Annotated in this window: 49 protein-coding genes (1 of these 49 running past the window's edge); 25 read left to right on the top strand and 24 right to left on the bottom strand. The window is 62.5% G+C overall.

Annotation, left to right across the window (positions count from 1 at the left end):
- Positions 1-465, top strand: partial view of a ribosome biogenesis factor YjgA gene (gene yjgA / locus B2S33_RS12000; protein WP_023533376.1) — the 3' portion only. The gene continues 57 nt to the left of window position 1, outside the view; only the last 465 of its 522 coding nucleotides appear in the window; its start codon lies beyond the left edge, outside the window; the stop codon is at positions 463-465.
- Between the two features lie 35 nt (positions 466-500).
- On the opposite strand, the gene tldD is transcribed toward yjgA, so the two are convergent.
- The 8 genes from tldD to mreB all read right to left on the bottom strand — a co-directional run bounded on the left by tldD (position 501) and on the right by mreB (position 11,655).
- Complete coding sequence (gene tldD / locus B2S33_RS11995; RefSeq protein WP_028687050.1) at positions 501-1,940, bottom strand: metalloprotease TldD; 1,440 nt, start codon at positions 1,938-1,940, stop codon at positions 501-503.
- Between the two features lie 2 nt (positions 1,941-1,942).
- Positions 1,943-2,794: a carbon-nitrogen hydrolase family protein gene (locus B2S33_RS11990; RefSeq protein WP_088523092.1), complete on the bottom strand. Its 852-nt coding sequence runs from the start codon at positions 2,792-2,794 to the stop codon at positions 1,943-1,945.
- 14 nt (positions 2,795-2,808) lie between these two features.
- Positions 2,809-6,618: a YhdP family protein gene (locus tag B2S33_RS11985; RefSeq protein ID WP_288650358.1), complete on the bottom strand. Its 3,810-nt coding sequence runs from the start codon at positions 6,616-6,618 to the stop codon at positions 2,809-2,811.
- A gap of 82 nt (positions 6,619-6,700) precedes the next feature.
- Complete coding sequence (gene rng / locus B2S33_RS11980) at positions 6,701-8,158, bottom strand: ribonuclease G (protein ID WP_027913731.1); 1,458 nt, start codon at positions 8,156-8,158, stop codon at positions 6,701-6,703.
- 55 nt (positions 8,159-8,213) lie between these two features.
- Positions 8,214-8,843 carry a Maf family protein gene (locus B2S33_RS11975; protein ID WP_110606874.1) on the bottom strand — a complete coding sequence of 210 codons (630 nt, stop codon included), beginning with the start codon at positions 8,841-8,843 and terminating at the stop codon, positions 8,214-8,216.
- 33 nt (positions 8,844-8,876) lie between these two features.
- Entirely contained in the window at positions 8,877-9,365 is a 489-nt protein-coding gene (mreD, locus tag B2S33_RS11970; RefSeq protein ID WP_027913729.1) for a rod shape-determining protein MreD, read from the bottom strand.
- Positions 9,365-10,393, bottom strand: a complete 1,029-nt coding sequence (gene mreC / locus B2S33_RS11965) for a rod shape-determining protein MreC (protein ID WP_028687046.1) — start codon at positions 10,391-10,393, stop codon at positions 9,365-9,367. The genes mreD and mreC overlap by 1 nt, the downstream gene beginning before the upstream one ends.
- A 224-nt stretch (positions 10,394-10,617) precedes the next feature.
- On the bottom strand, positions 10,618-11,655 hold the full coding sequence (mreB, locus tag B2S33_RS11960; protein ID WP_003255163.1) for a rod shape-determining protein MreB: 1,038 nt from the start codon (positions 11,653-11,655) through the stop codon (positions 10,618-10,620).
- A gap of 206 nt (positions 11,656-11,861) precedes the next feature.
- On the opposite strand from mreB, the gene gatC reads away from it, so the two are divergent.
- From gatC to B2S33_RS11935, 5 genes are all read left to right on the top strand, one after another.
- A complete protein-coding gene (gene gatC, locus B2S33_RS11955) occupies positions 11,862-12,149 on the top strand; it encodes an Asp-tRNA(Asn)/Glu-tRNA(Gln) amidotransferase subunit GatC (protein ID WP_023533299.1) in 288 nt (95 codons plus the stop codon).
- Between the two features lie 15 nt (positions 12,150-12,164).
- On the top strand, positions 12,165-13,616 hold the full coding sequence (gatA, locus tag B2S33_RS11950; protein ID WP_027913726.1) for an Asp-tRNA(Asn)/Glu-tRNA(Gln) amidotransferase subunit GatA: 1,452 nt from the start codon (positions 12,165-12,167) through the stop codon (positions 13,614-13,616).
- A gap of 11 nt (positions 13,617-13,627) precedes the next feature.
- The gene (gene gatB, locus B2S33_RS11945; RefSeq protein ID WP_027913725.1) at positions 13,628-15,073 is read left to right on the top strand and encodes an Asp-tRNA(Asn)/Glu-tRNA(Gln) amidotransferase subunit GatB; all 1,446 of its coding nucleotides are present in this window, start codon (positions 13,628-13,630) and stop codon (positions 15,071-15,073) included.
- A gap of 119 nt (positions 15,074-15,192) precedes the next feature.
- A complete protein-coding gene (locus tag B2S33_RS11940; RefSeq protein ID WP_023533371.1) occupies positions 15,193-15,567 on the top strand; it encodes a septal ring lytic transglycosylase RlpA family protein in 375 nt (124 codons plus the stop codon).
- Positions 15,568-15,626: 59 nt separating this feature from the next.
- Positions 15,627-16,670, top strand: coding sequence for a calcium/sodium antiporter (locus tag B2S33_RS11935; protein WP_132578307.1), 1,044 nt, complete (start codon positions 15,627-15,629; stop codon positions 16,668-16,670).
- A gap of 15 nt (positions 16,671-16,685) precedes the next feature.
- Here B2S33_RS11935 and B2S33_RS11930 read toward each other — a convergent pair whose 3' ends face one another.
- The 4 genes from B2S33_RS11930 to B2S33_RS11915 form a co-directional block, all read right to left on the bottom strand.
- Positions 16,686-18,047 (bottom strand): amino acid permease, encoded by a 1,362-nt coding sequence (locus tag B2S33_RS11930; protein ID WP_027913723.1) that lies wholly within the window; start codon positions 18,045-18,047, stop codon positions 16,686-16,688.
- A 50-nt stretch (positions 18,048-18,097) separates the two neighbouring features.
- Positions 18,098-19,039, bottom strand: a complete 942-nt coding sequence (locus B2S33_RS11925; protein ID WP_027913722.1) for an AEC family transporter — start codon at positions 19,037-19,039, stop codon at positions 18,098-18,100.
- 216 nt (positions 19,040-19,255) lie between these two features.
- Positions 19,256-19,816 carry a response regulator transcription factor gene (locus B2S33_RS11920; protein ID WP_027913721.1) on the bottom strand — a complete coding sequence of 187 codons (561 nt, stop codon included), beginning with the start codon at positions 19,814-19,816 and terminating at the stop codon, positions 19,256-19,258.
- Entirely contained in the window at positions 19,816-21,072 is a 1,257-nt protein-coding gene (locus B2S33_RS11915) for an ATP-binding protein (protein WP_027913720.1), read from the bottom strand. Before B2S33_RS11915 ends, B2S33_RS11920 begins: the two co-directional genes overlap by 1 nt.
- Positions 21,073-21,273: 201 nt before the next feature.
- On the opposite strand from B2S33_RS11915, the gene B2S33_RS11910 reads away from it, so the two are divergent.
- From B2S33_RS11910 to B2S33_RS11870, 9 genes are all read left to right on the top strand, one after another.
- Positions 21,274-21,990 (top strand): SIMPL domain-containing protein, encoded by a 717-nt coding sequence (locus B2S33_RS11910; protein WP_027913719.1) that lies wholly within the window; start codon positions 21,274-21,276, stop codon positions 21,988-21,990.
- Positions 21,991-22,365: 375 nt separating this feature from the next.
- Entirely contained in the window at positions 22,366-23,991 is a 1,626-nt protein-coding gene (locus B2S33_RS11905) for an ABC transporter substrate-binding protein (protein ID WP_027913718.1), read from the top strand.
- Positions 23,992-24,129: 138 nt separating this feature from the next.
- Entirely contained in the window at positions 24,130-25,722 is a 1,593-nt protein-coding gene (locus B2S33_RS11900) for an ABC transporter substrate-binding protein (RefSeq protein ID WP_027913717.1), read from the top strand.
- 170 nt (positions 25,723-25,892) lie between these two features.
- A complete protein-coding gene (locus tag B2S33_RS11895; protein ID WP_027913716.1) occupies positions 25,893-27,272 on the top strand; it encodes an OprD family porin in 1,380 nt (459 codons plus the stop codon).
- 69 nt (positions 27,273-27,341) lie between these two features.
- Positions 27,342-28,952, top strand: a complete 1,611-nt coding sequence (locus tag B2S33_RS11890; RefSeq protein ID WP_280077977.1) for an ABC transporter substrate-binding protein — start codon at positions 27,342-27,344, stop codon at positions 28,950-28,952.
- 88 nt (positions 28,953-29,040) lie between these two features.
- Complete coding sequence (locus tag B2S33_RS11885; protein WP_027913714.1) at positions 29,041-30,051, top strand: ABC transporter permease subunit; 1,011 nt, start codon at positions 29,041-29,043, stop codon at positions 30,049-30,051.
- 9 nt (positions 30,052-30,060) lie between these two features.
- Positions 30,061-30,987 carry an ABC transporter permease subunit gene (locus tag B2S33_RS11880; protein ID WP_288650357.1) on the top strand — a complete coding sequence of 309 codons (927 nt, stop codon included), beginning with the start codon at positions 30,061-30,063 and terminating at the stop codon, positions 30,985-30,987.
- An 11-nt stretch (positions 30,988-30,998) separates the two neighbouring features.
- A complete protein-coding gene (locus B2S33_RS11875; protein WP_027913712.1) occupies positions 30,999-31,967 on the top strand; it encodes an ABC transporter ATP-binding protein in 969 nt (322 codons plus the stop codon).
- The gene (locus B2S33_RS11870; protein WP_027913711.1) at positions 31,967-32,935 is read left to right on the top strand and encodes a peptide ABC transporter ATP-binding protein; all 969 of its coding nucleotides are present in this window, start codon (positions 31,967-31,969) and stop codon (positions 32,933-32,935) included. The genes B2S33_RS11875 and B2S33_RS11870 overlap by 1 nt, the downstream gene beginning before the upstream one ends.
- Before the next feature lie 221 nt (positions 32,936-33,156).
- Here B2S33_RS11870 and B2S33_RS11865 read toward each other — a convergent pair whose 3' ends face one another.
- Positions 33,157-34,056, bottom strand: a complete 900-nt coding sequence (locus B2S33_RS11865) for a hypothetical protein (protein WP_027913710.1) — start codon at positions 34,054-34,056, stop codon at positions 33,157-33,159.
- 210 nt (positions 34,057-34,266) lie between these two features.
- Between B2S33_RS11865 and B2S33_RS11860 the strand changes: the two genes are divergently transcribed.
- The 4 genes from B2S33_RS11860 (at position 34,267) to B2S33_RS11845 (ending at position 38,038) form a co-directional block, all read left to right on the top strand.
- Positions 34,267-35,067 (top strand): helix-turn-helix domain-containing protein, encoded by an 801-nt coding sequence (locus B2S33_RS11860; protein ID WP_027913709.1) that lies wholly within the window; start codon positions 34,267-34,269, stop codon positions 35,065-35,067.
- A gap of 63 nt (positions 35,068-35,130) precedes the next feature.
- Positions 35,131-36,537 (top strand): NAD(P)/FAD-dependent oxidoreductase, encoded by a 1,407-nt coding sequence (locus B2S33_RS11855; protein WP_027913708.1) that lies wholly within the window; start codon positions 35,131-35,133, stop codon positions 36,535-36,537.
- A gap of 28 nt (positions 36,538-36,565) precedes the next feature.
- Positions 36,566-36,907 carry a cupin domain-containing protein gene (locus B2S33_RS11850; protein ID WP_288650356.1) on the top strand — a complete coding sequence of 114 codons (342 nt, stop codon included), beginning with the start codon at positions 36,566-36,568 and terminating at the stop codon, positions 36,905-36,907.
- Between the two features lie 51 nt (positions 36,908-36,958).
- Positions 36,959-38,038 (top strand): polyamine ABC transporter substrate-binding protein, encoded by a 1,080-nt coding sequence (locus B2S33_RS11845; protein WP_288650355.1) that lies wholly within the window; start codon positions 36,959-36,961, stop codon positions 38,036-38,038.
- A gap of 109 nt (positions 38,039-38,147) precedes the next feature.
- On the opposite strand, the gene B2S33_RS11840 is transcribed toward B2S33_RS11845, so the two are convergent.
- Complete coding sequence (locus B2S33_RS11840; RefSeq protein ID WP_028687037.1) at positions 38,148-39,731, bottom strand: peptide chain release factor 3; 1,584 nt, start codon at positions 39,729-39,731, stop codon at positions 38,148-38,150.
- Between the two features lie 92 nt (positions 39,732-39,823).
- Positions 39,824-40,399 (bottom strand): hypothetical protein, encoded by a 576-nt coding sequence (locus tag B2S33_RS11835; RefSeq protein WP_288650354.1) that lies wholly within the window; start codon positions 40,397-40,399, stop codon positions 39,824-39,826.
- A gap of 359 nt (positions 40,400-40,758) precedes the next feature.
- Here B2S33_RS11835 and B2S33_RS11830 point away from each other — a divergent pair, with 359 nt between their 5' ends.
- The 6 genes from B2S33_RS11830 (at position 40,759) to B2S33_RS11805 (ending at position 48,575) form a co-directional block, all read left to right on the top strand.
- Entirely contained in the window at positions 40,759-41,472 is a 714-nt protein-coding gene (locus B2S33_RS11830; RefSeq protein WP_027913703.1) for an ABC transporter permease, read from the top strand.
- A 13-nt stretch (positions 41,473-41,485) separates the two neighbouring features.
- Positions 41,486-42,397, top strand: coding sequence for a glycine betaine ABC transporter substrate-binding protein (locus B2S33_RS11825; protein WP_288650353.1), 912 nt, complete (start codon positions 41,486-41,488; stop codon positions 42,395-42,397).
- Positions 42,394-43,047 carry an ABC transporter permease gene (locus B2S33_RS11820; RefSeq protein WP_027913701.1) on the top strand — a complete coding sequence of 218 codons (654 nt, stop codon included), beginning with the start codon at positions 42,394-42,396 and terminating at the stop codon, positions 43,045-43,047. The genes B2S33_RS11825 and B2S33_RS11820 overlap by 4 nt, the downstream gene beginning before the upstream one ends.
- Complete coding sequence (locus tag B2S33_RS11815) at positions 43,044-44,201, top strand: betaine/proline/choline family ABC transporter ATP-binding protein (RefSeq protein WP_288650351.1); 1,158 nt, start codon at positions 43,044-43,046, stop codon at positions 44,199-44,201. Before B2S33_RS11820 ends, B2S33_RS11815 begins: the two co-directional genes overlap by 4 nt.
- 470 nt (positions 44,202-44,671) lie before the next feature.
- Positions 44,672-45,835: a type III PLP-dependent enzyme gene (locus B2S33_RS11810; RefSeq protein WP_023533340.1), complete on the top strand. Its 1,164-nt coding sequence runs from the start codon at positions 44,672-44,674 to the stop codon at positions 45,833-45,835.
- 190 nt (positions 45,836-46,025) lie between these two features.
- Positions 46,026-48,575: a sulfite reductase flavoprotein subunit alpha gene (locus tag B2S33_RS11805; protein ID WP_288650350.1), complete on the top strand. Its 2,550-nt coding sequence runs from the start codon at positions 46,026-46,028 to the stop codon at positions 48,573-48,575.
- 50 nt (positions 48,576-48,625) lie between these two features.
- On the opposite strand, the gene B2S33_RS11800 is transcribed toward B2S33_RS11805, so the two are convergent.
- From B2S33_RS11800 to B2S33_RS11760, 9 genes are all read right to left on the bottom strand, one after another.
- The gene (locus tag B2S33_RS11800) at positions 48,626-49,417 is read right to left on the bottom strand and encodes an amidohydrolase (RefSeq protein ID WP_288650349.1); all 792 of its coding nucleotides are present in this window, start codon (positions 49,415-49,417) and stop codon (positions 48,626-48,628) included.
- The gene (locus B2S33_RS11795) at positions 49,405-50,553 is read right to left on the bottom strand and encodes a pyridoxal phosphate-dependent aminotransferase (protein ID WP_027913697.1); all 1,149 of its coding nucleotides are present in this window, start codon (positions 50,551-50,553) and stop codon (positions 49,405-49,407) included. The genes B2S33_RS11800 and B2S33_RS11795 overlap by 13 nt, the downstream gene beginning before the upstream one ends.
- Before the next feature lie 132 nt (positions 50,554-50,685).
- Positions 50,686-51,240: a hypothetical protein gene (locus B2S33_RS11790; RefSeq protein ID WP_027913696.1), complete on the bottom strand. Its 555-nt coding sequence runs from the start codon at positions 51,238-51,240 to the stop codon at positions 50,686-50,688.
- Between the two features lie 267 nt (positions 51,241-51,507).
- Positions 51,508-52,971, bottom strand: a complete 1,464-nt coding sequence (gene der, locus B2S33_RS11785; protein WP_023533412.1) for a ribosome biogenesis GTPase Der — start codon at positions 52,969-52,971, stop codon at positions 51,508-51,510.
- Between the two features lie 115 nt (positions 52,972-53,086).
- Positions 53,087-54,229: an outer membrane protein assembly factor BamB gene (gene bamB / locus B2S33_RS11780; protein WP_027913695.1), complete on the bottom strand. Its 1,143-nt coding sequence runs from the start codon at positions 54,227-54,229 to the stop codon at positions 53,087-53,089.
- Positions 54,230-54,871, bottom strand: a complete 642-nt coding sequence (locus tag B2S33_RS11775; RefSeq protein WP_027913694.1) for a tetratricopeptide repeat protein — start codon at positions 54,869-54,871, stop codon at positions 54,230-54,232.
- Between the two features lie 39 nt (positions 54,872-54,910).
- Positions 54,911-56,200: a histidine--tRNA ligase gene (gene hisS, locus B2S33_RS11770; RefSeq protein WP_028687033.1), complete on the bottom strand. Its 1,290-nt coding sequence runs from the start codon at positions 56,198-56,200 to the stop codon at positions 54,911-54,913.
- 25 nt (positions 56,201-56,225) lie between these two features.
- Complete coding sequence (gene ispG, locus B2S33_RS11765) at positions 56,226-57,335, bottom strand: flavodoxin-dependent (E)-4-hydroxy-3-methylbut-2-enyl-diphosphate synthase (protein WP_023533296.1); 1,110 nt, start codon at positions 57,333-57,335, stop codon at positions 56,226-56,228.
- Between the two features lie 3 nt (positions 57,336-57,338).
- Positions 57,339-57,671, bottom strand: a 333-nt coding sequence (locus tag B2S33_RS11760; protein ID WP_288650348.1) for a DUF4115 domain-containing protein, incomplete at its 5' end; no start/stop codon positions are given.

The raw sequence follows: 57,671 nt of genomic DNA, 5'->3' as shown, positions 1-57,671 counted from the left end.
CGCGAACTGCATGCGCTGGTCGAACTCGGCGAGCGGCTCACCACCCTCAAGGCCGACACCCTGGCGCGCCTGCCCTTGACCGATGAACTGCGCAAGGCATTGGCCGAAGCCAGCAAGCACACCGCGCATGGGGCTCGCAAACGCCACATGTCGTTCGTCGGCAAGCTGATGCGTGTACAGGACCTGGACGCCATTCACGCCCTGCTGGAACAGATGGACAGCTCCACCCGCCAGTACAACGAGCGTTTTCACGGTCTTGAACGCTGGCGTGATCGGTTGATCGACGGCAACGACGAGGACCTCGAACGGTTCGTCAACGAATACCCGGAGACCGACCGCCAGCAGCTGCGCTCGCTGGTGCGCCATGCCCAGCACGAAAAGGCCAGGAACAAACCCCCTGCCGCTTCGCGCAAGGTGTTCAAGTACATTCGCGATCTGGACGAGCTGCAGCGCGGGCTGCGCTGATCGCGGCGGGGCCGCCTTGCGGCCCCAGCCGACCCTCACGCCCCGGTACCACCCACCGTGATCGCATCGAGTTTCAAGGTCGGTTGGCCTACACCGACCGGCACGGACTGCCCGTCCTTGCCGCATGTCCCTACCCCACTGTCGAGCGACAGGTCGTTGCCGACCATCGACACACGGCTCATCGCCTCCGGGCCATTGCCAATCAAGGTCGCGCCTTTGACCGGGGCGGTGATCTTGCCATCCTCGATCAGGTAGGCCTCGCTGGTCGAAAACACGAACTTGCCGCTGGTGATGTCCACCTGTCCGCCACCCAAATTCGCGCAGTAGATGCCCTTCTTCACCGACGCGATGATCTCCTGCGGGTCGCTTTCACCGGCCCGCATGTAAGTGTTGGTCATGCGCGGCATCGGCAAGTGGGCATAGGATTCCCGTCGGCCGTTACCCGTCACCGCCATGCCCATCAGGCGCGCATTGAGCTTGTCCTGCATGTAGCCCTTGAGCACGCCGTTTTCGATCAGGGTGGTGCACTCGGTCGGCGTGCCTTCGTCGTCCACGCTCAAGGAGCCACGTCGGCCTTCCAGGGTGCCATCATCGACGATGGTGCACAGGCTGGACGCGACCTTCTGGCCGATTCGGCCGCTGAATGCCGAACTGCCCTTGCGGTTGAAATCGCCTTCCAGGCCATGGCCAACCGCCTCGTGCAACAGCACGCCGGACCAACCAGGCCCCAGCACCACGGGCAGGGTGCCGGCAGGCGCAGCAACGGCCTCCAGGTTCACCAACGCCTGGCGCAGTGCCTCGCGGGCATAGCCCATCACCCGCTCCTCGGTGAAGAAGCGATAGTCGGTGCGCCCGCCGCCGCCCTGCCCGCCGCGTTCGCGACGGCCGTTCTGCTCGACGATGACGCTGACGTTGAAGCGCACCAGGGGCCGTACGTCGGCCGCCAGGCTGCCATCGGCGGCCGCGACCAGGATCCGCTCCCAGACGCCGGCCATGCTGACGCTGACCTGCTGGATACGCGGGTCCAGTGCACGGGTGGCGGCATCGACACGCTTGAGCAGCTCGACCTTCTCGGCACGGCTGAGCACGTCCAATGGATTATCCGCCGGGTAGAGAGTGGTCACGTCCTGGGCACGGAATGCCTGAACCGTGCCGTTCTGCCCGGCACGGGAAATCGATCGCGCGGCGCGCGCGGCAGAGGTCAAGGCTTCGAGATTGATGGCATTGCTGTAGGCAAAGCCGGTTTTTTCGCCGGCCTGGGCACGGACACCGACCCCCTGATCGAGGTTGAAGCTGCCTTCTTTGACAATCCCATCCTCCAGCGCCCAGGTTTCCGAAATCTGGCCCTGAAAGTACAGGTCGGCGGCGTCGATGCCTGGGCCGGCCAATTCACCCAGCACACTTTGCAGGCTGTCCAGGGTCAAGCCGCCTGGGGCCAGGAGCTGCTCGCTGACGGTGGATAACATCTGGCTCATAGTCACTCCGAGGTGTGCGCAGGCCGCAATGCGCCCTGCGAGAAGAAGCGCCGGTGATCGATCACCGGCATGCGCGCCCGAATGGACGCCTGTTCGTCACTGTCGCGCTCGGCAAGCAGTACCGCTTCGCCTTGCGCCTGTTGCGCCACGATGCGCCCCCATGGGTCGACGATCGCCGCGTGGCCGTGGGTCTGGCGCTGGCCGGGGTGAAGCCCGCCTTGGGCTGCGGCCAGCATGTAGCATTGCGTTTCGATGGCGCGTGCGCGGATCAGCACGTCCCAATGCGCCGCCCCTGTCACCGCCGTGAACGCCGACGGTGCACTGATCAGTTCTGCCCCGGCTGCGCGCAGGTGGCTGTACAACTCGGGAAAGCGCAGGTCGTAGCACACGCTCAGGCCCAACCGCCCCACCGGCGTATCGGCAACCACCACCTGTGCACCGGCGGCGTAATCATCGGATTCACGATAGCGGCCACGATTGTCGGCGACATCTACATCGAACAGGTGCAACTTGTCATACCGCGCGACCTGCTGCCCATGCTCGTCGATCAACAACGAACAGGCATGTGCCTTGGCCTTGGGCTGACCGGTCGGCGGCAGGGCAATGGTGCCTGCGACAATCCATAACCTAAGGTCACGAGCCACGCGTTTCAACCAGGGCAGGATCGGGCCTTCGCCGAGGGCCTCGGCGCGGCCGATCGCCGCGGCGTCTGCACGCCCCATGGCGGCGAAGTTCTCCGGCAGCACGGCCAGCCTGGCGCCACCTGATGCCGCCTGTTCCAGAAGCTTGCTCGCCTGGCGCAGGTTACCCTGCACATCATCCTGGCTGACCATCTGGATCACTGCCGCCTTCATCGACCCTCCTGGCGCTATTTCTGGAATGGTTTCACAAAGGTAATCTTAGGCTCTTTCCACGGCCCTACTACCCGGTAATGCACGCTGGCAAAGCGCGACACCCGATCGCCAATCAGCCGGTCGACCAGAAACAGTGCGCCGCCCACGGCCGGGGCGCCGACGATCAGCGCTGCCAGGGGAAGGTTGTTGGTGACCGGCAGGCTGACCTGCAGGTTGGCAGCGACCCGCTCACGCACCATGTCCAGGGTACCATCGAGTTCGAAATCGCTCGACGGGCCAGTTACCTTGATCGGCGTGCGGGTTACGTATACCCCTTCACTGGCCACCAGCAGCCCCTTGAGCCGGTCGTAGGCCAGGCCCTTTTCGAACAAGTCGGAGAAGTCCAGGCGCAAGCGCCGACCAATGGCGTTGAAGTTCAGCAAGCCGAATACCCGCAACGCTTGTGCGCCACCGTCCACCTCGACGAACTGCCCGCTGTGCAGCACTGCATCGAGGCTCCCGGAGAACCGCTTCAGGCTGATTGCCGCCGGGGAGCCCGGCCACCGCCCGTCCACGTCCATGCGAAAATCCCGGGCGGTTACCGTCGGGGCAAAGCCCCAGGCCGTGAGCACGTCACCCAGTTGCTTGCCTTGCACGCGGCCTTTGTACCAGCTCGTGCCGCCTGCGCCATCCCAACCACCGGCGCCGTCGATGCGCAGCCCCTTGAGGTTCAGATCGATGTCGCTGGCGTTCACACCGGCACGGGTCGGCCGCAGCTTGATCGCAGCGCTGCCGTACAGATCGTCACCGCGGTACAACGTGTCGATGCGCACGTCCAGCGGCGGCACCTTGCGCGGATCGAACGACGCCAGCGGGTCGGCGCCGTCTTCGTCCTGCGCCTGGTCGGCATTGCCTGCCGGCAGGCGCAAGGTTTGCAGCCGCACCACGATAGGGGCGCCCTCGGCGTCGGGCACGCGCGCGTCGCCCACCACCTGCCGACTGTCCAGGCGCACGTCCCAGGCCGCCGACCCACGTGCCAGACGCACCCTCGCCTGGTTCAGCTCGGTACCGTACGCCTTCAGAGCCCCGATGCTCAGGTCAACGCTCTGCAGTGTCTGGCGCGCATTGCCACCTGGATCGTCGCCCCCTAGCTTCTGCGCCTGAGCCTGCCAAGGCTCAAGGTCCAGGGTATCGAGGTGCCCACGGATACGCAGGCCGCGACCGCCAGGAGGCTGCGCTTGACCAGCACCAAGCAGCAGCTCACCAGCGCCCTGGTCCAGGTGCTCGGCTGGCGCCACGTAGGCTAGCCGGGCAAGATCGGTGTAGGCGGCGTCGATGTGCCGTTGCGCGCCTTGCAGGTTCATGCTGAAACGGCTGGCCCGACTGTCGGCAGGCGCTTTGCCAAAGGGCGCCGGCAGGTCGATCGACAGGCCTTTGAGGTCCGAATCGACGTTAATCAGGTTTTCACGTGCGCCAATGCTCAACTGCAGCTGGTACGGCAGCTCGCCAGACGCCGGCAGTGCCTGGTCGAAGTGCAGCCATTGGGTCAGTGCTTGCAGCGAAACCCGGCCGCTGGCGCTGATTCTGGTCTGCATCTGTCCCGGTTCGCCTACAGCGGCAATCTGTGCAGTGACCGGCTTGCCGAATGCCTGCAGGGAAATGCCCTTGCCACTGAGGCCCTTGTCGTAGTCGAAGCTGAAGTCGCCCTTCAGGCGCGTGAGTTCCAGCTCGGGCGATGCAATCTTGAGCCGTGCATCGCGCGTGCCGAAATCCACCTTCACCTTAGGTTGCTGCCCATGGGCCAGCGGGATGTCCAGCTTGACCTTGCCTTTGAGGGGGCCCTCACCTTCCCATCCTGCAAAGATTTCATTGGTGCCAATGGGCGCTTGCTTGAGTATCTTGAGCCCGTCCACCAGGCCACCCTCGAAATTGCCGTCCAAGTGCAAGTGGCTGTCACCCATGCCTTCCACATGTGGAATGTCGACTTTCACGTCGCTGATTTTGGTGTCGAGCAGCACACCGCGTTGCGCCTTGATGCGCACACCGCTGTCCTCGATGAACACGTCACCGTCCACATGCTGTACCTGTGGCCAGCCGGGCTGGAAGTCCAGGGTGGCATCATGAACTTTGAAGAACAGGCTGATGCTGCGAGCTTCGGGCTTGGCACCGTGATTGAGCGAGCCCTGGTACTGGAAGTAACCCTGGTCGACACTGCCTTTGACGATTGCGCTGCGCAGCCATTGGTCCAAGGCCGGGCTCAACACCTCGGGCAAGTACTTGGCGGTGTAGCGGCCATCGCCGTCGGTCAGACCGACACGCAGGTCCATGTAGTCTTCACGCCCTTCCTCGAACAACAGGCGGATGAGGAAGTCGCCTGCAATGTTGCCCTCCTCGCCCACGACCTTCAGGTAAGGAGCGATCAGGGTGAAGCCTTCCTTGTCCAGTGCCCAGGTCAGGCGCGCATTGGCTTTCTGGTAGTGCCAGGGTTTGGCGAAGATCGGATCCAGGTGCAGCATGAAAGCGTCGGTGTCCAGGCGCAGTTCGCCATGCCCAAGGTCGCCGCTGATGCTGCCGCTCACGTTACCGGCAGCCGGGGCGCCGTGATACGCATCGAAACCCACGCGCTCCAGGTTGCTTTCGAACGCCAGCCGGCGATCGCCGTCGGCCTTGGGCCGGGCCGTCAGGTGCACGTTGCGCAGGGCACCTGTGACATTGAGGCCATCGATCACCGCCAGCACTTGCTGGCCCATGGGCGCCAAGGCGTGGATCAGCGGCGTGAGAGGGGTCAGCTCCACACGGTCGGCCTGCACCTGCCAGCTTTCATCGGCCGGGGCCGCACCGTTGCGCTGCATCAACCGCAGCCGCGAGGCCCAATGCGTGTCGCCAATGTCCATCGCCAACGCGTCGACAATGACGTCGAAGCCCTCATCCTGACGCTCGAACCAGGCATTGAGGGCGAGGCTGTCTACCTTGACCGGTTTGCGCGTGTCATAGGCCCCTTGCAGGTGCGGCGCATTCAGGCGTACGGCGCCTTGGTGCAACTGACGGTCGCGCCAGTCGAACCAGGCTTCACCGCCTGCCTGCAGCACCTGGGCATGCCACTGCCCCAACAGCCGGGGCGGCAACCAGCGTGCCCAGTCACTGTGCGGCAGGTTGAGATAGCCCTGTACCTGCGCATCACGCCAGGCTTCGGCCGAAGCGCGGCTGCGCGCGCTCAGCGTCAGGGGTTGGCCATCTGGCAAGGTTGCCCGCAGGTCCAACGATTGCCGCGAGGGCCCCGCCAGCAAGCCTGCGCTGACATAGGTCAGCGTCAGCGGATCACGCTGCCAGGCGTGGAGGGTAACTTGGCTGTCGAACACATCGACCCGCCCAAGCCGGCGCAGGTCCTTGAGCAATTGCTCGGGCTGCAAGGGTGCGTCGTCCTGCTTGGGCAGGCCCTCGAGCTTCCACTTGCCGGCTTCATCCTCTCGGGCGATCAGTTGCAGGCCAGCCAGCTGGATGCGCGCCAGGCGCACTTCACCTGCGACCAGGCTGCCCCAGACATCCGGCACCACGGTGACGTCATCGAGCCGCAAGGCCGTGCCGCCTTCACCGATTTGCAGGTCGCGTACGGTCAGCACCGGCGACAGCCTGTTCCAGCGGCCCTGAAGCGCGCCAATGTGCACCGGCACACCCAGCGCTCCGGCGACCTTGGCCTGCACCGTGCTGCGGTACTCGGCCGCCAGCGGCACCAATGCCCGGCCAAGGCTGGCGTACAGCGCCACTGCGATGACCAGCAACGCGCAAGCCCCCAGCCCCCAACGGGTCAGGACACTCAGAACGCGGCTTAGACGTCCCATGGCCATGGCCCTCCAGGTCGTATATGCATAATGGCCCGTGGTGCCGTTTTCGCCATGCCGATCGAACCGCGTCGGGTTTCAGCAGGCCTCAGAGCAGCACCACGTCATACTGCTCTTGCGAATACATCGACTCGACCTGGAAGCGAATGGTTCGCCCGATGAAGGCCTCGAGTTCAGCCACGTTGCCAGACTCTTCGTCCAACAGGCGATCGACCACCTTCTGATTGGCCAGCACGCGATAGCCTTCCGCCTGGTAGGCGCGGGCTTCACGCAGGATTTCGCGAAAGATCTCGTAACAGATGGTTTCGGGCGTTTTGAGCTTGCCTCGCCCCTGGCAAGCCTGGCACGGTTCGCACAGCACCTGCTCAAGGCTCTCCCGGGTGCGCTTGCGGGTCATCTGCACCAAGCCCAACTCGGTGATGCCGATGATGTTGGTCTTGGCGTGGTCGCGCTCCAGCTGTTTTTCCAGCGTTCGCAGCACCTGACGCTGGTGATCTTCGTCTTCCATGTCGATGAAGTCGATGATGATGATGCCGCCGATGTTGCGCAGCCGCAGTTGCCGGGCAATGGCGGTGGCGGCCTCCAGGTTGGTCTTGAAGATGGTTTCTTCCAGGTTGCGGTGACCCACGAAGGCGCCGGTGTTGACGTCGATGGTGGTCATCGCCTCGGCCGGATCCACCACCAGGTAGCCACCCGACTTCAACGGTACCTTGCGATCCAGGGCGCGCTGGATTTCATCCTCGACACCGTACAGGTCGAAGATGGGCCTTTCGCCTGGGTAGTGTTCCAGACGGTCGGCGATTTCAGGCATCAGCTCTTGCACGAACTGCGTGGTGCGCTGGAAGGTTTCCCGCGAGTCGATGCGGATTTTTTCGATCTTCGGGTTGACCAGGTCGCGCAGGGTACGCAGCGCCAGGCCCAGGTCTTCGTAGATGACCAGGGGTGCGCCACAGGTCTTGATCTGCGCCCCGATCTGCTCCCACAACCGCCGCAGGTAGCGAATATCCTGCAGGATCTCCTCAACCCGCGCGCCTTCGGCGGCGGTGCGCAGAATGAAGCCGCCAGCGCCTTGTATGTTCTCGCTGTCCACGCAATCACTGACCACGCGCTTGAGGCGTTCACGCTCGGCCTCGTCCTCGATCTTGAGCGAAATGCCCACGTGGCTGCTACGCGGCATGTAGACCAGGTAGCGCGACGGGATCGACAACTGGGTGGTCAGCCGCGCGCCTTTGCTGCCGATGGGGTCTTTGGTGACCTGTACCACCAGGGCCTGGCCTTCATGGACCAGGGCGGTGATGTTTTCCACGGCCGAGCCTTCGCGCTGCGAAATCTCCGAGGCATGGATGAACGCTGCCCGTTCCAGCCCGATGTCCACGAACGCCGCCTGCATGCCAGGCAGCACCCTGACCACCTTGCCCTTGTAGATATTGCCGACGATGCCGCGACGCTGGGTGCGCTCGACGTGCACTTCCTGCAGTACCCCGTTTTCCACCACCGCCACGCGTGACTCCATCGGGGTGATGTTGATCAGGATCTCTTCGCTCATGGCAGGTTCTCGTCCAGGGTCTTGTTCTAATGATGGATGGCGCAAACGGTGCTGGCTACTGCGGGCGCGTCACCTCAGGTTCCGAGGCCGCCTGTTGCCAGCAAGCGATGCCGAAGCGCTCGAGCAACTGTGCCGTTTCGCTCAATGGCAGGCCGACCACGGCCGAATAGCTGCCAATCAGCCCGGTGACGAATACCGCGCCCAGCCCTTGAATCGCATAGCCGCCCGCCTTGTCTGCCGGCTCGCCGCTGGCCCAGTAGCGCTGCGCTTCCTGCTGGTGGATGTCGCGAAAGCGGACGGTGCTGCTGACACACAAGCTCTCGACACGCGTGCCGTCATCGAGCGCCACGGCCGTCAATACCTGGTGTTCGCGGCCGGACAACCGGGCCAGCATGCCCAGGGCGTCGTCACGGTGCTCGGGTTTGCCCAGAATATGGCCGTCAAGCACGACGGCCGTGTCAGCGCCCAACACCACAGCGCCCTCGTTCGCGGTCTCGGCCGGTTCGAGACGGGCACGACCCGCTGCAGCCTTGGCTTTGGCCAGGCGCTGCACATACACCTCGGCGCTTTCGCCAGGCAGCGGGGTTTCATCGATGGGCGCGCTGACAACCCTGAAGCGTACGCCGATCTGCGTCAACAGCTCGCGCCGACGTGGAGAGCCGGAAGCCAGGTATAGCGGGGTCATTCGGACATCTCCCTGTCAGCGGCCACCAAGCCGTCAATTGATGTGCAAGCGTCGGCGAAGGTCGCGCAAGGCAAAGCTGATCCACGGCCAGAGCAGCGCGCTGATCACGGCCGACCAGACCAGCGCCAGGGTAGGCAGGCGATTACCGGTCAAGGCACTGAGCCACAGCTGGAGCAACTGTGCAATGCCGAAGACCACCAGGATGATCAGGCTTTGCTGCCACATGGGGAACATGCGCAGGCGCTGTTGCAGCGACAGCACCAGGAATGTGATCAGGGTGAGGATCAACGCGTTCTGCCCCAACAGGGTGCCGTACAGCACGTCCTCGGCCAGGCCAAGCATGAACGCTGTGGCCATGCCGACCTTGTGCGGCACGTTCAAGGTCCAGAACGACACCAGCAACGCCAGCCACATGGGCCGAAAGACTTCCATGAACTGCGGCATGGGCGAGACACTGAGCAGCAGGCCAACGGCAAATGTCAGCCAGATGACCCAACCATTGTTGCGGCGCGATGCGGCCATCACTGCCTCCGGGGTTGAGTGGGCGCAGCGGGCGCTGCGGCCGGGCTTGCGGACTGTGCAGCTGGCGCTGTGGCGGGCGTACTGGACTGGGTGGCAGGCGCAGGGGTTACGGCAGGCGCGCCGTTTGCAGGGGTACCGTTTGCGGGAGTGCCGTTTGCAGGCGCACCTTGACCGGTCGTACCAGCACCCTGAGCAGGAGCCCTCTCGCCTTTGCGGTCTGCTTCTTCCTGGGCAATAGCGGCATCGGTGGCGCGCTGCTCGGGCGTACGCCGGTCGCTGAACACCAGCAGCATGTAACGGCTACGGTTGAGCGCCGCGGTGGGGATGGCGCGCACAATGGCGAATGGCTGGCCGGAATCGTGGATCACCTCGTTGACGGTGGCCACGGGATAACCGGCGGGGAAGCGTTGGCCCATGCCGGAGCTGACCAGCAGGTCGCCTTCCTTGATGTCCGCCGTATCGGCCACGTGGCGCAACTCGAGGCGCTCCGGGTTGCCGGTACCGCTGGCAATGGCGCGCAAACCGTTGCGGTTGACCTGCACGGGAATGCTGTGGGTGGTATCGGTGAGCAGCAAGACCCGCGAGGTATAGGGCATCAGTTCGACCACCTGCCCCATCAGGCCGCGAGCGTCGAGCACCGGTTGACCGAGAAACACGCCATCGCGCTCACCCTTGTTGATCAGGATGCGGTGTGTGAAGGGGTTGGGATCGACGCCGATCAATTCGGCAACTTCGACCTTTTCGTCAACCAGCGCCGAGGAATTGAGCAGCTCACGCAGGCGCACGTTCTGCTCGGTCAACGCCGCCAGCTTCTGCAGGCGACCTTGCAGCAGCAGGGCCTCGGTCTTGAGTTTCTCGTTCTCGGCAATCAGCTCGTTGCGGCTGCCGAACTGGCCCGCCACCCCTTGCCAGGCGCGTTGCGGCAAGTCGGTGATCCAGTACGATTCCATGAGCACCAGGCCCATCTGGCTGCGAACGGGCTTGAGCAGGTCAAAGCGCGCGTCGACGACCATCAACGCGACCGACATCACCACCAGGACGAGCAGGCGAACGCCCAGCGACGGGCCCTTGGAGAAAAGCGGTTTAATGGGCCGTTCCTCGTGGACGACTCAGGAAGTCATTGGACATGGGACAAGGCACCAGCCTGGTTACGAATTGACGGATGAGGCGCCCGGACGGGCACCGGCCAGCACATACAGGTAGCACTGTGCGTGCTACCTGTAAACCGGGGCTCACGAGCCGCGAGGACGAATCACTCGCTCGAGAGCAGGTCCATTGCGTGCTTGTCCATCATTTCCAGGGCTCGACCGCCGCCGCGGGCGACACAGGTCAACGGGTCTTCGGCGACGATGACCGGCAGCCCGGTTTCCTGGGCCAGCAGCTTGTCCAGGTCACGCAGCAGTGCGCCGCCGCCGGTCAACACCAGGCCACGTTCGGCGATGTCGGAAGCCAGTTCGGGTGGCGACTGCTCCAGGGCGCTCTTGACCGCCTGAACGATGGTCGCCAGCGACTCCTGCAGCGCTTCGAGCACTTCGTTGGAGTTCAGGGTGAACGCACGCGGTACGCCTTCGGCAAGGTTACGGCCGCGAACGTCGACTTCGCGCACTTCACCGCCCGGGTAGGCAGTACCGATTTCCTGCTTGATGCGCTCGGCGGTGGATTCGCCGATCAGGCTGCCGTAGTTACGGCGCACGTAGGTCACGATGGCTTCGTCGAAGCGGTCACCACCGACACGCACCGATTCGGCATAGACCACCCCGTTGAGCGAGATCAACGCGATTTCGGTGGTACCACCGCCGATGTCGACGACCATGGAGCCACGGGCCTCTTCGACCGGCAGGCCGGCACCGATGGCGGCCGCCATGGGTTCTTCGATCAGGAACACTTCGCGGGCACCTGCTCCCAGGGCCGACTCGCGAATGGCGCGGCGCTCAACCTGGGTGGACTTGCACGGCACGCAGATCAGCACACGAGGGCTGGGCTGCAGGAAGCTGTTCTCATGAACCTTGTTGATAAAGTATTGCAACATTTTTTCGCAGACGCTGAAGTCGGCGATCACGCCGTCCTTCATCGGACGAATGGCTGCGATGTTGCCAGGCGTACGGCCCAGCATGCGTTTGGCTTCGGTACCGACGGCGACGACGCTTTTCTGATTGCCATGGGTACGGATGGCAACAACCGAGGGCTCATTCAGGACGATACCGCGCTCACGCACGTAAATTAGGGTGTTGGCAGTACCCAGGTCGATGGACAGATCGCTGGAAAACATGCCACGCAGTTTCTTGAACATGGGAAAGTGACCCTGGGGAAAGCGTGGGTAAAAAAGTGCGGCAAACTCTAACAATGGCAGGGATTTTGGGCAAGGAGCCAATATGTTAAATTGGCTGTTTTTCCGAGCATGCCAGCCGATGATCGCGGCTATTGGACCGCCAAAAAGCTGACATGTTCCTCATTGCGGACACTGAATCCGTTCTTTCTATCCTTCTGGAGATCCCCATGGCGCTTGAACGCTGCGACGTGGAAAAGATCGCCCATCTGGCCCGATTGGGCCTAAATGATGGCGAACTGCCACGCATTACCGACGCCTTGAACAGCATCCTCGGGTTGGTCGACCAGATGCAAGCGGTGGACACCGCCGGCATCGAACCCCTGGCTCACCCCCTTGAGGCCAGCCAGCGCCTGCGCCCCGACCAGGTCACCGAGCACAACCAGCGTGACGCCTATCAGGCCGTCGCCCCACAGACCGAAAACGGTCTGTACCTGGTTCCGAAAGTCATCGAGTAAGGGATAGAGCCTGCCATGCATCAATTGACCCTGGCCGAGATCGCCCGCGGACTCGCCGACAAGTCGTTTTCCTCCGAAGAGCTGACCGGCGCCCTGCTGGCCCGTATCAAGCAGCTCGACCCACAGCTCAACAGCTTCATCACCGTGACCGACGAGCTGGCCCTGGGCCAGGCACGTGCTGCCGATGCCCGCCGCGCCGCTGGCGAAGGCGGGGCGTTGCTGGGCGCGCCCATTGCCCACAAGGACCTGTTCTGCACCCAGGGCGTGCGCACCAGCTGCGCGTCGAAGATGCTCGACACCTTCAAGGCGCCCTATGACGCCACCGTGGTGGCCAAGCTCGCCGAAGCTGGCATGGTCACGCTGGGCAAGACCAACATGGACGAGTTCGCCATGGGCTCGGCCAACGAATCGAGCCACTACGGCGCGGTGAAAAACCCCTGGAATCTCGAGCACGTACCCGGTGGCTCGTCGGGCGGCTCAGCCGCTGCCGTGGCAGCGCGCCTGCTGCCGGTGACCACCGGCACCGACACTGGCGGCTCGATCCGTCAGCCGGCCGCACTGACCAACCTCACCGGCCTCAAGCCCACCTATGGCCGCGTCTCGCGCTGGGGCATGATCGCCTATGCCTCGAGCCTGGACCAGGGCGGCCCCCTGGCCCGCACGGCCGAGGACTGCGCGCTGCTGCTGCAAGGCATGGCCGGCTTCGACGCCAAGGATTCGACCAGCATCGAGGAGCCGGTTCCCGACTACAGCGCCACCCTGGGTGATTCGCTGCAAGGGTTGCGTATCGGCCTGCCGAAAGAGTACTTCGGGGCTGGCCTGGACCCGCGCATCGCCGACCTCGTGCAGGCCAGCGTCAAGGAGCTGGAAAAGCTCGGCGCGGTGGTCAAGGAAATCAGCCTGCCGAACATGCAACACGCCATCCCGGCGTACTACGTGATCGCTCCGGCAGAAGCGTCCTCGAACCTGTCGCGTTTCGACGGTGTTCGCTTCGGTCATCGCTGCGAGGCGCCCAAGGACCTGACCGACCTGTACAAGCGTTCCCGCGGCGAAGGCTTCGGCGCCGAAGTGCAGCGCCGGATCATGGTCGGTACCTACGCCCTGTCGGCGGGCTACTATGACGCGTACTACGTGAAGGCCCAGCAAATTCGCCGCCTGATCAAGAACGACTTCATGGCTGCCTTCAAGGATGTCGACCTGATTCTCGGCCCGACCACGCCCAACCCGGCCTGGAAACTGGGCGCCAAGAGCAGCGATCCGGTCGCCGCCTACCTCGAGGACGTCTACACCATCACGGCCAACCTCGCGGGCCTGCCAGGCCTGTCGATGCCAGCCGGCTTCGTCGATGGCCTGCCGGTAGGCGTGCAGTTGCTGGCGCCTTACTTCCAGGAAGGCCGCCTGCTCAACGTAGCCCATCGCTACCAGCAGGTGACCGACTGGCACACCCGCGCCCCTAACGGCTTCTGAGGAACAGACACATGCAATGGGAAGTTGTGATCGGGCTGGAAATTCACACTCAGCTCGCCACCCAGTCGAAAATCTTTTCCGGTAGTGCCACCACGTTTGGCTCGGAACCCAACACCCAGGCGAGCCTGGTCGACCTGGGCATGCCAGGTGTGCTGCCGGTCCTGAACCAGGAAGCGGTGCGCATGGCGTGCATGTTCGGCCTGGCCATCGATGCCGAGATCGGCAAGCGCAACGTGTTCGCGCGCAAGAACTACTTCTACCCCGACCTGCCCAAGGGCTATCAGATCAGCCAGATGGACCTGCCGATTGTGGGCAAGGGCCACCTGGACATCGCGCTGGAAGACGGCACCATCAAGCGCATCGGCGTGACCCGTGCCCACCTGGAAGAAGATGCGGGCAAGAGCCTGCACGAAGATTTCAGCGGCTCCACCGGCATCGACCTGAACCGTGCCGGCACCCCGCTGCTGGAAATCGTGTCCGAGCCCGACATGCGCAGCGCCAAGGAAGCGGTGGCCTATGTCAAGGCCATCCATGCGCTGGTGCGCTACCTGGGCATCTGCGACGGCAACATGGCCGAAGGATCACTGCGCTGCGACTGCAACGTGTCGATCCGGCCCAAGGGCCAGACCGAGTTCGGCACTCGCTGCGAGATCAAGAACGTCAACTCGTTCCGCTTCATCGAGCGCGCGATCAACAGCGAGATCCAGCGCCAGATCGACTTGATCGAGGACGGCGGCAAGGTGGTTCAGGAAACGCGCCTGTACGATCCGAACAAGGACGAGACCCGCTCCATGCGCAGCAAGGAGGAAGCCAACGACTACCGTTACTTCCCCGACCCGGACCTGCTGCCGGTGGTCATCGAGGACAGCTTCCTGGAAACCGTGCGCGCCGGCTTGCCGGAACTGCCCACCCAGAAAGTCGAGCGCTTCCAAAGCCAGTACGGATTGTCGGCATACGATGCCAACGTTTTGGCATCGAGCCGTGAACAGGCCGACTACTTCGAGGAGGTGGTCAAGCTCGGGGGCGACGCCAAAATGGCCGCCAACTGGGTCATGGTCGAGCTGGGCAGCCTGCTCAACAAGCTGGGCATCGAGATTGACCAGGCCCCGGTCACCGCCGCGCAACTGGGCGGCATGCTGGTGCGCATCCGCGACAACACCATCAGCGGCAAGATCGCCAAGACCGTGTTCGAGGCCATGGCGGCAGGTGAAGGCGACGCCGACACCATCATCGAAAGCCGCGGCCTCAAGCAGGTCACCGACAGCGGCGCCATCGAGTCGATGCTCGACGAGGTGTTGGCGGCCAACGCCGAACAGGTCGAACAGTACCGCGCCGCCGACGAGGCCAAGCGCGGCAAAATGTTCGGTTTCTTCGTCGGCCAAGCCATGAAAGCTTCCAAGGGCAAGGCCAACCCTGGGCAGGTGAATCAGTTGCTCAAGGCCAAGCTCGAAGGCTGACCGCACCCTTCAGCGGGGGCTCGCCCTCGCTGACAGACCAGCCGAGGTTGACCAGGACACAGGTCCACCTCGGCTTGTCCCGCGCCCGGCCAAAAGCCCCGGCGCACCGGAGTACCTGTATGTTCAAACGTTCTTTGGCCAGCTTGGCCCTCTTTTCCTGTCTGGCAGGCTGCGCCAGCCATGACATCGACCCGCGAGGTTATGACCGCACGGGTACTGCCTCCTACTACGGCGCCCGCCATCACGGCAAACGCACCGCCAGCGGCGAGGCGTTCAATCAGCATGGCCTGACGGCGGCTCATCGCAACCTGCCGTTCGGCAGCCGGGTGCTGGTGACCAACCTGGCCAATCGGCGCAGCGTGGTGGTCCGCATCAACGACCGCGGCCCGCACGCCCGCAGCCGGCTGATCGACCTGTCTCGGGCTGCCGCTGAAAAAATCGGCATGGTGCGTAGCGGAACGGCGCGCGTGCGAGTACAAGGTCTTAGTGACTGACGACCAGGAGCTTTACCATTTTCGATCTGGCCACCCTCCCCACGTTCAGCCTGCTGCAGCTGGGCATCGCCTTGCTGCTGCTGGTCGCAGGCGCCGAACTGCTGGTACGGGCTGCACTGCGCCTGGCGCAACGCCTCCACGTGCGGCCGCTGATCATCGGGCTGAGCCTGGTGGCATTCGGCAGCACTGCACCCCAGTTGACCCTCAGCCTGCAGGCCGCCTACCAAGGCGCACCGGACGTCGCCGTGGGCAGCGTCATCGGCAGCAACATCTTCAATGTGCTGGCCATTCTTGGCCTGGCAGCGCTGGTCATTCCCCTTCGCGTGTCTCGCCAGCTGGTACGCCTGGATATTCCGCTGATGATCCTGGCCAGCGCCCTGGTCTACGGGTTGGCTGCCAATGGCTATCTGGGCCGCGTTGAAGGCGTATTGCTGCTGATGGGGCTGGTGGGTTACCTGGCCATGCTCTGGCACCAGTCCCGTCACTACGCACGCACCTACCCTGCCCCGCCATCGGTGCCACAAACCCCGGCACGCTTCTGGTGCGGGACGTTACTGTTGGTGATGGCGGGCCTGGCCCTGCTGAGCCTGGCCGGTCATCTGCTGCTCGACGCTGCCGTGGAAGTGGCCACTGACCTGGGCCTGTCCGAGCGCGTCATCGGCCTTACGGTGGTCGCCATCTGCACGTCGTTGCCGGAACTGGCAGCAGCCCTGATCGCTGCCTTACGCGGTGAACGCGAGATCGCCGTGGGCACGGTGATCGGCAGCAACCTGTTCAACCTGTTGGGCGTATTGGGCCTGACCGCCGTGGTGACCCCCGAGCCCCTGTCGATTTCGCCCAATGCGCTGGATTTCGACCTGCCCGTCATGCTGGGTGTGGCCGCGTTGAGCTTGCCGGTGTTCTATTCAGGCTATCGCATCACCCGGGCCGAAGGGCTGGTGTTCCTGTGCCTGTACCTGGCCTACGGCCTGCACATCGCTGCGTTCACCATGGGCATGCCCCTGGCCGGGCGCCTGGAGCGCCTGATGCTGCTCTACGTATTGCCCGTGCTGGCGGTTGTCTTGGTGTACACCACGGTGCGCGCCTGGCGCCGCCAGCATTGAGCACCCCAAGTCAGATCAGCGGCTGGCCTGACGGGCCTTCTTCAACTTGAAGGCTACCCAGAGCAGCAGGATCCAGCCGGGGATCAGCATCACCGAGATGCGAATGGGCGGCGTCAGGTACATCACCACCAGGATCAGCACGATGAAGGCCAGGCACAGGTAGTTGGTGAACGGATGGCCCAGGCTCTGGTAGAACGGCTGTACCCCTGCCGCGCGCTTGGCCTTGCGGAACTTGAGGTGGGTGATGCTGATGCTGGCCCAGTTGATCACCAGCGCCGACACCGCCAGTGCCATCAGCAGGCCAAAGGCTTCGCCGGGCATCAGGTAGTTGATCACCACACACAGGCCCGTGGCCAGGGCAGAAATGCCTAAAGCTGCCAGGGGTACACCGCTGCGGCTGACCTTCAGCAATTGACGCGGGGCGTCACCTTGGCTAGCCAGGCCGAACAGCATGCGACTGTTGGCGTACACGCAGCTGTTGTAGACCGACAGCGCCGCTGTCAGGACCACAATGTTGAGGATGGTCGCGACCAGGTCGCTGTCCAGCTCATGGAAGATCATCACAAATGGACTGCCGCCTTGTACCACCTTCTGCCAGGGGTACAACGAAAGCAGCACCGCCAGCGCGCCGATGTAGAAGATCAGGATCCGGTAGACCACCTGGTTGGTGGCCTTGGGAATGCTCTGGCGCGGATTGTCGGCTTCGGCGGCCGTGATGCCTACCAGTTCCAGGCCACCGAACGAAAACATGATCACGGCCAGGGCCATGACCAGGCCGCTCACGCCATTGGGGAAGAACCCGCCGTATTGCCACAGGTTGGCCACGCTGGCGTCCGGGCCGCCGTTACCGGTGCTGAGCAACCAGGCGCCGAAACCTATCATGCTGACGATGGCCACGACTTTTACCAAGGCGAACCAGAACTCCATCTCGCCATAGACCTTCACCTGGGTGAGGTTGATCAGGTTGATCACCACAAAGAAGATCGCGGCCGTGGCCCAGGTTGGAAAGTCAGGCCACCAGTACTGGACGTAGATACCCACCGCCGTCAGCTCGGCCATGCCGACCAACACGTAGACCACCCAGTAGTTCCAGCCAGACACGAAGCCTGCGAACTCGCTCCAGTACTGGTGGGCAAAATGGCTGAAGCTACCGGCCACCGGCTCTTCGACGACCATTTCCCCGAGCTGGCGCATGATCAGGAACGCCATCAGGCCAGCAATGGCATAGCCCAGCAAAACGGAGGGGCCGGCCAGCTGGATGGTCTGGGCAATGCCCAGGAACAACCCCGTGCCGATGGCGCCGCCGAGCGCGATCAGCTGGATGTGACGATTCTTCAGCCCGCGCTGTAACCGCTCGGGCGTGCTCTGGTCTTGCATGAAGTGTCCTTTCGCTCAGTGAGGCAATGCTGTTGTTTGCAGTCAAGGATCTAGATCCATCCGCCCCACTGCAAGATGAAAATACCAATGTTGGTGGTGATCGCGGCCATCAGCGTGGTAATCACGATGATTGACGCGGCAAGTTCATGGTTGCCGTTGGCCGCACGCGCCATCACGTAGCTGGCCGCTGCGGTGGGGCTACCGATGTAGAGAAACAGGATGCCCAGTTCGGCCCCGCGAAAACCACAAAGCCAGGCACCCAGTGTGCCAACGAGTGGCAGCCAGGCCATTTTCACCAGGCTGGCGTCCACGGCCAACCTGCCGCTGTCGCGAAGGGCCGTCAGCGACAGGGTGCCGCCAATGCAGATCAGGGCAAGGGGTAAGGTCATCTGCGCCAGGTAGTCACCGGAGGTGAGCAGCCAATTCGGCAAAGGGACCTGGCCGTAGGCCATGGGAATGGCGACCAGCACGCTGAGAATCAGCGGATTTTTCAGGATGCTTTTGAGGATGCTCCACGGGTCGGACTTCAGGTCGGGGCTGTAGACCGCCAGCACGATGGCAGACAACGAGTTGTACAACAGGATCACCAACCCAGCCAGTACCGCACCCAGTGAGATGCCATAGTCGCCGTACAAGCTTGCGGCCAGCGCCAGGCCAATCACCCCGTTGTTGCCGCGAAAGGCGCCTTGGGTGTAGATACCACGGTCGGCCCACGGGCTGCGCCAGACGGCCATGCCCCAGGCGATGGCAAATCCGGCCAGGGTGGCCACCGTGAAATAGATCATGATCCCTGGCCGGACCGCCGCCGCCAGGTCGGCATGATAGATGCCCAGAAACAGCAAGGCCGGCATGCAGACGTTGAACACCAGTTGCGAAGCGACCTTGTTGAAGTTGTCGTCGATCAGGTGGATACGGCGAAGCAACACGCCCAGAAACAGCATGGCGAAAACGGGCGCCGTGATGTTCAGCGTCTGGATGAGAAGGGCAAGCATGGGCGCACGATCCTGAAAGGGGGTTGCCGTTAGGGGGCTAATGATACGCCAACGGCCAGGATTTGCGGGCATTGTGCGGTGATGGGAGCGCAACCGTGCCCTGCCGGGGCACTGGACCGGCCGCGATGGGCTGCGCAGCAGCCCCAGGTGTCAGCTGCGCAGCGCATGTTGTCGGGGCCGCTACCTCGCGGCAACAGGCCGCGCCTACAGCACGATTCAGCGCCGAACTGGCCGCTTCTGCAATTTGCGCTGCAGTGTCCGGCGGTGCATGCCTAGCGCGCGTGCGGTCGCCGAGATGTTGCCCTCGTGCTCGTTCAGCACGCGCTGGATGTGTTCCCACTGCAGACGGTCCACGGACATGGGGTTTTCCGGCACCAGGGTGTCCAGGTCGGTATGCTCGGACAACAGGGCCGCCAGCACGTCGTCAGCGTCAGCCGGTTTGCACAGGTAGTTGCAGGCGCCGCGCTTGACCGCTTCCACGGCGGTGGCGATGCTCGAGTACCCGGTCAGGATGACGACCCGCATTTCCGGGTCCAGCTCCAGCAGCTTGGGCAACAGCACCAGGCCCGAATCCCCTTCCATTTTCAGGTCGAGCGTGGCGTAGTCCGGCAGGTCTTGCTGGGCCAGGATCAAACCTTCTTCGGCCGAGCTGGCGGTGCTTACCCGAAAGCCCCTGCGGCTCATGGCCCGGGCCATCACCCGGGTGAAGGTAGCATCGTCGTCCACCAACAGCAGGTGCGGCAGCTCTTCGGTTTCAACCTGGGTTTCTTCACTCATCATGCTTCTCCTCGCGTGCCATAGGGCAGGCGCAATTCGGTCAGGGTGCCACCTTGTTCATGACTATAGAGTTTCACTGAGCCACCCGCACGGGTGACGCTGGCCTTGCTCAGGAACAGGCCCAGGCCGAAGCCCTTGCCCTTGGTGGTAATGAAAGGTTTGCCAATGGCCTCGGCGATGGCCGGCGGTACGCCAGGGCCATGGTCGCGAATGCTGATGACGATGTCCTGGTGATCCCAGTCCAGGCGCACCTCCAGGTCATCAGGACAGGCGTCGGCGGCGTTGTTCAACAAGTTGAGCAGTGCCTGGGTCAGGTCAGGCGGCGGCGTCAACCGAGGGACGAGCCCATCACGCAGGCGCTGGAAGCGGTAACTGGCTTCCGGGCGCATCAGGTGCCAGCGGTTGAGGGCCTCGTCGAGCCAGACGGTGACCTCCTGCTCGACAATGGCCAGGCGGCGATTGGCCTCGGCGGCGCGAACCAGCTGTTGCAGTGTTTCCTTGCACAGTTTGACCTGGTCCTGAAGAATCTGCAGGTCTTCCTGCAGCAGCGGATCAGTATGGTCCTGGCGCATCTCGTTGAGCAACACGCTCATCGTCGCCAGCGGCGTACCCAGCTCGTGGGCCGCGCCCGCCGCCTGGGTGGCCACGGCCAGCAATTGCTCATCGCGCAGGCTTTCTTCGCGCCGCTCCGAGCGCAAGTGTTCCTGGCGCCGAAGCTCCTCGGCCATGCGCGCGGCAAAGAAGGTGATCACCGCCGCGGCCAGCGCAATGCTCAGCCACATGCCGTAGACCTGCATCTTGTCCCGTGCCAGCGGCAGGCCCTCAAGCGGGTAGAACTGCACCAGCAGCAGGCTGTAGGCCGTCAGCGCGATGCCCGACAGAATCAGCGAATACAGCCAGGGCAGCGTCACCGCCGCGATCGCCAGCGGCACCAGGTAGTAGGACACGAAAGGGTTGGTCGAGCCGCCGGAGTAGTACAGCAGAGCGCTGTGTATCAACAGGTCGCACGCCAGTTGCAGGGCATATTCGAGTTCGGTGACCGGCAGCGACAGGCGCAGGCGCAGCGCCGTGAAGGCGCACAGCAGCGAGGACAAGGCCAGGGTGCCGGCCAGCGACAGCCAGGGCAGTGGCAGCAGCTCGGTCCAGTAGGCCACGCCGACCGAGCCGGCCTGGGCGGCCAAAACCAGGACGCGAATAACGGTCAGTCGCCAGAGGTTCTGGCGCGTAGCGGACAGCGGTTGTGCGGCGGCGAGCATGAGCTCTCCTGATGAGTGCTCCAGAAAATCGGCTGGAGTATACCGAAGCGGGGCATGCTGCTGCAGTGATGCGGCAAAGCGCCACACTTTGTCACAGCTTCATGGGGCCAGCGCTGAACCCACTACACTGTTCCCGGTCTGATGGGCCATGCGTGGAATGGATGGCCACACCCCACGCTTTCATCTGCCAAGGAGCACCTTATGCTAATCCAACGTCGCGGCGCTGCCCTTCTCTTGTCCTGCGGTTTGCTGGCCAGCTTGCCAGCGCTGGCCGCCGATGAGCCGCGCTTCAATCAGGTGTCACTGCGCGCCGAAGTGAGCAAGGAAGTGGCACGCGACCTGATGGTCGTGACCCTCTACAGCGAAGCGCAGAACACCGACCCGGGCAAGCTTGCCAAGCAGATCACCGAGACCATGAACAAGGCTGTGCAGCAGTCGCGCCAGGTCAAGGACGTCAAGATCAGCCAGGGCAGCCGCAACAGCTACCCGGTGTACGACACCAAAGGCCAGAAAATCACCGGCTGGCGCGAGCGTGCCGAGCTGCGGCTCGAAAGCGCGGACTTCCCAGCGCTTTCACAGCTCACCGCCGAGCTGCTGCAAGACCTGAAAATGGGCGGCATGGACTTCTCCATCGCACCGGCTACCCGCAAGTCCAGCGAAGACGCGCTGCTCAAGGAAGCCGTCGACGCATTCAAGGCGCGCGCCCAATTGGCCACCGAAGCCCTGGGCGGCAGTGGTTACAAAGTAGTCAGCCTCAACCTGAACAGCAGCGGCTATCCACGGCCTTACCTGCGCAGTGCACCGATGGCGATGAAGGCCATGGCAGCAGACGAAGCTGCGCCAGCGCCGGACATCGAGGCGGGCACCAGCGAAGTGAGCATGAACGCCGATGGCTTGATCGAAGTGCAGATGCCTTGACGGCGAGGTGGCAGGGGGCAGGTCCAAGGGCTGCCCCTGACCAGCAGCTGATGCCCTGGCGCCTTAACTGCCCCGCCAGGGCTCTTTACCCTCCCCTGAAGAAAGGCCCGCATTTTAAGAGATTTCCTACACCCTCTTAAGCCTTTCCCGACATCCTCATCCAATCAGCAATATTCAGCAAAAAGCCATCATTTTGCCCTCGCAAACGTTTAACTCCGCCAAAAGTTACACCGATGCGACATTCATGTACTGCCGTGCCACTTTTCAAGTCCCGACTAACCTTGTGCATATTGCATTGGGCCCACCCCTGCATAAGTATCCGCAGGTCGGCTCACGAGGCCGCCCTCTCTGAACAATGACAACAATGAGGCCAACATGCTCAAACATGCAGTCATTCCGTTCCTGCTAGGCGCAGGTTTGCTCACTGGCGCGCCGTCGGCCTTCGCCGCTTCGAACCTGGTGTTCTGTTCAGAAGGCAGCCCGGCCGGTTTCGACCCGGGGCAATACACCACCGGTACCGATTTCGACGCCTCGGCCGAAACGGTCTTCAACCGGTTGACTCAGTTCGAGCGTGGCGGCACTGCGGTCATTCCGGGGCTGGCAACGCGCTGGGAGGTTGCAGAAGATGGCAAGACCTACACCTTCCACCTGCGCGAAGGCGTGAAGTTCCACACCACCGACTACTTCAAGCCCACTCGCCCGTTCAATGCAGACGACGTGCTGTTCACGTTCAACCGCATGCTCGACAAGGACCATCCATTCCGCAAGGCCTACCCCACCGAGTTCCCGTACTTCACTGATATGGGCATGGACAAGAACATCGCCGGGATCGAGAAACTGGACGAGCACACGGTCAAGTTCACCCTCAACGACGTCGACGCCGCCTTCATCCAGAACCTGGCCATGAGCTTCGCGTCCATCCAGTCCGCCGAGTACGCCGACCAGTTGCTCAAGAACGGCAAGGCCGCCGACATCAACCAGAAGCCGATCGGCACTGGCCCGTTCGTGTTCAGCAAGTACCAGAAGGACGCGCAGATCCGCTTCAAGGGCAACAAGGACTACTGGAAACCCGAGGACGTGAAGATCGACAACCTGATCTTCGCCATCACCACCGATGCTTCGGTGCGCATGCAGAAACTCAAGAAGAACGAGTGCCAGGTCACGCTGTTCCCGCGTCCGGCCGATATCGCGCCGCTCAAGCAGGACTCCAAGCTGCAGATGCCCCAGCAAGCGGGCTTCAACCTGGGCTACATCGCCTACAACGTGATGGACCAGGTCAAGGGCAGCAACCAGCCCAACCCCATGGCCCAGCTCAAGGTGCGCCAGGCGCTGGACATGGCCGTGGACAAGCAGAAAATCATCGAGTCGGTGTACCAGGGGGCGGGCCAGCTGGCGGTCAATGCCATGCCGCCGACCCAGTGGTCGTATGACAGCAGCATCAAGGACGCTCCCCACGACCCCGACAAGGCCCGCCAGTTGCTCAAGGAAGCCGGCATCAAGGACGGCACTGAAATCACCCTGTGGGCCATGCCGGTCCAGCGGCCGTACAACCCAAACGCCAAACTGATGGCCGAGATGCTCCAGGCAGACTGGGCCAAGATCGGCATCAAGGCCAAGATCGTCAGCTATGAGTGGGGCGAGTACATCAAGCGCTCCAAGGCGGGCGAACAAGGCGCCATGCTCATTGGCTGGAGCGGGGACAATGGCGACCCTGACAACTGGCTGGGCACCTTGTATGGCTGCGACGCCATCGACGGCAACAACTTCTCCAAGTGGTGCTACAAGCCCTACGATGACCTGATCAAGCAGGCCAAGGCCACCTCCGACCAGGCCAAGCGCACCGAGCTTTATCAGAAAGCCCAGCACATCCTCAAGGAGCAGGTGCCGATCACCCCGATCGCCCACTCCACCGTCTACCAGCCCATGAGTGCCAAGGTGAAGGACTTCAAGATCAGTCCATTTGCCCTCAACGCGTTCTACGGCGTCAGCGTCGACAAATAGCCTGAGGGCTGCGCCCGCCTGACGGGCGCCTGACCCACCCCATTCATACCCAGTCGTCCCGCTGCCAAGCGTGCGGGACAGGCGAACTGTTGCCGCGATTCGTGCCCGGAGCCGGCCCAGCACCCAAAAGGACTTAGCATGCGCCACGTGACCCGACTTTCTACACTGCTCGCCCTGGCCCTGGTCGGCCAGACGCCAGCCGTGATGGCCAACAACTTGGTGTTCTGCTCCGAAGGCAGCCCGGCCGGTTTCGATACGGCCCAATACACCACCGCCACCGACAATGACGCCGCCCAGCCGATCTACAACCGCCTGGTGGAGTTCGAGCGCGGCGGCACGGCGGTACACCCTGCCCTGGCCACCCGCTGGGAAGTCACCGAGGACGGCCTGCGCTACACCTTTCACCTGCGCGAAGGCGTGAGCTTTCACAGCAACAAGGCCTTCACCCCCAGCCGGCCCTTCAACGCAGACGACGTGCTGTTCACCTTCAACCGCATGCTCGACAGGCAGCACCCGTTTCGCAAGGCCTACCCCACCGAGTTTCCCTACTTCGTCAGCATGGGCCTAGACAAGAACATCGCAGGCGTCGAAAAGACCGACCCGTTCACCGTGGTGTTCACGCTGCACACCGTAGATGCCGCGTTCATCCAGAACCTGGCCATGAGCTTTGCCTCGATCCTGTCCGCCGAATACGCCGAGCAGTTGCTTAAAACCGGCCGCCCTAGCGACATCAACCAGCAACCGATAGGCACCGGCCCGTTCGTGTTCCAGCGCTACCAGAAAGACTCGCAGATCCGCTACAAGGCCAACCGTGCCTACTGGGCGCCCGAGCAGGTGAAGCTCGACAACCTGGTGTTCTCGATCAATGTCGACCCGTCGGTGCGCATCCAGAAACTGCGCCGCAACGAGTGCCAGGTCACCCTGCATCCGCGGCCGGCCGACCTGCCAGGGCTCAAGCAGGACACGAACGTGCAGGTCTTGCAGCAAGCAGGGTTCAACCTGGGCTATATCGCCTACAACACCCAGCACCCGCCATTCGATCGGCTTGAGGTGCGCCAGGCCATGGACATGGCAGTCAACAAGCAGGCCATCCTGCAGGCGGTCTACCAGGAAGCAGGACAACGGGCTGTCAACGCCATGCCGCCCACCCAGTGGTCCTACGACACTAGCATCACCGATGCACCGCACGACCCGGAAAAAGCCCGCCAGCTGCTCGAACAGGCCGGGGTCAAGCCTGGCACCGAAATCACTCTGTGGGCCATGCCGGTGCAACGCCCCTACAACCCCAACGCCAAGCTGATGGCCGAAATGCTCCAGGCCGATTGGAGCAAGCTGGGCTTGAAGGTGCGCATCGTCAGCTACGAATGGGGCGAATACATCAAGCGCCTCAAGAGCGGCGAGCACGATGTGGCGCTGATCGGCTGGACCGGTGACAACGGCGACCCCGACAACTGGCTGGGTACGCTGTACAGCTGCGACGCCATTGGCAGCAACAACTATTCGCAATGGTGCGACCCGCAGTACGACAGCCTGGTCAAGCAAGCCAAGCAGGTTACCGACCAAGCTCAGCGCACCACGCTCTATCAGCAAGCCCAGCAGCGGCTCAAGCAGCAGGTGCCGATCACGCCAGTGGCCCACTCCACTGTCAATCAGCCCCTGAGCACCCGAGTGTCCGGGTTCAAGGTCAGCCCGTTCGGGCGCAACGAGTTTTCCGGCGTCAGCGTCGATTAGCACCGACTGGCAGGCAGGGCGCGCAGGGGGGGGAGACCCGCGCGCCATGCCTACCCATCGCCCGCTTAAGCCTCGGTGATCCCGGGGCGCCCCAGGCAACACGGCAACACGGCAACACCCACCCGGCCCACAAGGCCGGCAATAACTAGAAATGAAAAGGAGCTTCTATCGTGAGACTGTTCAATTCGAGCGCACTGGCGTTAGCCATAGGTGCAGCAACCACCACCGTCCACGCCGATCCACAGAGCCAGGCCTACTTGCCGCTCACCCTCGCAGCCGAAAGCGCCCAGGCGCAGGCCAAGGGTTTCGTCGATGGCCAGAGCCTGGGCGGGACGACGCGCAACTGGTACGCCCGCGAACGCGCCACCCGCGCACCGCTGTGGCGCTACTACAAGAGCGACGGCACCCGTCACCCGACCCACACCCGTGAAAACTGGGTGCAAGGCACCATCCTCAACTACACCTCGGGCTTTACCCAGGGCACGGTGGGCTTTGCCGTGGAGGCAGCCGGCTATAACGCCATCGCCCTGCAGCAGGACCGCGAAGCGATCGCAGGTCCCAACAACCGTACCCTGACCCACAGCGACGGCGACGCCATCGGCCAGTGGAGCAAACTGGGGCTGGGCAACGTCAAGGCGCGTCTTTCCAATACCACCCTGACCCTCGGTCGCCAGGCCGTCGATACCCCGATGATCGCCTTTATCGGTAACCGCGCCCTGCCCTCCAGTTTTCAGGGCGCATTCCTGCACAGCGCTGAATTCGACAACCTGACGTTCGACCTGGGTACCTTCGACCGGGTCTCGCCCCGTACCGAGCAGAGCCTGAGCAAGTTCCGCAGCGAATACGGTGCGGCCGGGGTGGAAACGGACCGCGCCAGCACGGTCGGTATCAACTACCAGCCCCTCAAGAGCCTGACCACCAGCCTGTATGCCACCAAGGTCGACGATTTCTGGAACCAGTACTACTTCGGCGCCAATCACATGTTCGGTGACAGCGCCGTGCTCAGCCTGTCCACGGGCCTCAACTACTACAAGACCGTGGACGCCGGCAGCCGCAAGATGGGCGAAATCGACAACGACACCTACAGCCTGTCGCTGGGCCTGACCCATCAGGCGCACACCCTCACCGCCGCCTGGCAGCAGGTCAATGGCAACGAGTATTTCGACTACCTCCACGAAACCAACGGCATCTACCTGGCCAACTCGCTGCTGTCGGACTTCAACGGCCCGAACGAGAAATCGCTGCAGTTATCCTATGTGCTTAACATGGCTTACTACGGCGTGCCAGGGCTGAAATTCAACCTGTACAACGCCCGGGGCTGGGGCATCGACGGCACCCATTACCGCGGTAGCGCCTATGACGTCCAGGGCCTCGATGGCGAGACCCATTACGAGTGGGGTATCGGCACCAGCTACGCCGTACAGAGCGGACCGCTCAAGGACACCAGCATCCGCGCCACCTACACCACACACCGCGCAAGCAAGGCACAGGGCGATGGCAGCCTGAACGAATTCAGGCTCGTGACCACCATCCCGTTCAACATCCTCTGACCGGCCGCCCGGCCCGCTTGCCAGCGGGTCGGGCGTCAGGCTGGAGCACAACGCAGGGAGAATTGATCCATGCACGCTGTGACCAAGAAGACATCGGCGCTGCGGCTGTTGCTGGCAACGCTGCTTTTGGGCAGTACATCCCAGCTGGCCGCCAAGCCGCTGGTGGTGTGCACCGAGGCCAGCCCCGAAGGGTTCGATGTGGTGCAATACACCACGGCGGTGACGTTCGACGCGGCGGCCGAAACCCTCTTCAACCGCCTGGTGGACTTCAAGCCCGGCACCACGGATGTCCAACCGGCCCTGGCCGAGCGTTGGGACATCTCCTCCGACGGCCTGACCTATACCTTCCACCTTCGCCGAGGGGTCAAGTTCCACACCACCGACTATTTCAAGCCCAGCCGCGACCTGAACGCCGACGATGTGCTGTGGAGCTTGCGCCGCCAGCTTGACCCGAGCCACCCCTGGCACGACAAGACCAGCATCGGCTACCCCTACTTCGAGAGCATGGCCTTCAATTCGTTGCTCAAGTCGGTGGACAAGACCGACGACTACACCGTGGTGATCACCTTGACCCGGCCAGAGGCGCCTTTGCTGCGCGACATGGCCATGGGCTTCACGTCCATCTACTCCGCCGAGTACGGCGATCAGTTGTTGGCAGCCGGCAAGACGGCAGAGCTCAACAGCAAGCCAATCGGCACAGGGCCGTTCATTTTCCAGCGCTACAACAAGGATGCCCAGGTCCGCTTCAAGCCCAACCCGGACTACTTCCGGGGCAAGCCGCCCGCCGATGCCCTGATTTTCGCCATCGCCACCGACAGTAATGTTCGCCTGCAAAAGTTGCGCGCCAACGAGTGCCAGGTTGCGTTGTACCCCAAACCGGACGATGTACCGTCGATCGTGGCGGACCCGCGCCTGAAGGTCGCCCAGACCGAAGCGCTGGTGACCGGTTACATCGCCATGAACACCCAGCATCCGTACCTGAGTGATGTACGCGTGCGCAAGGCGATCAACATGGCCTTCGACCGCCAGACCCACGTCGACCAGCTATTCGGCAAAGGCAACGCGCTGGTGGGCGTCAACCCGTATCCCCCTTCGATGATCGGCTACAACACCGACAACCAGAACCCGCCACGCGATCTCGACCAGGCGCGGGCGCTGCTAAAACAAGCCGGTGTCCCCCAGGGCACGGTCATTACCCTGTTCACCCGCAATGGCGGCGGCCCGACTAACCCGAACCCGCGACTGTCCGCCGAGATGCTTCAGGCCGACCTGGCGCAGATCGGCCTGAAGCTGGATATCCGTGTCATGGAGTGGGCCGAAATGCTGCGCCGTGCCAAGAAAGGCGAGGCGGACCTGGTGTCCAGTGGCTGGGCCGGCGACAACGGCGACCCGGACAACTTTCTTACCCCCCTGCTCAGTTGCGAGGCGGCCAGCAATGGCGAGAACTATGCACGCTGGTGCAACTCGAAATTCCAGGCATTGATCACCCGCGCCCGCGAGGTGAGCGACAACGAGGAGCGTGCCAGGCTCTATAGCGAGGCATTGACGGTGTACGATGAGGACCAGCCCTGGATCAGCATGGCCCACCCCAAGGTGTTCACGGCCATGCGTGACAACGTGGAGGGCTACGTGATCAGCCCCTTGACCAGCAACAACTTCGCTACCACCCGAGTGAAGTAGAACAACAACGACCGCCGTTGCCCTGTGGGCAGCGGCGGCACTGCCGTGGCAGGTACCTGCCATGCGGCCTGATGAGGTAACTGCGACCATGTTGAGTTTTATTGCCCGGCGCTTGGGCCTGTTGATCCCGACCTTTTTCGGCATCACCTTGCTGACCTTCGCGCTGATACGCCTGATCCCCGGTGACCCGGTGGAAGTGATGATGGGCGAACGCAGGGTCGACCCGGAAATGCACGCCCAGGCCATGGAGCGCCTGGGCCTGAACAAACCGTTGCCGGCCCAGTACCTGGACTACATCGGCAAGCTGGCCCAGGGCGACCTGGGCGAGTCGCTGCGCACGCGCGAGAGCGTATGGAGCGAGTTCACCACCTTGTTCCCGGCCACCCTGGAACTGGCCATGGCCGCCTTGCTGTTCGCCGGCGTGGTCGGCTTGCTGGCCGGGGTGATCGCCGCGCTCAAGCGCGGGTCGCTGTTCGACCATGGGGTGATGGGGATTTCGCTGGCGGGCTACTCGATGCCGATCTTCTGGTGGGGCCTGATCCTGATCATGTTCTTCTCGGTGAGCCTGGGCTGGACCCCGGTATCCGGGCGCATCGACCTGCTCTATGACATCGAGCCCAAGACCGGCTTCATGCTCATCGACACCCTGCTCAGCGACGAAGAGGGTTCGTTCAAGGATGCCGTGATGCACCTGATTCTGCCGGCCATCGTACTGGGTACCATCCCGCTGGCGGTGATCGCACGCATGACGCGTTCCTCCATGCTCGAAGTGTTGCGCGAGGACTACATCCGCACGGCGCGCGCCAAGGGGCTGTCCCCGGCCCGGGTCGTGTTCATGCACGGCTTGCGCAACGCCCTGATTCCCGTCCTGACCGTGTTCGGCCTGCAGGTCGGCACCTTGCTGGCCGGTGCGGTGTTGACCGAAACCATTTTCTCCTGGCCGGGCATCGGCAAATGGCTGATCGAAGCCATCGGCGCCCGTGACTACCCCGTGGTCCAGAACGGCATTCTGTTGATTGCCTGCCTGGTGATCCTGGTCAACTTCGTCGTGGACATTCTCTACGGCCTGGCCAATCCACGCATCCGTCATCAGCGCTGAGGCCCCGTCATGACCAACCCGACTGCAAAAACCCTTTCCCCGGTCAGCCCGGTGGACCAGAGCCTTCTCTACCCCTCGCCCTACAAGGAATTCTGGCAGGCCTTCGCGCGCAACAAGGGCGCGGTGATGGGCCTGGCGTTCATGTGCGTGGTGGTGTTCTGCGCGCTGTTCGCGCCCTGGGTCGCGCCCCACGACCCCAGCGAGCAGTACCGCGATTTTCTGCTCACCCCCCCGGTGTGGCTGGAGGGTGGCACTTGGCAGTTCATCCTGGGCACCGATGAGCTTGGCCGCGACCTGCTCTCGCGCTTGATCCAAGGGGCGCGCCTGTCCTTGCTGATTGGCTTGTCCTCGGTGGTGATATCGTTGATCCCCGGCATTCTGCTCGGGTTGCTGGCGGGCTTCTTCCCGCACTTCGTCGGCCCTTCGATCATGCGCCTGATGGACGTGATGCTGGCCCTGCCCTCGCTGCTGCTGGCCGTCGCCATCGTCGCCATCCTCGGCCCTGGCCTGATCAACACCGTCATCGCCATTGCCATCGTCTCGCTGCCCTCCTACGTGCGCCTGACGCGCGCCGCCGTGATGGGCGAGCTGAACCGCGACTACGTCACCGCTGCCCGGCTGGCAGGCGCTGGGCTGGGGCGCCTGATGTTCGTGACCGTGCTGCCCAACTGCATGGCGCCGCTGATCGTGCAGGCCACCTTGAGCTTTTCCTCGGCCATTCTCGACGCCGCCGCCCTGGGCTTCCTGGGCCTTGGTGTGCAACCCCCGACGCCGGAGTGGGGCACCATGCTGGCCTCGGCCAGGGATTACATCGAGCGCGCCTGGTGGGTGATGAGCCTGCCGGGCCTGACCATCCTGCTCAGCGTACTGGCGATCAACCTGATGGGTGATGGCCTGCGCGATGCGCTCGACCCCAAACTCAAGAACGCCGCCTGAGGAGCACACCCATGTCTTTGTTGCAGATCAACAACCTCAACGTGCGTTTTGGCGACGCGGACGCCGTGCCAGTAGTGGACGGGCTGGACTTACAGGTTCAAGCCGGCGAAATCCTGGCCATCGTCGGCGAGTCCGGCTCGGGCAAATCGGTGACCATGATGGCCCTGATGGGCCTGGTCGAGGCCCCTGGCCGGATCACGGCCGATGCCATGACATTCGACGGTACCGACATGCTCACCCTCAGCGGCCGGCAACGGCGCAAGGTGGTCGGCAAGGACATCGCCATGGTCTTCCAAGACCCCATGACGGCCCTGAACCCCAGCTACACCGTGGGTTATCAGATCGAAGAAGTCCTGCGTCAACACCTGGGCCTCAAGGGCAAGGCGGCGCGGCAACGGGCCCTGGAACTGCTGCAGAAGGTCGAGATCCCGGCCGCCGAAAGCCGCCTGGACGCTTATCCGCATCAACTGTCCGGCGGCATGAGCCAACGGGTGGCCATCGCCATGGCCATCGCCGGTGAGCCGAAGCTGCTGATCGCCGATGAGCCGACCACGGCGCTGGACGTGACCATCCAGGCGCAGATCATGGAGCTGCTGGTCAACCTGCAACAGGAGCGCAACATGGCCCTGATCCTGATCACCCATGACCTGGCGGTAGTGGCCGAGACCGCGCGCCGGGTGTGCGTGATGTATGCAGGCCAGGCCGTGGAGGTGGGTCAGGTGCCAGAGCTGTTCGACGTCCCTGCCCACCCCTATACCGAAGCCCTGCTGGCGGCGATTCCCGAACACAGCCTGGGTGCCGAGCGCTTGGCTACCCTGCCTGGCATCGTCCCGGGCCGCTATGACCGGCCAACGGGTTGCCTGCTGTCACCGCGTTGCCCTTATGTGCAGGACAACTGCCGACACCAGCGCCCGGCCCTGGACCCCAAGGCCCAGAGCCTGGCCCGTTGTTTCTACCCACTGAACCAGGAGGTGGCGTGATGGCCGTCGTTCTATCGGCCCGGGACCTGACCCGGCATTACGAAGTCTCCCGCGGGTTGTTCAAGGGCCATGCGCTGGTGCGCGCGCTCAATGGCGTTTCGTTCGAACTGGAGGCGGGCAAGACGTTGGCGGTAGTCGGTGAGTCCGGTTGCGGCAAGTCGACCCTGGCCCGCGCCCTGACCCTGATCGAGCAGCCCACCTCAGGCTCGCTGCAGATTGCAGGTACCGAGGTCACCGGAGCCAGCAAGGCCGAGCGCAAGCAACTGCGCCGGGACGTGCAGATGGTCTTCCAGAGCCCTTACGCCTCGCTCAACCCGCGGCAGAAGATCGGTGACCAGCTGGCCGAGCCTTTGCTGATCAACACCGCGCTGAGCAAGGCGCAGCGCCGTGACAGGGTGCAGAAGATGATGGAGCAGGTGGGGCTGCGCCCGGAGCATTACCAGCGCTATCCGCACATGTTCTCCGGTGGGCAGCGTCAGCGTATCGCGCTGGCACGGGCCATGATGTTGCAGCCCAAGGTGTTGGTGGCCGACGAGCCGACATCTGCACTGGATGTGTCCATCCAGGCCCAGGTGCTGAACTTGTTCATGGACATGCAGCAGCAGTACGGTACCGGTTATGTATTCATCTCCCACAACCTGGCGGTAGTACGTCACGTGGCCGATGATGTGCTGGTCATGTACTTGGGCAGGCCGGCGGAGATGGGGCCCAAAGCCGATATCTACGAAAAGCCGCTGCATCCGTACACCCAGGCTCTATTGTCTGCCACACCCGCTATTCATCCAGACCCGTCCAAGCCGCGCATCCGCATTGCCGGTGAGCTGCCCAACCCGCTCAACCCGCCGGATGGCTGCGCTTTTCACAAACGCTGCCCCTACGCGACCGATCGCTGCGCCAATGAGGTGCCGGCGTTCAGGCAAGTGGAGACCCGGCAGGTGGCTTGTCATTATGCGGAGCAGTTTCTTTAACGAAGGTACGGCGCGGTCGGTCGGGCGGACCGGCACGACCGCTCCGAATTCACTCACCATCAGAAGCGACGCAAGGCAGCAAACCGACAAATGAGACATAAACGAAAAGGGCCGCTAAGCGGCCCTTTTCGTCAGTGCATGAACAGTGCAATCAGAATGATGACTGGAATCGGTACACCCAGCATCCATAGCAATATCGAGCGCATGTTCGTTCTCCTTACTTAGCGTTGAATGGTGCGGTGAGCGACGTAGTCGCCTTCGAGCCACTGAACCTGGTCGCGACGACGACCACCGTACAGCGCGGCCAGGCTGGCGAAGAAGGCGCCGCACAGCAGGGCCACGAAGGTCCACAGGGCAGTCCAGGCAGCCACTTTGGCAGCGGTGTCTGCAGCCTGCTTGGCATCGGTTTTCAGTTGCTGAACCTGAGCCATGACCTGATCGACGCGAGCTTCGGCTTCCGGTTGGGAAAGGCGGGTGCGCTGGGCAACCAGCTGCGCCAGGTAGGCACGGTCTTCAGGTGCCAGGGCGCCGTCACCGGCAAAGCCTTTGGCCAGGATGCGAGCGGCAACACCGTTGGCCGCATCATCGCTGACAGGCGCCGGGCCCTCGCCACGGAACAGGCCGTCGACGAAGTAGTCCAGGGACTCATCCGAGGCATTGGAAGCGGCAGCGCCACCGGCAGCGGCGGTCATGCCGGCCGCTTGAGTGGCTGCACTGGCACCAGCGCCCACGATGTTGCCGGCTGTGCCCAGTACAAGCATGGCCGTTACCAGGGTAGCCACGGCCCACGACAGGAAGCCGTGTGCAGTGTCGCGGAAATACACTTCGTCGCCGTGCAGATTGGCCCATTTCACGCGCAGACGGCCGGCAATGTAGCCGCCCATGCCCGAAGCGATGATCTGGGTCAGGAGTAACCAGACAATGGTAGAGATGCCCAGGGCTTTCGCACTGGCCCCTTCATCTGCCCACGGCGAGGTCGCGGCAAAGCCGAGCCCTGCACCGAGTACCACCAGAAGGAGGGAGATGGCAGCAGCACCGGCTGCGCCAGCAAAGATTGCTGCCCAGGAAACACCTGAGCGGCTTTGTGTATCGACAACGGGATAGTCGGCAGATGAGATCATGATGTGGTCGCCTGTGTTGTTAGCGAGAAGTCCATTCGCGCATTAAACGTTGCAGCGGCTGTGCCAGTTGCCGTAAAAAATCACGCCCTTTGAAATCAACAACTTACAAAAACAGGTTAATTATTGACCGTGCAAAATGCGCGAATCGACCTGTAGCGTCAGGTGTTCTGCATTCTTGTCGCCACGCCAGGGAAAGGGCATGATCCGTCCATGACCCTGCCCGATGGCCCGTCCCAGACACCGATTACCGCCGACACCGTGATGCGCTACCACCTGTGCTGGAAGCATCGTGATCTCGATGGCGTGATGGCGCTGTACCACCCCGACATTCAATACCACGACTTCTTTCAGAACCGTGTGCTGGGCCATGCCGAGCTGCGTACGTACGTGGGCGCCTGCCTGCCCCATGCCGCCGGCGAGGACATCGTGCACAGCGACCGTATCCGCGTCGATGGCTGCACGGCGTATATTCAGTACCAAGTCACCGTGCAGGGCGGGGACGGCCTGGTGGCGTTCCAGTCCAGCGAGGCGATCACGGTCAAGGACGGTCTGATCTGGCAGGTCAATGAATACGCCACACTCGTGCGTCAGCACAGCGCAAGCAGCACCAGTCGCACCTCACGGCCCGCCACCAGCCGGCTGGGGCTGTCCCCGCGCCAGTTGTCTACCATGGCGCAAGACCTTGAGCACTACTTCCAGCGACATCGTCCGTACCTGGATCCTGACTTGAGTTTGCAACAGGTCGCCCAGGCCAGCGGTTACAGCCGCAATCAGATTTCCTACTTGCTGAACCAGGTGCTGGGCCAGCGTTTTTACCGCTACGTCAACCAAGCCCGCCTTCAGCACCTGATGACGATCCTGGCGAATGACAGCGGCCAGACGTCCATCGATGACCTGGCGTTCAACGCCGGTTTCAACTCGCTGTCCGCGTTCTACAAGTGCTTCCGCGAGCATACCGGGCTGACGCCAAAGGCCTATCTCAAACAGATTTCCTCGCGTGCACGCACGTAAGACAACCGCTGGCGTTGGCCACTAGCATCGCTCCATCACCTGATCGCTTGTGGAGCCCGGCCCATGCAGCCTCTGCGTACACTCAGCTTGTGGATGGACCAGCTGCAAGAGCCGCTGTGCGCGCGCCCTGCCCTGCGTGAAAATGTCGAGGCCGACGTCTGCATCATCGGCGCTGGCTACACAGGCCTGTGGACCGCTTACTACCTCAAGCGCCAGGCACCGCACCTCAATGTCGTGGTAATCGAGGCCAACATCGCAGGGTTTGGCGCCTCGGGCCGCAACGGCGGGTGGTTGATGGGCAATTTGCTGGGTGAAGATCGCCTGTTGGCCAGCCTGTCGCCGGTTCAGCGCCGCGCCAGCATCGAGCTGCTGCATGACATTCCAGACGAAGTACAGCGCGTGTTGCACCGCGAACAGCTCGATTGCGACTACCGCAAGGGCGGCGTGTTGTACTGCGCAGCCCGTTATCCCGAGCAGGAGCGAAGCCTGCGTGCCTACCTGGATCACTTGTACAACCTGGGCATGACCGAGGACGATTACCACTGGCTGCGTCCAGCGCAACTGCAGGGCCAGTTGCGCGTAAGCAATGCCTATGGGGCTATCTACAGCCCGCACACGGCCACGATTCAGCCGGCCAAGCTCGTCCGTGGCCTGGCCAGCGCAGTCGAGGCCCTGGGGGTGCCGATCTACGAAAACACACCGGCGCTGGACTGGCAACCTGGCGAAGTGACCACCCCGTTGGCACGCCTGCGGTGCAACTGGATCGTCCCGGCGGTGGAAGGCTATGCCGCCAGCTTGCCGCCGTTGGGCAAACACCAGTTGCCGGTTCAGAGCCTGATGGTCGCTACCGAGCCTTTGCCTGAGGCCATTTGGGCGCAGATCGGCCTCGACCAGGGACAAGCCTTCAGCGAGGGCAGCCGACAGGTGACCTATGGTCAGCGCACTGCCGATGATCGGCTGGTGTTCGGTGCCCGAGGTGGCTACCGCTTCGGTGGCAGGTTGCGTGAGGACTTCAACCTCCAGGCCCATGAAATCGAGCTGCGTCGCTACCTGTTCAGCGAGCTGTTTCCCCAACTGCGCCATGTACGCATCACCCATTCGTGGGGTGGCAACCTGGGTATGGCGCGGCGCTTCCAGCCGCACATGCTGTGCGACCGCCAGCGGGGTATCGCGTTGGCCGGTGGCTACGGCGGTGAAGGCGTAGGCGCGACCAACCTGGGTGGTCGCACCCTGGCTGCACTTATCCTGAATCAGCAGAACGCACTCACCGGGCAGCCTTGGGTACATGACAACAGGCCGCTATCGAGCCTGGCCAGCTGGCCTCCGGAGCCCAGCCGCTGGCTGGGGTACAACGCCATCATCCAGAGTTTCGTCCACGAGGACCGTACCCTGGCCAACCCCGCGACACCGCCATGGAGACGGCAACTGGCCAGCAAGCTGGCAGATTTCATGGAAGGTTTCATGCACTGATTCTTCACCCAAACAGGACCGACCTTTCATGAGCATCACTCAGTTCAAACGGGCAGACAGCGCCGTTTTGCAGTGCAGCAGCCCTGTCGCCGTACCGCTCGGCCAACCCGTGGCGGTGACATCGACCACGAGCGTGCAACGCAGCGATGGCGTGGAGACGGGAATCTGGGAATGCACCCCAGGGCGCTGGCGACGGCAAATCACGCAACAGGAGTTCTGCCACTTCATCAAGGGGCGCTGCACCTTCACCCCTGACGATGGCGAGCCCCTGGTCATAGAAGCCGGAGACGCATTGATGCTACCGGCCAACAGCACTGGCACCTGGGATATCCAGGAAACCGTGCGCAAGACCTACGTAGTTATCCTCTGATCCGCTGATCGCCTGCCTTCGATAACAACACACAAAGCAAGGTAACCCGATATGCGCACGCTTATCATCGCCCCCTTGATGCTGGCCGCCAGCGTGGCCAGCGCGGCAGAAACCGTCAAGATCTACAACTGGTCCAGTTACATCGCGCCCGACACCTTGAAGCAGTTCCAGCAAGCCACCGGCATCGTGCCCACCTACGACGTCTATGACAGCAACGAGACCCTCGATGGCAAGTTGATGACCGGCAATTCCGGCTACGACGTGGTGTTTCCCTCCAACCATTTCATGGCCCGGCAAATCCAGGGCAAAGCCCTCAAGCGCCTGGACAAGTCGCAGTTGCCCAACTGGAAGAACCTCAACCCAGTGCTGCTCAAGGCCCTGGAGGGCAATGACCCAGGCAACCAGTACGGGTTCCCGTACCTCTGGGGCAGCACGGGCATCGGCTACAACATCGACAAGGTCAAAGCTGTATTGGGCGACGACGCGCCGGTCGACTCCTGGGACCTGATCTTCAAGCCGCAGTACATGAGCAAGCTCAAAGGTTGTGGCGTGGCGGTGCTGGACAATGGCCCCGAGTTGCTACCCATCGCCTTGCATTACCTGGGGCTGCCCCACCATAGCCAGAACCCGGCCGACTACGACAAGGCCAAGGCGCTGCTGATGCAGGTGCGGCCGTACATCAGCTATTTCCATTCATCCAAGTACACGGCGGACCTGGCCAATGGCGACATCTGCGTGGTGGTCGGGTTCTCGGGGGACGTGCTCCAGGCAAAGAACCGCGCCGAGGAGGCCCACAACGGGGTCAAGGTCGGCTACTCGATACCCAAGGAGGGGGCGCCGATGTGGTTCGACATGGTGGCCATGCCCGCCGATGCGCCGGATGAAAAGGCCGGGTATGCCTACATGAACTACCTGCTGGAGCCGCAGGTGATGGCCGCCATCAGCAACCATGTGCAATACGCCAACGCCAACCTGCAAGCCGATGCGCTGGTTGACCCGGCGCTCAAGGCCAACACCATGATCTATCCGAGCGAAGCGGTGATGGGCAAGTTGTACGCGCTAGAAGCGATGCCGGCCAAGATAGACCGCATCAGGACGCGTATCTGGACCAGTGTGAAGGCGGGCAACTGATGTCTGCGCCTGCGAAAGTGGCAGGAAATGGTTGAGGTGAGCGAGGCGAACGTCGGGCCGCCCTGCTCGCGCAAGGGCCCGGCCAGCGAAGTGGCCGGGCCTTTTACGCTCAGTGGTGCTCGCGCGTGGCGCGGAACTTGACGTCAGGCCAGCGCTCTTCCATCAGCGACAGGTTGACCCGGGTGGGCGCCAGGTAGGTCAGGTGCCCGCCACCATCGATGGCCAGGTTCTCCATGGCCTTGTTCTGGAATTCCTCCAGCTTCTTCTTGTCGTCGCAGGCGATCCAGCGCGCCGACCACACGGTGATGGGCTCGTAGGCACACTCGACCTTGTATTCTTCCTTCAGGCGGCTGGCAACCACGTCGAACTGCAGCACACCGACCGCACCGAGGATGATGTCGTTGCTGCGCTCGGGGAAGAACACCTGGGTAGCACCTTCTTCGGCCAGCTGCTGCAGGCCCTGACGCAACTGCTTGGATTTCAGCGGGTCTTTCAGGCGCACGCGGCGGAACAGTTCCGGGGCGAAGTGCGGGATGCCGGTAAAGCCCAGCGCCTCGCCTTCGGTGAAGGTGTCACCGATCTGGATGGTGCCGTGGTTGTGCAAACCGATGATGTCGCCGGCGTAGGCTTCTTCGAGCTGCTCACGCTCGGACGAGAAGAAGGTCAGCGCATCGCCGATGCGAAGGTCCTTGTTCAGCCGCACGTGGCGCATTTTCATGCCCTTTTCGTACTTGCCCGAGCAGATGCGCATGAAGGCGATACGGTCCCGGTGTTTCGGGTCCATGTTCGCCTGGATCTTGAACACGAAGCCGGTGAATTTCTCTTCCACGGGCTCGACGGTACGCTCGTGGGCAACACGGCCCAGCGGGCGCGGCGCCCAGTCGACGACGGCATCGAGCACGTGGTCGACACCGAAGTTGCCCAGTGCGGTACCGAAGAACACAGGGGTCAGTTGACCGTTGATGAATTCGTCCTGGTCGAACTCGTGGCAAGCGCCCTGCACCAGCTCCAGCTGCTCGACGAACGCGTCGTACTGGTCGCCCAGGTGGGCGCGGGCTTCGTCCGAGTCCAGATTGCGAATGATCTTGGCTTCGGTGCGCTCGTGGCCGTGGCCGGGCGTGTAGACGATGATGTAGTCACCGGTCAGGTGGTACACGCCCTTGAAGTCACGGTAACACCCGATAGGCCAGGTAATCGGTGCGGCCTTGATCTTCAGAACGGCTTCGATTTCGTCGAGCAGTTCGATCGGGTCGCGAATGTCGCGGTCGAGCTTGTTGATGAAGCTGACGATGGGCGTGTCGCGCAGGCGGCATACGTCCATCAGGGCAATGGTACGCGGCTCTACACCTTTACCGCCGTCGAGCACCATCAGCGCCGAGTCCACCGCGGTGAGGGTGCGATAGGTGTCTTCGGAGAAGTCTTCGTGCCCGGGGGTGTCGAGCAGGTTGATCATGTGCTCTCGGTACGGGAACTGCATCACCGAAGTGGTGATGGAGATGCCGCGCTGCTTCTCCATTTCCATCCAGTCGGAGGTGGCGTGGCGGTCGGACTTGCGCGACTTCACGGTGCCGGCGACGGAGATGGCCTTGCCCATCAGCAACAGCTTCTCGGTGATGGTGGTCTTACCGGCGTCGGGGTGGGAAATGATTGCGAAAGTGCGGCGCTTCGCGACTTCGGCGGCCTGGTTGGTCATGGGAAATCGCCTGACTGGGGGATTTGAAAGGGGCGATATCATACCTGAACTCTGGCGTCAGGCCAAAACCTGCCGCCACGCGCTGGCCCGCCTCAATGATCGTCCATGAGCTCCTGGCCGACATGCAGAATGTCCAGTTCCAGGTCCATGGGCTGTCCACCCTCATTGACCACATAGGCAAACCAGTGACCTGCCACCGTTTCCTTGCGATAGGCCTGAAGCGGTATGTTCGAGCGGGTATGGATACGGCCACGAATCGTCTGCCCTGGTTCGACGATGGATGTCATGCTCCGCCACTCGCCACCCTCGTCCACCTGCATGAACTTCCACAATGTTTGCTCGCCGGGAGGTGCAGCATAGAGGCCGGCGTAGCCATTGTTGCTGCAGTCGAGGTGGCAATTGGCAGACTGAAAATCCCGCCCCGTCTTTCGGCTCCAAGACTGGATGTCGTAGTAAGGACGGCCAATCGCGGCGTCGAACAGGCAACGGAACATGAACATGTGTGGCGACTTTGTCACCAGAGAGGTGACGATCATCCAGTCATCGGCGGCGCGTGCGGCCTGTTGGCCGCGCTCGACCAATTTAGCGCAGTCCAGATACCCCGGCGCGTCCAGGGACAGACAACGTACCTGGGCGATGAACGATCGGTCATAACTGTAATTCAGCATGGCATGGGACCTGTGCAAGATTGAACAAAACGACTTTTTTCCAGTTCGCTACAGCCCAGTATTGAAGAGGCCTATGAGCGTAATGAGCACCTGGAAACAATGACTTGCGAGCTGCGCAGGGCTGGCCAAATGCTTCCCCAGATGGGAACCTTGGTGCCTTAGGAGACGTCCATTGCCCTGAGTTGCACCTCGACTCAGGGCTGGATTCATCAGCATCTTCGATGCCCGACGGGGCTCGACTCATTGCATGAACGCTCAGCTTCAACGGCATCATGCTGCTACTCGCGAACACACCACCGCTGCCCTCGAGGGCTGGCCATGAAGAAGTGTGCTCGCCGACGACAAGAAGGAGTCCACCTGTGGCGACACGCTACGGAAAAGGGCTGTTGGGATGGGCCGCCGTGCTCGTCATCCTGGCCCTGCTGGTCCATTGGATCGGCCTCGACACGATCGCGCGCTACCGCGACGATCTGACGTTCTACCTGCAAGCGCACCTGGTTCTGGTGCTGGCTTCGATGGCGGCGGCATTGGCCGTGGGCATCCCCGCCGGCATTGCCTTGAGTCGACCGCACAGGGTCGACAAAGCCGAGCGGTTCATGCAGTTCTTCAACATTGGCAACACCATCCCTCCCTTGGCCGTACTGGCCATCGCCCTGAGCGTGCTAGGCATCGGCGCAGGGCCTGCCATTTTCGCCCTGTTCCTCGCCTCCCTCCTGCCCATCGTGCGCAACACCTACGAAGGGCTGAAAAACGTTCCCGCCTCGCTCAAGGAAGCCGCTACCGGCATCGGCATGACGCCGCGCCAGCAGTTATGGCAGGTCGAGCTGCCCAACGCCGTGCCCATCATCGTCGGCGGCGTGCGTGTGGCGCTGGCACTGAACGTGGGCACCGCCCCGCTCGCCTTCCTGATCGGTGCCAACAGCCTGGGCAGCCTGATCTTCCCCGGCATCGCCCTGAACAACCAGCCCCAGCTTTTGCTGGGCGCCGCTTGCACGGCACTGCTGGCATTGCTGCTGGACGCACTGGTGACGTTCGCCAGCAAGCGCTGGCTGGAACGTGGCCTGGCCCAATAACCCGAGGAAAACCATGAAGAACGCAATCGCCTTGCTCCTGGGCGCGGTCCTGCTGTCGGCAGGTTTTGCCCAGGCGGCAGACAAACCGTTGATCCGTATCGGCGCCCGGGTATTCACCGAACAGACCGTGCTCGCCGAAATCACTGCCCAATACCTGCGCGCCCATGGCTTCGATGTGCGCGTCACTGGCGGCCTTGGCAGCAGCCTGGCACGTCAGGCGCAGGAAACCGGGCAGCTTGACCTGATGTGGGAATACACCGGGGTCTCGCTGGTGTCCTACAACCATGTCGAAGAACGCATGCCCAGCGCGGCGGCCACCTATGCCAGGGTCAAGGCTCTGGACGCCGAAAAGGGACTGGTCTGGCTCAAGCCTTCCAAGTTCAGCAACACCTATGCATTGGCTTTGCCTAGCGAAGTGGCCAAAGCCTACCCACAGGTCAACACCATCAGCCAGTTGAACCAGGTGTTGATGGACGAGCAGGCGCGCAAGCACGTGGTTGCGCTGGACACCGAGTTCGCCAACCGGCCCGACGGCCTGGATGGCCTGCAGGCGCGGTATGGCATGCAGCTGGGGCGCGCCAACATCCGCCAGATGGATGCAGGCCTGGTCTACACCGCGCTGCGCAATGCCCAGGTGTTCGCAGGCCTGGTGTACACCACCGATGGCCGGCTCAACGCGTTCAAGCTCAAGCTGCTCGAAGACGACAAGCACTACTTCCCGGATTACACGGCAGGCCCGGTGGTGCGCAAGGCCGTACTCGACGCTCACCCGCAGTTGGCCAGCCTGCTCGCGCCTCTGGCCGAGCAATTGGACGACGAGACCATGCGCCAGCTCAACGCCAAGGTCGATGTGCAGCATCAAAGCCCCTCCTCGGTCGCGGCCGACTTCCTGCGAGAACATCCCTTGAGGGAGGTGACGCCATGACATTGCTCGACACTTTCGCGCACCTGGACTGGGCCCTGGTGCTGCAGCTGACCTGGCAGCACATCATGTTGGTGGGCGTGGCCGTGGGCCTGGCCATCCTGATCGGGGTGCCGCTGGGCATCGTCATGACCCGCTTCCCGTTCCTGGCCGGGCCCGTGCAGGCCAGCGCGACGGTACTGCTGACCATCCCGTCGATCGCCCTGTTCGGGCTGCTGTTGCCGTTTTACTCCACGTTCGGCCAGGGCCTGGGCCCGCTGCCTGCCATCACGGCGGTGTTTCTCTATTCCCTGCTGCCGATCCTGCGCAACACCTACTTGGCGCTGACCAACGTCGAGCCCGGTATTCGCGAGGCTGCCCGGGGCATTGGCATGACCTTCGGCCAACGCCTGCGCATGGTCGAGTTGCCCATCGCGGTACCGGTGATTCTCGCCGGCGTGCGTACGGCCGTGGTGATGAACATCGGCGTAATGACCATCGCCGCCACCATCGGAGCCGGTGGCCTGGGCGTCCTCATCCTCACCTCCATCAGCCGCAGCGACATGTCGATGCTGCTGGTCGGCGCCGTGCTGGTCAGCCTGCTGGCGATCATCGCCGACCTGCTTCTGCAAACCCTGCAACGTGCCCTGACTCCAGAAGGAATGCGCTCATGATCGAACTGAAAAACCTCAGCAAGACCTTCAACGTCAACGGCAAGGACGTCAAGGCCGTGGACGCGGTCAGCCTCACGGTCAATGAAGGCGAAATCTGCGTGTTCCTGGGCCCGTCAGGGTGCGGCAAGAGCACCACCCTGAAGATGATCAACCGCCTGATCACACCCACCTCGGGGCAGGTGTTCATCAATGGCGAAGACACCAGCGGGCTGGACGAGGTCAGCCTGCGTCGTCACATCGGCTATGTGATCCAGCAGATCGGCCTGTTCCCGAACATGACCATCGAGGAGAACATCACCGTCGTCCCTCGCCTGCTCGGGTGGGACAAGCAGCGCTGCGCCGAGCGCGCCCGGGAGCTGATGCACATGATCAAGCTCGAACCCAAGCAGTACCTGCAGCGCTACCCCCGCGAACTCTCCGGGGGTCAGCAGCAGCGGATCGGGGTGATCCGCGCCTTGGCAGCCGACGCCCCGGTGCTGTTGATGGACGAACCGTTCGGCGCCGTGGACCCCATCAACCGGGAGATGATCCAGAACGAATTCTTCGAGATGCAGCGGGCCTTGAACAAGACCGTGATCATGGTCAGCCATGACATCGACGAAGCCATCAAGCTGGGCGACAAGATTGCCATCTTCCGTGCGGGCAAGCTGTTGCAGCTGGATCACCCGGACACCTTGCTGGCGCACCCGGCCGATGACTTCGTGAGCAACTTCGTCGGCCAGGACAGCACCCTGAAGCGGCTGCTGCTGGTACGTGCCGAAGATGCCGCTGACAATGCCCCGGCGGTAAGCCCGCAGACCCCAGTGCATGATGCGCTGGAGCTGCTGGATGAACATGATCGCCGCTACGTGGTGGTGACCGATGCCGCGAACAAGGCGCTTGGCTATGTGCGCCGACGCGACATGCACCGCCAGCAAGGCACGTGCGCCGACTTCCTACGGCCGTTCAACGCCACGGCGGCGCACGATGAGAACCTGCGTATCTTGTTGTCGCGCATGTACGAGTTCAACCGCGCCTGGTTCCCAGTACTGGACGCCGAGCAGGTGTTCCTGGGCGAGGTCACCCAGGAGTCGATTGCAGCCTACCTGAGTTCGGGCCGCTCGCGCGGAGCGAAATCCACCATCGTCTCGCCCGCCGAGATGGTGACGTCCTAAAAGCCTCTCATCGCAAAAAAAAGACGTGACGAGGGCGGACGGAACAAAAAATTCACGGGCCGTTTTCTGAACGCCCGTACCAGGCTCGGGTGGCCATAAATATGAACACCCGAGCCTACCTTTCGCACCGCTCGATCATCTCCAAAAGCACGTCGTGCCCATGCAGAGGGGCTTGGGTTTAAGCCCCCTGCTAAGGGCTATTCCACAATTCTTTACGTCTGAAGCGCACTGGGGAACATCAGCCGCTCACATGGGTCGTTTATCCCAGGCGTGGCAGCTCGATCATCGCCGATTCATCAGGGATTGCCTGTTGATTCTGCCGAGTTCACGCCCTAAAGTGCGCGCCGAACGTCCATGCTGGAAACGATCCATCCGGCTCAAGTACTGAGTAGGCGAACCAAAGTGGGGATACGGAGGACGTTCAGTTTGCAGCCACTTAAATTTTCAGTTTGCCCATGGAGTCCCTGAGCATGTCGATCCAGGTCGAAGACTATTTCGCACGCGACACCTTCCAGAAAATGAAGGCGTTTGCCGACAAGCAGGAAACGCCGTTCGTACTCATCGATACCCAGATGATCAGCAAGGCTTATGACGACCTGCGCGCCGGGTTCGAATTCGCCAAGGTGTACTACGCCGTCAAGGCCAACCCAGCCGTCGAGATCATCGACCTGCTCAAGGACAAGGGTTCGAACTTCGACATCGCCTCCATCTACGAGCTGGACAAGGTGATGAACCAGGGTGTCAGCGCCGACCGCATCAGCTACGGCAACACCATCAAGAAATCCAAGGACATTCGCTACTTCTACGAGAAGGGCGTGCGCCTGTACGCCACTGACTCCGAGGCAGACCTGCGCAACATCGCCAAGGCCGCGCCGGGTTCGAAAGTGTACGTACGTATCCTGACCGAAGGCTCCACCACCGCTGACTGGCCGCTGTCGCGCAAGTTCGGTTGCCAGACCGACATGGCCATGGACCTGTTGATCCTCGCCCGCGACCTGGGCCTGGTGCCCTATGGCATCTCCTTCCACGTGGGCTCGCAACAGCGCGACATCAGCGTGTGGGACGCCGCCATCGCCAAGGTGAAGGTGATCTTCGAACGGCTCAAGGAAGAAGACGGTATCGAACTGAAGCTGATCAACATGGGCGGCGGCTTCCCGGCCAACTACATTACCCGCACCAACAGCTTGGAAACCTATGCCGAAGAGATCATTCGCTTCCTCAAGGAAGACTTCGGTGACGACTTGCCAGAAATCATCCTGGAGCCGGGCCGTTCGCTGATTGCCAACGCCGGCATCCTGGTCAGCGAAGTGGTGTTGGTGGCACGCAAGTCGCGCACGGCCGTCGAGCGCTGGATCTACACCGACGTCGGCAAGTTCTCGGGCCTGATCGAAACCATGGACGAGTCCATCAAGTTCCCGATCTGGACCGAGAAAAAGGGCGAAACCGAGGAAGTGGTCATCGCCGGGCCTACCTGTGACAGCGCCGACATCATGTACGAGCACTACAAGTATGGTCTGCCGCTGAACCTGGCCATTGGCGATCGCCTGTACTGGCTGTCGACCGGTGCCTATACCACCAGCTACAGCGCGGTGGAGTTCAATGGGTTCCCGCCGCTCAAAGCCTTCTACCTGTAATCCATGACGGGGCCCAAAGGCCCCGTTTTCATGTCTGCGCAATAAAGCCGACCGCACGTTGGTCACCGGCGCTACACCTCCCGCCACTCACCTTGTGAATGTGAACGAATCTCAATTGCCGCGTACTGGAGCTTCCATTAACATCCGCCAGCGCGACGCAGGGTGCGGCGGCGATACAAGGTGATCGAAGGTGTTGAAGAAGACGCTGTTCCAGCTGCATTGGTTATTCGGCATCACGGCCGGGCTGGTTCTTGCAGTGATGGGTATCACCGGGGCGCTCTATTCGTTTCAGGACGAACTGCTGGGCGCGTTCAATGCCGATGTGCTGCGCGTGGAGGTACGCCCAGAGGGCGTGCTGCCGCCTGCTGAACTGGTGCGGCGGGTCGAGGCCCAGCAACACGACAAGGTCGCCATGCTGTGGGTCGACGTCCGTGAAGGCGAAGCCGCCAGGATCTTCTTCACACCTGCACCGGGCGAGCGGCGCGGCCCGTTGCGCTACGCAGATCCGTATACGGGCCAGTTGCTGGGCGAGGTGTCTGGGCAAGGCTTCTTCACCCTCATGCTCACGCTTCACCGCTTTCTGGCCATGGGCGACACGGGCAGGCAGATCACCGGTGCCTCGACGCTGCTGTTGGTGTTCTTCTGCCTGTCGGGCCTGTACCTGCGTTGGCCGCGCAATGCCACGAACTGGCGAACCTGGCTGACGCTGGATTGGGCCAAGAAAGGCCGCGCGTTCAACTGGGACCTGCACGCCGTGGCAGGCACTTGGTGCCTGCTCTTCTACCTGCTATTTGCCCTGACGGGCCTGTTCTGGTCCTACGAATGGTACCGCGAAGGCCTGAACCGGCTACTGGCCGATCCGCCGGTCGCTGGGCAGCCACAGGCGCAAAAAGCCCGGCGCCACGGGGCTGCGCCCATCGACCCAAACGCACCGGCGCTGAACGTCGACTACAACGCCCTCTGGGCCAGCCTGCGCAACGCCGCGGGTCCAGGCCTTGCCAGCTACAACCTGCGCCTGCCCCCAGTTGGCGGTCAACCTGCCAACGTGTTCTACCTGCTCGATGACGCCGACCACCCCAGGGCATTCGACACCTTGGTCCTGGACCCTGCCAATGGCAAGGTTAGCCGTCACGAACGCTACAGTGACAAGTCACTCAAGGCCCAATTGCTCCAGAGCGTGTACGCGCTGCATGTCGGCGAATACTTTGGCCTGGTTGGACGCATCGTTCTGACCTTGGCCAGCCTGGCCATGCCAATCTTCTTCGTCACGGGCTGGCTGCTCTACCTGGATCGACGACGCAAGAAACGTCAGGTTCGGGCTGCCCGCCGCCACGTGACCTGCGATGAGGTCAACAGCGAGAGCTGGCTGATCGGCTACGCCAGCCAGAGTGGTACGGCCGAGCAACTGGCCTGGCACAGCGCCGGGCAACTGCAAGCGGCGGGTTTGCCGGTGCAGGTCAGGGCATTGGGTACGTTGTGTGAAGACGATCTGCGTCAGGCACGCCGTGCGCTGTTCGTCGTCAGCACCTTCGGGGATGCAGACGCCCCTGACAGCGCGCGAGGCTTTGAGCGCAACGTGCTGGGTCAGCCTTTGTCCTTGCAGACGCTCAGCTATGCCCTGCTGGCGCTGGGTGATCGTCAATACCCACAGTTCTGCGGATTCGCCCGCAGGCTTCAGGCGTGGTTGACCGAGCGGGGTGCTCGCTGTGCGTTCAGCCCCATAGAGGTGGACAACGTCGATCAGGCAGCCCTTCAGCAGTGGCATCAGGCGCTGGCGCTTCTGACCGGCACCGCGCCGGTATCCGCTTGGCAAGCTCCCCGTTTTGGCAACTGGTCGCTGATACGCCGTGAACTGCTCAACCCTGGCAGCCAGGGCCATCCGGTCTACCTGCTTGGTCTGCAAGCGCAAGCGCCTGCCGTGTGGGAAGCTGGCGACCTGGTGGAGATTCTGCCGCTCAACGGTCGGCCGAGGGTCGATGCCTTCATCAAAAGCCTGGGGCTGGAGGCGGACACGCAGGTGCAGGTCGAAGGGGTGGTAGAAACGCTTGCCCAAGCACTTGCCGGCCGTCAGTTACCTGCCGTCGGTGAGCATCTGGTCGGGCTGCATGCCCAGGCGGTGGTGGACGCACTGGTGCCCCTCGGCAGCCGCGACTATTCCATCGCGTCAATTGCCAGTGATGGCGTGCTGGAGCTGATCGTGCGCCAGGAGCGCCATCCAAGCGGCGAGGTGGGCGTAGGCTCTGGTTGGCTGACCAAGTACCTGCCGCTCGACGGCACGCTGAGCCTGAGGCTAAGGCGCAACAGCGGCTTCCATGCGCCCCAGGGTAATGTGCCGATGATCCTGATCGGCAACGGCACGGGCCTGGCCGGCCTGCGCAGTCTGCTACGGGCTCGCGTCGCCGCGGGCGAGCGGCGTAACTGGTTGCTGTACGGCGAACGCAACCGTGCTCATGATTTTCTGTGTGGCCAGGAGCTGCAAGGGTTGCTCGCCGCTGGCGATCTGGCACGGCTGGACCTGGCGTTCTCTCGCGACCAGGCTGAAAAAATCTACGTGCAGGATGTGTTGTTGCAGCAGGCGGCATTGTTCAAACGCTGGATGGATGAAGGTGCCTGCGTATACGTCTGCGGCAGCCTGCAGGGCATGGCCGCGGGTGTCGATGCGGCACTCGCAGGCCTGCTTGGGGACGCTGCGGTGCAACGGCTGATCGAAGAGGGGCGCTACCGGCGGGATGTGTACTGACCGGCAGCCAGGCGGCTTTCTGGCATTGATCTTCCGGAACCTCGCTGCACTCAGTGCAGCTCGAAGGTATCGGCGTCCAAGTTGGCCGGGAACTTGGCTCTATAGGCAGCGAGATCCGAGGCACTCAATACCACAGTGAACACGCCATCTGCCTCTCCAGCGCTAAGCAAGCTCTCGCCCTGAAAATCCAGTACCTGGCTATCACCGCTGTACGCGAAACTCTTGCCGTCAGTGCCCACCCGGTTCACAGCCGCGACATAGCACAGGTTTTCGATCCCTCGCGCCGGAAGCAGACGGTTCCAGTGCAGGCGACGTGCTGCCGGCCAGTTGGCCGTGTACAACAGCAGGTCGGTGTACGTGGCATCCCGGCTCCAGACTGGGAAGCGCAGGTCGTAGCAGATGAGCGGGCGAATACGCCATCCCTTGAGCTCGAACTGCACCTGACGCTCGCCCGGCGTGTAGTGCTCATGCTCACCAGCCATGCGGAACAGATGACGCTTGTCGTAGTGCAGGATCTCGCCATCTGGCCTTGCCCAGAGCAGGCGGTTACGGTGACTGCCATCGGCCGCCTGAATGATCACGCTGCCCGTGACCACGGCATTGCACTTTTTCGCCTGAGCCTTGAGCCATTTGTACGTCGGGCCATTCTCCGGCTCGGCGAGGCTCTTGGACTGCATGGAAAACCCGGTGGTGAACATTTCCGGCAAGATCACCAGGTCCACCTCGCCCACCTGCTCGAGCAGCACATCGAAATGGGCGAAGTTGGCTTCCCGGTCGTGCCAGGCAAGTGTGGTCTGCACCAGGGCCAGCCTGAGGTCAGGCAGCGTACTCAGATCGCGCATAGTTTCTCCGCCGCCTGACGCAGCGTCTCCTCTCGTTTGGCAAAGCACAGGCGCAGCAGTCGCTGACCGGGAACAGGTTGCTGGTAGAACACCGAGATCGGGATGGTGGCCACGCCATGCTCGCGGGTCAACCACGTCGCCATCTGCACGTCATCGAGGTCCGGTCGGATGTTCGAATAGTCAACCAACTGAAAGTAAGTGCCGGCTGTGGGGGTGAAGCTGAATCGCGAATCCTGCAACAAGCCGCAACACAGGTCGCGCTTGGCTTGATAGAAAGCCGGTAACGCATCGACATGTTCCGGATGCTCGGCCATGAAGTCAGCCAGGGCGTACTGCAACGGGGTCACGCCGCAAAAGTTGACGTATTGATGCACCTTGCGCAGTTCGCCGGTGAGGGCCGGCGGTGCGATGACATAGCCGGTCTTCCAACCGGTGACGTGGTACGTCTTGCCAAAGGAGCTGACCACGAACGCACGTCTGTAGAGCTGCTCGTGAGCCAGTACGCACGCATGCTTCACGTCGTCGTAGACCAGGTGTTCGTAGACTTCATCGCTGAGTACGTAGATATCTCGATCGGCGATCAGCTGGGCCAGCTGATCCAGATCCTTGCTGGAAAGCAAGGCACCGCTGGGGTTATGGGGCGAGTTGAGCACGACCAGACGTGTGCGTGGCGTAAGGGCGTCCGCGAGCTGCTGCCAATCGATGGAAAAATCGCCAGGGTCCAGTTGCAGATGCACGCACCGGCCACCGGCCAGCGCCACCGAGGGCGCGTAGCTGTCGTAGCAGGGGTCGAAGATGATGACCTCGTCCCCTGGCTGCACGACAGCCTGGATAGCGCAGAAGATCGCCTCCGTCGCGCCGGGCGTAATCGTCACTTCATGGTCGGGGTCCACCGTGACACCGTAGAGCCGCTTGACCTTGATGGTCACCTGCTGGCGTAAGGCTGCAAGGCCCGACATGGGCGCGTATTGATTGTGGCCTGCCATGACATGCCGGCCCACCGACTCGAGCAGGGCTTGGGGCCCGTTGAAATCCGGGAAGCCCTGCGAAAGGTTCAGCGCACCGGTCTGGGCGGCGAGCTCTGACATGGTGGTGAAGATGGTCGTGCCGACGTTCGGCAATTTGCTGGGGATCATGGCGCCCTTGCTCCTGGTGCAGCCGGCACGGAAAGAAAGCACGAGCATAGCGGATCGTTTCGTCGGGAAGAAGCCAGTCAAGGCGTGAGTCGCACGTCACAGGCTTTCCCGAAGATCACTGTCGGGGCTAGTTCAACCTTCTGCTGGAGCGACGAACTCCAGTATGAAGGTCGCTGCGGGCGCCACGTCCTTGGTATGGTAGCGCAACCTGTCGCTTGGCTGGCTCTCCCAAACGGGTACCTTCTTCGTAGCATTGGGCGTGAGGCCGAACCAAGTCCAGCCTACGGGGACTTCTTTGTAGCCCACGAGCACACGATCGTGGGCTGAGACGTAGCGGGCATCGAGGGTTTGCAATTGAACCTGGTTAACATTGGGCTCGCCGTCAACGTTTCCAGCCAGGTGACTGATTTGCAGAGCAGGACCGGGTGTGCCCAGCTCTTCGCCCGACGCATGAAGCACGCGCCCACCACGTCCAGTGACCTGCTTGCCTGCTGACGTTCGAAACTCAAAAGCCACACCCCCCTCGAGCGATGGGTGGGCGAGCATTCCGATGTCGAAGCACTCGGGCGTATCCAGCGATCCTGCTACCTGCAGTTCATTCAAATGATTGACGATGATTGCATAACGCTCGCCGTCCTCAAGCAGATAGAGCTTGCCTTTGGTTTTTTTTAAGTAAATATCGTTCATGACGTTCCCTCCATTGATCTAACACATCATTCACACGTACGTGAATAGCCAACGCCCCCCGCGCGGGGAGCACGGACTGAGCGCCTTGTGCACCACACGCACACAAACTACCGGTGCAATGTGGAGAGCGGCATAGATCAATGTTTCCTCCCGAGCTTGGCTGCATGGCCGCACTCGCGAGGAAACAGGAACACAGGTGCGGCGCTAGAAATGCGCAGCACGGCGGGCGAGGACCTGTACAGACACTGTAACGGGTCCGGCAGGCGCCTATCGCTTATCGCGGCGTTTCTTCTCGGCTTTCTTGTGGTGCGACATCAAGCGACGTTTCTTGTTGACCTGGCGGTCTGTGAGGGTGTTCTTCTTGCCCTCGTAGGGGTTTTCACCGCCTTTGTACTCGATGCGAATCGGCGTGCCGACCAGCTTGAGCACGCGACGGTAAGTGTTTTCCAGGTAACGCGAGTACGACTTGGGAATGCTGTCGGTTTGGTTGCCGTGGATCACGATCAGCGGCGGGTTGGCCCCGCCCAGGTGCGCATAACGCAGCTTGATGCGACGGCCATTGACCAGCGGCGGCTGGTGCTCGCTGACGGCGTCTTCGAGGATCTGCGTCAGGCGGCTGGTTGGCCAGCGGGTCACAGCTGAGGTGAACGCGGCCTGCACCGATTTGTACAGGTTGCCCACGCCCGTGCCGTGCAGGGCGGAAATGAAGTGGATATCGGCGAAATCGACGAAGAACAGCCGGCGCTCCAGCTCGGTCTTCACATAGGCACGCTCACCCGGCTCCATGCCATCCCACTTGTTCAGGGCGATGACGATGGCGCGGCCAGCTTCCAGAGCAAAGCCCAGCAAGTTCAGGTCGTGATCGACCACCCCTTCGCGAGCATCCATGACGAAGATCACCACGTTGGCGTCCTTGATCGCCTGCAGCGTCTTCACCACCGAGAACTTTTCGACTTCCTCGTGGATCTTGCCGCGCTTGCGCACACCGGCGGTGTCGATGAAGGTGTACTTGTCACCATCACGCTCGAAGGGAATGTAGATACTGTCGCGCGTCGTACCCGGCTCGTCGTAGACCACCACACGCTCTTCACCGAGCATGCGGTTGACCAGGGTCGACTTGCCGACGTTGGGGCGACCAATGATGGCAATCTTGATGCCATCCTTTTCGCTTGGGCCAGGGATGCGAACGGCCTCTTCGCCTTCGGCGACATCCTGGTCCAGGGCTTCTTCTTCGGCATCGCGCGGCAAGTGACCGAGTACGGCCTCCATCAACGCGTTGATGCCTCGACCCTGGGAGCCTGCCACCGGAATGGCATTGCCCATGCCCATTGGCGAGAACTCAGCGCGAGCGACGTCAGCGTCGATGTTGTCGATCTTGTTGGCGACCAGAATCGCCGCCTTGTTGCGCTTGCGCAGGTGCTCGGCAATCATCTGGTCTGCCGCTGTCATGCCCGCTCGGGCATCGACCAGGAACAGCACATAGTCGGCTTCTTCGATGGCCATGAGCGACTGCTCGGCCATTTTTTCGTCCATGCCCACTTCATCACCGGTGATGCCACCGGTGTCGATGAGGATGAAGGAGCGACCCTGCCAGCTGGCATCACCATACTGGCGATCACGGGTCAGGCCCGACAGGTCACCCACGATGGCATCGCGGGTCTTGGTCAGGCGGTTGAACATGGTGGATTTGCCGACGTTCGGACGGCCCACCAGGGCGATTACGGGAACCATTCGGCTCTCCACTCTTGAATTCTTGAAAATACAAAGGCCGCTGCAAGGCAGCGGCCGGAGTTCGGGCGGCGTGTCCTACGCCGCAGCCTGAAGCCGCACGGCTTCAAGCATAGCTTCAGCGGATGGTCAGTGCCTCGAGCTTGCCGCTGTTGCCGAAGACATAGATGGTGTCACCCACCACCAATGGCCGTGCACGCAGGCCACTGCTGTCGACACGCTCACGGCCAACGAAGCGACCGTCGACTTGGCTGAGCAGGTGCAGGTAGCCTTCGAAGTCGCCTACTGCCACGTAGCTGCTGTACACCTCGGGGGCGGTCAGCTGGCGGCGGGCCATGGCATCGTTGGACCACAGGGCGCTGGAGGAACGCTCATCGACGCTTTCCACGGTACCCGAGGCTTCGCTCACGTAAACGTTGCCAAAGCCCTGGGCGACCCCGACGTAGCTGGAAGCATCACGCTGCCAGAGCACGCGGCCACTTTCCAGATCCAGGCCCGCAACGCGCCCCTGGTAGGTGCTGACGTACAGGGTACCACCCGAGAGCAGCAAGCCGCCGTCGATGTCGACGACACGCTCAAGCTCGGAACGGCCCTGGGGGATCGCCACACGGCTTTCCCATACAGGTACGCCATTGCTGATGTCGACTGCCACGACCTTACCGGTGGACAGGCCAGCAACCGCCAGGCGGTTGGTCACGATCGGCGCGCCGGTACCGCGCAGGGTCAGTACTGCCGGGGTGCTTTCATAAATCCAGCGACGATCACCGGTAGCAGCATCCAGGCCGATCAGGCGATCATCCTGGGTCTGCACCACTACCACATCACCGTTGTTGGCCGGGGGCGCCAGCACTTCGCTGGTCACCCGGGCGCGCCAGCGCTCCTCGCCGGTGCTCGAATCCAGGGCGATCACTTCACCCTTGAGGGTGCCGAGCATCACCAGACCGTAGCCTACGCCGACCGCGCCAGAAACCGGCAGGTCAAGGTCCTTGTTCCACACCACGTTGCCCGTGATGCGGTCCAGGGCATAGACATCGCCGGTGACGTCGGAGGCATAGATCCGGTCGTTCTCGATGGCCGGCACGAGGGTGTTGTAGGTTTCACCCTGACCGTCACCGATGGAGCGGCTCCACTGCTTCTTGAGCACCACTTCCTCGGTGAACTTGGTCAGTTCGGCAGGAGGCAATTCCTTCTTGCTGTTGCTGCTGCACCCTGCGGCCAATACCGCCAAGGTCAGCACTGCTGCTTGTTTCCAACCGATCACTTACGCGTCCCCTCTGGCCAGATCATCGAGCTTCAACTGCAAGCCACCCACTGCCGCCTCGTCGGACAACGCAGCCTTGGCCTTTTCGTAAGCACCGTGCGCGTCATCAGCGCGGCCCAGCTGTACCAGCAGGTCCCCTTTCAACTCCTCGCGACTGGCGAGGAAGGCTTTCTCGGCATCCCCGTCAAGCAACTTGAGGGCATCCTCGGCCTTGTTCTGGGCGGCCAGCACACGGGCCAGACGCTGGCGTGCGATCTCGCCAAGGGTGGCGTCTGCCGGCTTGTCCAGCACAGCCTTGAGTTCGCCAGCGGCATCGTCGAGCTTGCCGCTCTCGACCGCTACCTTGGCCACGAACAGGCTGCCGTACTGGGCATAGGCAGTGCCGCCGAACTCGCTCTTGAGCTTGCCGGCCAGTTCCGCAACCCGGGTGGCGTCCGGCTGACCCGTAGGCGTGAGGCTGGTTTCCAGTAGCGCCTGATACAACTGCGAGGCACCTTGCGACTGGTTGTTCTGGTACTTGTGCCAGGTGTTCCAGCCCAGCACTACCACGCCGGCGAGCAACGCACCGGTCAGCAGCGGCTTGCCGTTACGGTTCCACCAGTCCTTGACCCCTGCCAGGTCATCATCATCGGTACTCGACACCCCAATACTCCTTTTCGCCTATTCGCTCGTTGAACCGCGTTACGCCTGCGCGATCGCGGTTTCCAGGTGCCCTGCAAGGGCATCCCAGGCAATGTTCTGTTGTTCGCCCTGACCACGCAGGGGTTTGAAGCCGACTTCCTGTTTGGCCAACTCATCATCGCCAAGAATCAAGGCGAACAGCGCGCCGCTCTTGTCGGCTTTCTTGAACTGGCTTTTGAAACTGCCCCCGCCCGCATTCACGGCCAGACGCAGGCCCGGCAGGCGGTCACGCACCGCTTCGGACAGACGCAGGCCCGCCAACTCGGCCTGCTCACCAAAAGCGCAGAGGTAGACATCGACCTGACGGCTGATGGAGTCCGGTACCTTGCCAAGGGTTTCAAGCAGCAGAATCAGGCGCTCGATACCCATGGCAAAGCCAACGCCAGGTGTAGGCTTGCCGCCCATTTGCTCCACCAGCCCATCGTAGCGGCCGCCGGCACACACCGTACCCTGGGCACCAAGCTTGTCGGTGACCCACTCGAAGACGGTCTTGCTGTAGTAGTCCAGCCCCCGCACCAGCTTGGTGTTGAGCACGAATGGAATGCCGGCAGCGTCCAGGCGGGCCTTCAGGCCTGCGAAGTGCGCACGGGATTCTTCGTCCAGGTAATCTTCGAGCTTCGGCGCATCGACCAGCACCGCCTGGGTGTTGGTGTCCTTGCTGTCGAGGATGCGCAGCGGATTGCTCTTGAGGCGGCGCTGGCTGTCCTCGTCCAGTTGCTCCAGGCGCGCGGACAGGAACTCCACCAACGCGTCGCGGTAGCGGGCGCGCGCTTGGCTGGTGCCAAGGCTGTTGAGTTCGAGCTTGACCGCATCCTGAATGCCCAGCAAGCCCCACAGGCGCCAGGTCAGCATGATCAACTCGGCATCGATGTCCGGGCCATCGAGGTTGAACACCTCCACACCGATCTGGTGGAACTGCCGGTAGCGGCCCTTCTGGGGACGCTCGTGGCGGAACATCTGCCCGATGTACCACAGCTTCTGCACCTGGCCATTGCCGGTGATGCCATGCTCCAGCACCGCGCGAACACAGGCCGCAGTCCCTTCCGGACGCAGTGTGAGCGAGTCACCGTTGCGGTCTTCGAAGGTGTACATTTCCTTTTCGACGATATCGGTCACTTCACCGATCGAGCGCTTGAACAGCTCGGTGAACTCCACGATGGGCGTGCGGATCTGGCTGTACCCGTAGGTGTCCAGCAGGCCGGCAACGGTACCCTCGAAATAGCGCCACAATGGCGACTGCTCGGGCAGGATGTCGTTCATGCCACGGATGGCTTGCAGCGATTTGCTCACGAATGATCCTTACGAATTCTGTGTATCAGCCACGGGCGATCAACGCCGCGTCGGCTTCGACCTTCTCGGCCGCTTTCTGACGGATGAGCCTTTCGAGATCATCGACCAGGTTGTCGTTGGTCAGTTTCTGCGCCGGTTTACCGTCGATGTAGACCAGGTTGGGCGTACCACCGGTCAGGCCGACATGCGCTTCCTTGGCCTCCCCCGGGCCATTGACCACACAGCCGATGACGGCCACGTCCAGCGGCACCAGCAGGTCCTCGAGGCGCCCTTCGAGCTCGTTCATGGTTTTTACCACATCGAAATTCTGCCGCGAGCAGCTCGGGCAGGCGATGAAGTTGATGCCTCGGGAACGCAAGTGCAGGGACTTGAGGATGTCATAGCCTACCTTGACCTCCTCCACCGGGTCTGCCGCCAGCGAAATGCGGATGGTATCGCCAATGCCTTCGGCCAGCAGCATACCTAGGCCAACGGCAGATTTCACCGTACCCGAGCGCAGGCCACCGGCTTCGGTGATTCCCAGGTGCAGGGGTTGCACGATCTGCCGTGCCAGCAGGCGATAGGCCTCGACGGCCATGAACACGTCCGACGCCTTGACGCTGACCTTGAAATCCTGGAAGTCGAGACGATCGAGGTGTTCCACATGGCGCAGCGCCGATTCGACCAGCGCTGCGGGCGTAGGCTCGCCGTACTTTTTCTGCAGGTCCTTTTCCAGTGAGCCTGCGTTGACGCCGATACGGATTGGAATACCACGGTCGCGAGCGGCGTCAACGACAGCCCTGACCCGGTCTTCACGGCCGATATTGCCAGGGTTGATGCGCAGGCAGTCCACACCCAACTCGGCCACGCGCAGGGCAATCTTGTAGTCGAAGTGAATGTCGGCGACCAGCGGCACGCTGACCTGCTGCTTGATGCGGCCGAAGGCTTCGGCGGCGTCCATGTCAGGTACCGACACGCGAACGATGTCCACACCGGCATCGACCAGACGCTGGATCTGCCCCACCGTGGCGGCGACATCATTGGTATCGGTGTTGGTCATGCTCTGCACTGCAATGGGCGCATCACCGCCCACCGGCACATTGCCGACCCATATCTTGCGGGATTCGCGACGTTTGATCGGGGATTGGCCGTGCATGAATTACTGTCCCAACTTCAGGCGAGCGGTTTCGCCACTGGTGAACGGGGCAACGTCGACGGCCTGGCCGTTGTAGCTGACCTTGGCGCCACGGGCAAAGCCCAGACGTACCGCAAACGGAGGCTTGCCAGTCAGCTCGAGGTTGTCCCCCTTGCGCTTGATGCCGCTGAACAGCACCTTGCCGTTGCCATCGGAAACCTGGGTCCAGCAATCGGCGACGAACTCAATCGCGACCTTGCCGCTGCCTGCTGGCACGGCGGCGGGCTCGGCGGCGGCTGCACTGGTTGCAGGGGCGGCTGCCGCCGGCGCGCTGGCAAGAGGGGTAGCGTTGGCCGG

Origin of the sequence: Pseudomonas sp. UBA5568 (assembly GCF_002425525.1) — a bacterium.
GTDB classification, from domain to species: Bacteria; Pseudomonadota; Gammaproteobacteria; order Pseudomonadales; family Pseudomonadaceae; genus Aquipseudomonas; species Aquipseudomonas fulva.
This window is presented reverse-complemented; position numbering and strand designations above follow the sequence as displayed.

Bases quoted from the DNA above. Each gene is read 5' to 3' on its own strand.
- B2S33_RS11845 (WP_288650355.1), top strand. From the start codon at position 36,959: ATGCGCACGCTTATCATCGCCCCCTTGATGCTGGCCGCCAGCGTGGCC.
- B2S33_RS11790 (WP_027913696.1), bottom strand. From the start codon at position 51,240: ATGAACGATATTTACTTAAAAAAAACCAAAGGCAAGCTCTATCTGCTT.
- B2S33_RS11900 (WP_027913717.1), top strand. From the start codon at position 24,130: ATGCGCCACGTGACCCGACTTTCTACACTGCTCGCCCTGGCCCTGGTC.
- B2S33_RS11835 (WP_288650354.1), bottom strand. From the start codon at position 40,399: ATGCTGAATTACAGTTATGACCGATCGTTCATCGCCCAGGTACGTTGT.
- B2S33_RS11855 (WP_027913708.1), top strand. From the start codon at position 35,131: ATGCAGCCTCTGCGTACACTCAGCTTGTGGATGGACCAGCTGCAAGAG.
- B2S33_RS11825 (WP_288650353.1), top strand. From the start codon at position 41,486: ATGAAGAACGCAATCGCCTTGCTCCTGGGCGCGGTCCTGCTGTCGGCA.
- B2S33_RS11985 (WP_288650358.1), bottom strand. From the start codon at position 6,618: ATGGCCATGGGACGTCTAAGCCGCGTTCTGAGTGTCCTGACCCGTTGG.
- B2S33_RS11975 (WP_110606874.1), bottom strand. From the start codon at position 8,843: ATGACCCCGCTATACCTGGCTTCCGGCTCTCCACGTCGGCGCGAGCTG.
- rng (WP_027913731.1), bottom strand. From the start codon at position 8,158: ATGAGCGAAGAGATCCTGATCAACATCACCCCGATGGAGTCACGCGTG.
- gatB (WP_027913725.1), top strand. From the start codon at position 13,628: ATGCAATGGGAAGTTGTGATCGGGCTGGAAATTCACACTCAGCTCGCC.
- B2S33_RS11890 (WP_280077977.1), top strand. From the start codon at position 27,342: ATGCACGCTGTGACCAAGAAGACATCGGCGCTGCGGCTGTTGCTGGCA.
- B2S33_RS11840 (WP_028687037.1), bottom strand. From the start codon at position 39,731: ATGACCAACCAGGCCGCCGAAGTCGCGAAGCGCCGCACTTTCGCAATC.
- mreD (WP_027913729.1), bottom strand. From the start codon at position 9,365: ATGGCCGCATCGCGCCGCAACAATGGTTGGGTCATCTGGCTGACATTT.
- B2S33_RS11820 (WP_027913701.1), top strand. From the start codon at position 42,394: ATGACATTGCTCGACACTTTCGCGCACCTGGACTGGGCCCTGGTGCTG.
- B2S33_RS11920 (WP_027913721.1), bottom strand. From the start codon at position 19,816: ATGAGTGAAGAAACCCAGGTTGAAACCGAAGAGCTGCCGCACCTGCTG.
- B2S33_RS11880 (WP_288650357.1), top strand. From the start codon at position 30,061: ATGACCAACCCGACTGCAAAAACCCTTTCCCCGGTCAGCCCGGTGGAC.
- B2S33_RS11990 (WP_088523092.1), bottom strand. From the start codon at position 2,794: ATGAAGGCGGCAGTGATCCAGATGGTCAGCCAGGATGATGTGCAGGGT.
- der (WP_023533412.1), bottom strand. From the start codon at position 52,971: ATGGTTCCCGTAATCGCCCTGGTGGGCCGTCCGAACGTCGGCAAATCC.
- B2S33_RS11865 (WP_027913710.1), bottom strand. From the start codon at position 34,056: ATGATCTCATCTGCCGACTATCCCGTTGTCGATACACAAAGCCGCTCA.
- mreB (WP_003255163.1), bottom strand. From the start codon at position 11,655: ATGTTCAAGAAACTGCGTGGCATGTTTTCCAGCGATCTGTCCATCGAC.
- B2S33_RS11810 (WP_023533340.1), top strand. From the start codon at position 44,672: ATGTCGATCCAGGTCGAAGACTATTTCGCACGCGACACCTTCCAGAAA.
- gatA (WP_027913726.1), top strand. From the start codon at position 12,165: ATGCATCAATTGACCCTGGCCGAGATCGCCCGCGGACTCGCCGACAAG.
- B2S33_RS11795 (WP_027913697.1), bottom strand. From the start codon at position 50,553: ATGATCCCCAGCAAATTGCCGAACGTCGGCACGACCATCTTCACCACC.
- B2S33_RS11910 (WP_027913719.1), top strand. From the start codon at position 21,274: ATGCTAATCCAACGTCGCGGCGCTGCCCTTCTCTTGTCCTGCGGTTTG.
- B2S33_RS11870 (WP_027913711.1), top strand. From the start codon at position 31,967: ATGGCCGTCGTTCTATCGGCCCGGGACCTGACCCGGCATTACGAAGTC.
- B2S33_RS11930 (WP_027913723.1), bottom strand. From the start codon at position 18,047: ATGCAAGACCAGAGCACGCCCGAGCGGTTACAGCGCGGGCTGAAGAAT.
- B2S33_RS11860 (WP_027913709.1), top strand. From the start codon at position 34,267: ATGACCCTGCCCGATGGCCCGTCCCAGACACCGATTACCGCCGACACC.
- B2S33_RS11800 (WP_288650349.1), bottom strand. From the start codon at position 49,417: ATGCGCGATCTGAGTACGCTGCCTGACCTCAGGCTGGCCCTGGTGCAG.
- B2S33_RS11940 (WP_023533371.1), top strand. From the start codon at position 15,193: ATGTTCAAACGTTCTTTGGCCAGCTTGGCCCTCTTTTCCTGTCTGGCA.
- mreC (WP_028687046.1), bottom strand. From the start codon at position 10,393: ATGTCGGTCGCGTTGATGGTCGTCGACGCGCGCTTTGACCTGCTCAAG.
- B2S33_RS11915 (WP_027913720.1), bottom strand. From the start codon at position 21,072: ATGCTCGCCGCCGCACAACCGCTGTCCGCTACGCGCCAGAACCTCTGG.
- B2S33_RS11905 (WP_027913718.1), top strand. From the start codon at position 22,366: ATGCTCAAACATGCAGTCATTCCGTTCCTGCTAGGCGCAGGTTTGCTC.
- gatC (WP_023533299.1), top strand. From the start codon at position 11,862: ATGGCGCTTGAACGCTGCGACGTGGAAAAGATCGCCCATCTGGCCCGA.
- B2S33_RS11875 (WP_027913712.1), top strand. From the start codon at position 30,999: ATGTCTTTGTTGCAGATCAACAACCTCAACGTGCGTTTTGGCGACGCG.
- ispG (WP_023533296.1), bottom strand. From the start codon at position 57,335: ATGCACGGCCAATCCCCGATCAAACGTCGCGAATCCCGCAAGATATGG.
- tldD (WP_028687050.1), bottom strand. From the start codon at position 1,940: ATGAGCCAGATGTTATCCACCGTCAGCGAGCAGCTCCTGGCCCCAGGC.
- B2S33_RS11885 (WP_027913714.1), top strand. From the start codon at position 29,041: ATGTTGAGTTTTATTGCCCGGCGCTTGGGCCTGTTGATCCCGACCTTT.
- B2S33_RS11925 (WP_027913722.1), bottom strand. From the start codon at position 19,039: ATGCTTGCCCTTCTCATCCAGACGCTGAACATCACGGCGCCCGTTTTC.
- B2S33_RS11815 (WP_288650351.1), top strand. From the start codon at position 43,044: ATGATCGAACTGAAAAACCTCAGCAAGACCTTCAACGTCAACGGCAAG.
- B2S33_RS11850 (WP_288650356.1), top strand. From the start codon at position 36,566: ATGAGCATCACTCAGTTCAAACGGGCAGACAGCGCCGTTTTGCAGTGC.